The 54,144-nt window shown below is 36.2% G+C and carries 47 protein-coding genes, 1 tRNA gene and 1 riboswitch; of the genes, 26 read left to right on the top strand and 22 right to left on the bottom strand.

What is annotated here, in order from left to right; all coding sequences use genetic code 11:
* Positions 1–101 precede the first annotated feature (101 nt).
* Positions 102–764, bottom strand: coding sequence for a uracil-DNA glycosylase (gene ung / locus Q0L68_RS00005; RefSeq protein WP_296697582.1), 663 nt, complete (start codon positions 762–764; stop codon positions 102–104).
* 63 nt (positions 765–827) lie between these two features.
* Between ung and apaG the strand changes: the two genes are divergently transcribed.
* Positions 828–1,214 carry a Co2+/Mg2+ efflux protein ApaG gene (gene apaG / locus Q0L68_RS00010; protein ID WP_296697585.1) on the top strand — a complete coding sequence of 129 codons (387 nt, stop codon included), beginning with the start codon at positions 828–830 and terminating at the stop codon, positions 1,212–1,214.
* A 1-nt stretch (position 1,215) separates the two neighbouring features.
* Positions 1,216–1,995, top strand: a complete 780-nt coding sequence (locus Q0L68_RS00015; protein ID WP_296697587.1) for a class I SAM-dependent methyltransferase — start codon at positions 1,216–1,218, stop codon at positions 1,993–1,995.
* On the opposite strand, the gene Q0L68_RS00020 is transcribed toward Q0L68_RS00015, so the two are convergent.
* On the bottom strand, positions 1,984–2,574 hold the full coding sequence (locus tag Q0L68_RS00020; protein ID WP_296697589.1) for a methyltransferase domain-containing protein: 591 nt from the start codon (positions 2,572–2,574) through the stop codon (positions 1,984–1,986). The genes Q0L68_RS00015 and Q0L68_RS00020 overlap by 12 nt on opposite strands.
* 23 nt (positions 2,575–2,597) lie before the next feature.
* On the opposite strand from Q0L68_RS00020, the gene Q0L68_RS00025 reads away from it, so the two are divergent.
* From Q0L68_RS00025 to rplI, 4 genes are all read left to right on the top strand, one after another.
* Positions 2,598–3,527, top strand: coding sequence for a hypothetical protein (locus tag Q0L68_RS00025; protein ID WP_296697591.1), 930 nt, complete (start codon positions 2,598–2,600; stop codon positions 3,525–3,527).
* Between the two features lie 126 nt (positions 3,528–3,653).
* Positions 3,654–4,025: a 30S ribosomal protein S6 gene (gene rpsF, locus Q0L68_RS00030; RefSeq protein WP_296697594.1), complete on the top strand. Its 372-nt coding sequence runs from the start codon at positions 3,654–3,656 to the stop codon at positions 4,023–4,025.
* Positions 4,022–4,273, top strand: a complete 252-nt coding sequence (gene rpsR / locus Q0L68_RS00035) for a 30S ribosomal protein S18 (protein ID WP_296697597.1) — start codon at positions 4,022–4,024, stop codon at positions 4,271–4,273. The genes rpsF and rpsR overlap by 4 nt, the downstream gene beginning before the upstream one ends.
* Positions 4,274–4,312: 39 nt before the next feature.
* Positions 4,313–4,756 carry a 50S ribosomal protein L9 gene (rplI, locus tag Q0L68_RS00040; protein WP_296697601.1) on the top strand — a complete coding sequence of 148 codons (444 nt, stop codon included), beginning with the start codon at positions 4,313–4,315 and terminating at the stop codon, positions 4,754–4,756.
* Between the two features lie 56 nt (positions 4,757–4,812).
* On the opposite strand, the gene Q0L68_RS00045 is transcribed toward rplI, so the two are convergent.
* Positions 4,813–5,058, bottom strand: a complete 246-nt coding sequence (locus Q0L68_RS00045; RefSeq protein WP_296697603.1) for a hypothetical protein — start codon at positions 5,056–5,058, stop codon at positions 4,813–4,815.
* Positions 5,059–5,375: 317 nt separating this feature from the next.
* Here Q0L68_RS00045 and Q0L68_RS00050 point away from each other — a divergent pair.
* Positions 5,376–5,448: transfer RNA gene (locus Q0L68_RS00050), tRNA-Gln, on the top strand.
* A 29-nt stretch (positions 5,449–5,477) separates the two neighbouring features.
* Here Q0L68_RS00050 and Q0L68_RS00055 read toward each other — a convergent pair.
* The 3 genes from Q0L68_RS00055 to Q0L68_RS00065 all read right to left on the bottom strand — a co-directional run bounded on the left by Q0L68_RS00055 (position 5,478) and on the right by Q0L68_RS00065 (position 12,262).
* On the bottom strand, positions 5,478–6,194 hold the full coding sequence (locus Q0L68_RS00055) for an EcsC family protein (RefSeq protein WP_296697605.1): 717 nt from the start codon (positions 6,192–6,194) through the stop codon (positions 5,478–5,480).
* A gap of 145 nt (positions 6,195–6,339) precedes the next feature.
* A complete protein-coding gene (locus Q0L68_RS00060) occupies positions 6,340–9,060 on the bottom strand; it encodes a M14 metallopeptidase family protein (protein WP_296697608.1) in 2,721 nt (906 codons plus the stop codon).
* Between the two features lie 133 nt (positions 9,061–9,193).
* A complete protein-coding gene (locus Q0L68_RS00065) occupies positions 9,194–12,262 on the bottom strand; it encodes a hypothetical protein (protein ID WP_296697610.1) in 3,069 nt (1,022 codons plus the stop codon).
* 205 nt (positions 12,263–12,467) lie between these two features.
* Between Q0L68_RS00065 and Q0L68_RS00070 the strand changes: the two genes are divergently transcribed.
* The 4 genes from Q0L68_RS00070 to Q0L68_RS00085 all read left to right on the top strand — a co-directional run bounded on the left by Q0L68_RS00070 (position 12,468) and on the right by Q0L68_RS00085 (position 16,086).
* Positions 12,468–13,394 carry a ribose-phosphate pyrophosphokinase gene (locus Q0L68_RS00070; protein ID WP_296697612.1) on the top strand — a complete coding sequence of 309 codons (927 nt, stop codon included), beginning with the start codon at positions 12,468–12,470 and terminating at the stop codon, positions 13,392–13,394.
* 27 nt (positions 13,395–13,421) lie between these two features.
* Entirely contained in the window at positions 13,422–14,003 is a 582-nt protein-coding gene (locus Q0L68_RS00075) for a 50S ribosomal protein L25/general stress protein Ctc (RefSeq protein WP_296697615.1), read from the top strand.
* Positions 14,004–14,084: 81 nt separating this feature from the next.
* On the top strand, positions 14,085–14,645 hold the full coding sequence (pth, locus tag Q0L68_RS00080; RefSeq protein ID WP_296697618.1) for an aminoacyl-tRNA hydrolase: 561 nt from the start codon (positions 14,085–14,087) through the stop codon (positions 14,643–14,645).
* Between the two features lie 58 nt (positions 14,646–14,703).
* A riboswitch (SAM riboswitch) is annotated at positions 14,704–14,807 on the top strand.
* A gap of 106 nt (positions 14,808–14,913) precedes the next feature.
* On the top strand, positions 14,914–16,086 hold the full coding sequence (locus Q0L68_RS00085) for an aminotransferase class I/II-fold pyridoxal phosphate-dependent enzyme (protein WP_296697620.1): 1,173 nt from the start codon (positions 14,914–14,916) through the stop codon (positions 16,084–16,086).
* 27 nt (positions 16,087–16,113) lie between these two features.
* Here Q0L68_RS00085 and Q0L68_RS00090 read toward each other — a convergent pair whose 3' ends face one another.
* The 4 genes from Q0L68_RS00090 to Q0L68_RS00105 all read right to left on the bottom strand — a co-directional run bounded on the left by Q0L68_RS00090 (position 16,114) and on the right by Q0L68_RS00105 (position 19,969).
* Complete coding sequence (locus Q0L68_RS00090; RefSeq protein WP_296697623.1) at positions 16,114–16,575, bottom strand: CBS domain-containing protein; 462 nt, start codon at positions 16,573–16,575, stop codon at positions 16,114–16,116.
* Between the two features lie 202 nt (positions 16,576–16,777).
* Positions 16,778–18,247, bottom strand: coding sequence for a VCBS repeat-containing protein (locus Q0L68_RS00095; RefSeq protein ID WP_296697625.1), 1,470 nt, complete (start codon positions 18,245–18,247; stop codon positions 16,778–16,780).
* Positions 18,244–18,990, bottom strand: a complete 747-nt coding sequence (locus Q0L68_RS00100) for a copper homeostasis protein CutC (RefSeq protein WP_296697627.1) — start codon at positions 18,988–18,990, stop codon at positions 18,244–18,246. The genes Q0L68_RS00095 and Q0L68_RS00100 overlap by 4 nt, the downstream gene beginning before the upstream one ends.
* 1 nt (position 18,991) lies before the next feature.
* The gene (locus Q0L68_RS00105) at positions 18,992–19,969 is read right to left on the bottom strand and encodes an isoaspartyl peptidase/L-asparaginase family protein (RefSeq protein WP_296697630.1); all 978 of its coding nucleotides are present in this window, start codon (positions 19,967–19,969) and stop codon (positions 18,992–18,994) included.
* An 89-nt stretch (positions 19,970–20,058) separates the two neighbouring features.
* On the opposite strand from Q0L68_RS00105, the gene Q0L68_RS00110 reads away from it, so the two are divergent.
* Positions 20,059–20,820: a creatininase family protein gene (locus Q0L68_RS00110; RefSeq protein WP_296697632.1), complete on the top strand. Its 762-nt coding sequence runs from the start codon at positions 20,059–20,061 to the stop codon at positions 20,818–20,820.
* On the opposite strand, the gene Q0L68_RS00115 is transcribed toward Q0L68_RS00110, so the two are convergent.
* The 4 genes from Q0L68_RS00115 to Q0L68_RS00130 form a co-directional block, all read right to left on the bottom strand.
* Complete coding sequence (locus Q0L68_RS00115) at positions 20,821–24,342, bottom strand: VCBS repeat-containing protein (protein ID WP_296697636.1); 3,522 nt, start codon at positions 24,340–24,342, stop codon at positions 20,821–20,823.
* Between the two features lie 141 nt (positions 24,343–24,483).
* A complete protein-coding gene (locus Q0L68_RS00120) occupies positions 24,484–26,214 on the bottom strand; it encodes a RagB/SusD family nutrient uptake outer membrane protein (RefSeq protein WP_296697639.1) in 1,731 nt (576 codons plus the stop codon).
* 51 nt (positions 26,215–26,265) lie between these two features.
* On the bottom strand, positions 26,266–29,520 hold the full coding sequence (locus tag Q0L68_RS00125) for a TonB-dependent receptor (protein WP_296697642.1): 3,255 nt from the start codon (positions 29,518–29,520) through the stop codon (positions 26,266–26,268).
* Between the two features lie 463 nt (positions 29,521–29,983).
* Positions 29,984–31,774: a hypothetical protein gene (locus tag Q0L68_RS00130; RefSeq protein ID WP_296697647.1), complete on the bottom strand. Its 1,791-nt coding sequence runs from the start codon at positions 31,772–31,774 to the stop codon at positions 29,984–29,986.
* Positions 31,775–31,837: 63 nt separating this feature from the next.
* Between Q0L68_RS00130 and Q0L68_RS00135 the strand changes: the two genes are divergently transcribed.
* Complete coding sequence (locus Q0L68_RS00135; RefSeq protein WP_296697649.1) at positions 31,838–32,056, top strand: PspC family transcriptional regulator; 219 nt, start codon at positions 31,838–31,840, stop codon at positions 32,054–32,056.
* On the opposite strand, the gene Q0L68_RS00140 is transcribed toward Q0L68_RS00135, so the two are convergent.
* Together Q0L68_RS00140 and Q0L68_RS00145 are read right to left on the bottom strand one after the other, a co-directional pair.
* Positions 32,053–33,060, bottom strand: coding sequence for a glycosyltransferase family 2 protein (locus Q0L68_RS00140; protein ID WP_296697651.1), 1,008 nt, complete (start codon positions 33,058–33,060; stop codon positions 32,053–32,055). The genes Q0L68_RS00135 and Q0L68_RS00140 overlap by 4 nt on opposite strands.
* An 88-nt stretch (positions 33,061–33,148) precedes the next feature.
* Positions 33,149–33,484 (bottom strand): YbaB/EbfC family nucleoid-associated protein, encoded by a 336-nt coding sequence (locus tag Q0L68_RS00145; RefSeq protein WP_296697656.1) that lies wholly within the window; start codon positions 33,482–33,484, stop codon positions 33,149–33,151.
* Between the two features lie 191 nt (positions 33,485–33,675).
* Between Q0L68_RS00145 and Q0L68_RS00150 the strand changes: the two genes are divergently transcribed.
* The gene (locus tag Q0L68_RS00150) at positions 33,676–33,957 is read left to right on the top strand and encodes a hypothetical protein (RefSeq protein ID WP_296697659.1); all 282 of its coding nucleotides are present in this window, start codon (positions 33,676–33,678) and stop codon (positions 33,955–33,957) included.
* Here Q0L68_RS00150 and hisS read toward each other — a convergent pair.
* Positions 33,954–35,327: a histidine--tRNA ligase gene (gene hisS / locus Q0L68_RS00155; protein ID WP_296697701.1), complete on the bottom strand. Its 1,374-nt coding sequence runs from the start codon at positions 35,325–35,327 to the stop codon at positions 33,954–33,956. The genes Q0L68_RS00150 and hisS overlap by 4 nt on opposite strands.
* Before the next feature lie 344 nt (positions 35,328–35,671).
* Complete coding sequence (locus tag Q0L68_RS00160) at positions 35,672–36,175, bottom strand: metallophosphoesterase family protein (protein WP_296697661.1); 504 nt, start codon at positions 36,173–36,175, stop codon at positions 35,672–35,674.
* 67 nt (positions 36,176–36,242) lie between these two features.
* Between Q0L68_RS00160 and Q0L68_RS00165 the strand changes: the two genes are divergently transcribed.
* Together Q0L68_RS00165 and Q0L68_RS00170 are read left to right on the top strand one after the other, a co-directional pair.
* Positions 36,243–36,644: a rhodanese-like domain-containing protein gene (locus Q0L68_RS00165; protein ID WP_296697664.1), complete on the top strand. Its 402-nt coding sequence runs from the start codon at positions 36,243–36,245 to the stop codon at positions 36,642–36,644.
* Positions 36,645–36,828: 184 nt separating this feature from the next.
* Complete coding sequence (locus Q0L68_RS00170) at positions 36,829–37,809, top strand: pyruvate dehydrogenase complex E1 component subunit beta (protein WP_296697666.1); 981 nt, start codon at positions 36,829–36,831, stop codon at positions 37,807–37,809.
* 136 nt (positions 37,810–37,945) lie between these two features.
* Here the strand turns inward: Q0L68_RS00170 and Q0L68_RS00175 are convergent, their stop codons facing one another.
* A complete protein-coding gene (locus Q0L68_RS00175) occupies positions 37,946–40,480 on the bottom strand; it encodes a TonB-dependent receptor (protein WP_296697668.1) in 2,535 nt (844 codons plus the stop codon).
* A gap of 257 nt (positions 40,481–40,737) precedes the next feature.
* On the opposite strand from Q0L68_RS00175, the gene Q0L68_RS00180 reads away from it, so the two are divergent.
* Positions 40,738–41,820, top strand: a complete 1,083-nt coding sequence (locus Q0L68_RS00180; RefSeq protein ID WP_296697671.1) for a histidine kinase — start codon at positions 40,738–40,740, stop codon at positions 41,818–41,820.
* Complete coding sequence (locus Q0L68_RS00185; RefSeq protein ID WP_296697674.1) at positions 41,817–42,566, top strand: LytTR family DNA-binding domain-containing protein; 750 nt, start codon at positions 41,817–41,819, stop codon at positions 42,564–42,566. Before Q0L68_RS00180 ends, Q0L68_RS00185 begins: the two co-directional genes overlap by 4 nt.
* Before the next feature lie 33 nt (positions 42,567–42,599).
* Here the strand turns inward: Q0L68_RS00185 and ffh are convergent, their stop codons facing one another.
* Positions 42,600–43,934 (bottom strand): signal recognition particle protein, encoded by a 1,335-nt coding sequence (gene ffh / locus Q0L68_RS00190; protein ID WP_296697704.1) that lies wholly within the window; start codon positions 43,932–43,934, stop codon positions 42,600–42,602.
* A 161-nt stretch (positions 43,935–44,095) separates the two neighbouring features.
* Here ffh and Q0L68_RS00195 point away from each other — a divergent pair, with 161 nt between their 5' ends.
* The 4 genes from Q0L68_RS00195 (at position 44,096) to Q0L68_RS00210 (ending at position 48,232) form a co-directional block, all read left to right on the top strand.
* On the top strand, positions 44,096–46,507 hold the full coding sequence (locus Q0L68_RS00195; RefSeq protein WP_296697678.1) for a YfhO family protein: 2,412 nt from the start codon (positions 44,096–44,098) through the stop codon (positions 46,505–46,507).
* A complete protein-coding gene (locus Q0L68_RS00200) occupies positions 46,494–47,210 on the top strand; it encodes a class I SAM-dependent methyltransferase (protein WP_296697680.1) in 717 nt (238 codons plus the stop codon). Before Q0L68_RS00195 ends, Q0L68_RS00200 begins: the two co-directional genes overlap by 14 nt.
* Positions 47,211–47,216: 6 nt before the next feature.
* Positions 47,217–47,741, top strand: a complete 525-nt coding sequence (locus tag Q0L68_RS00205) for a peptidylprolyl isomerase (RefSeq protein WP_296697682.1) — start codon at positions 47,217–47,219, stop codon at positions 47,739–47,741.
* Between the two features lie 71 nt (positions 47,742–47,812).
* Positions 47,813–48,232, top strand: coding sequence for a c-type cytochrome (locus tag Q0L68_RS00210; RefSeq protein ID WP_296697684.1), 420 nt, complete (start codon positions 47,813–47,815; stop codon positions 48,230–48,232).
* A gap of 56 nt (positions 48,233–48,288) precedes the next feature.
* Here Q0L68_RS00210 and Q0L68_RS00215 read toward each other — a convergent pair whose 3' ends face one another.
* Together Q0L68_RS00215 and Q0L68_RS00220 are read right to left on the bottom strand one after the other, a co-directional pair.
* Positions 48,289–49,248, bottom strand: a complete 960-nt coding sequence (locus Q0L68_RS00215; protein ID WP_296697687.1) for an ABC transporter ATP-binding protein — start codon at positions 49,246–49,248, stop codon at positions 48,289–48,291.
* On the bottom strand, positions 49,245–49,595 hold the full coding sequence (locus Q0L68_RS00220; RefSeq protein ID WP_296697689.1) for an MmcQ/YjbR family DNA-binding protein: 351 nt from the start codon (positions 49,593–49,595) through the stop codon (positions 49,245–49,247). Before Q0L68_RS00220 ends, Q0L68_RS00215 begins: the two co-directional genes overlap by 4 nt.
* Positions 49,596–49,761: 166 nt before the next feature.
* Between Q0L68_RS00220 and Q0L68_RS00225 the strand changes: the two genes are divergently transcribed.
* The 4 genes from Q0L68_RS00225 to Q0L68_RS00240 form a co-directional block, all read left to right on the top strand.
* Positions 49,762–50,646, top strand: coding sequence for a sterol desaturase family protein (locus Q0L68_RS00225; RefSeq protein ID WP_296697692.1), 885 nt, complete (start codon positions 49,762–49,764; stop codon positions 50,644–50,646).
* 388 nt (positions 50,647–51,034) lie between these two features.
* Positions 51,035–51,865, top strand: a complete 831-nt coding sequence (locus tag Q0L68_RS00230) for a helix-turn-helix domain-containing protein (RefSeq protein WP_296697694.1) — start codon at positions 51,035–51,037, stop codon at positions 51,863–51,865.
* Between the two features lie 220 nt (positions 51,866–52,085).
* On the top strand, positions 52,086–53,447 hold the full coding sequence (locus tag Q0L68_RS00235; RefSeq protein ID WP_296697697.1) for a vanadium-dependent haloperoxidase: 1,362 nt from the start codon (positions 52,086–52,088) through the stop codon (positions 53,445–53,447).
* 263 nt (positions 53,448–53,710) lie between these two features.
* Positions 53,711–54,144: DUF5009 domain-containing protein (locus Q0L68_RS00240; protein WP_296697700.1), on the top strand; the 434-nt coding region annotated here is incomplete at its 3' end.

The raw sequence follows: 54,144 nt of genomic DNA on the forward strand, positions 1-54,144 counted from the left end.
TCCTTGGACAAATACGAATCCATGTTTAGCAAAATACGCTGGAACAGGTTCTTTAAAGGAATAGAATAAATTAAGGCCGGAAAAAATTCCGGCCTTAATTATTACCATTCTATTGGGCTTAAACCTTTTGAAATCAAGTATTCATTTGATTTGGAAAAATGACGACAACCTAAAAACCCCCTATGGGCCGAAAGTGGGCTTGGATGTGGTGCTTTTAAAACATGATGCTTGGAAGCATCGATCAATTCAGCCTTTTTTTGTGCAAATGCTCCCCATAGCATAAAAACCACATTGTTTCTCTCCTTACTTATAGTTTTAATAACCTCATCTGTAAATTCTTCCCAGCCCTTTTTTTGATGTGAACCAGCTTGATGTGCCCTAACAGTCAAAGTCGCATTAAGTAAAAAGACTCCCTGATCAGCCCACCTGGTTAAATCACCATTTGGGGGCAAGTCTTTCCCCAAATCAGATTTAATTTCTTTGAATATATTCAGTAAACTCGGAGGAAAAGGAATCCCGGGCTTTACCGAAAAAGAAAGGCCATGGGCTTGGCCAGGTCCATGATAAGGGTCTTGGCCTAAAATCACAATCTTGACTTTATCGAATGGGCAATGCTTAAATGCATTAAAAATATTTTTCCCTTCCGGGAAAATCTTTTCTTTAGAATATTCGTCTTTTACAAATGAAACTAATTTAGAGAAAGAATCCTGCTGAAATGCTTGGGTTAATACATTCTTCCAACTTGGTTCTATTTTTACATTCATAGTTAACTATATTGATTATCTAATTTTCAATTGTATATTTATATCCTTTTAACTGATGAAATTATGGTTACTGCTATTACAGAAGGAATTCAAGTAAGTGTTGAAGTTACCTATCAGGCTGAATTCTCCAGTCCTCAGCAACACCATTATGTATTCACTTACAAAGTAACAATTCATAACAAAAGCCCACATACTGTTCAGTTATTACGAAGAAGATGGGAAATTTTTGATGCTGCAGAATCAATAAAAATTGTTGAGGGTGATGGAGTGGTAGGCCAACAACCAATTTTAGAAAAAGGTGAATCCCATAGTTATGTTTCAGGATGTAATTTAAAATCAGGTCTTGGGAAAATGAAGGGCGCTTATTTCATGGAGAAATTAAACGACAGGAAACGCATAGAAGTTGAAGTTCCCGAATTTCAAATGATTGCAAATATTTTCCATAATTAATTTGCTTAAAAAACTTTTTCCTCTTTTTGCTTATTTAAAATATTGGGTAATAAAAGAAGATAGTTACTCTCTTCAGTCTCCATTAGTTTTCAAAATTTATCAAGATTTAATTGAATTCATTAAATCTCCAAATCTTTCTGTCGGCGAAATTGAAGATTACAGAAAAACTTTGGTGGATTCAACAAAGGAAATTGAAGTTTTGGATCTAGGTGCAGGGTCAAAAAAAGTAAATTCCCGAAAAAGAAAGATCGCTGATATTACTAAGTTCAGTACAAGTCCAAAAAAGTTTGCTCTATTATATCAGTATTTTTGTCAACTGACACCAGCCATAACTGTATTTGAACTTGGGACTTGTGTGGGGATTACAACACGCTATTTATCTCAAAAAACTAAGGGAACCTTATATACTTTTGAAGGATCACAGGAAATCCAAAATGTGGCAAAACCTAATTCAGGATATGAAAATATTCAATTTATTTTGGGTGATATATCCGAGACACTCCCTATAATCCTTTCTAAAGTTAAAGGAGTAGATTTTACTTTGATAGATGCAAATCACACCTATTTTGGAACACTAAAGTATTTTGAACTGATTTTAGAGAAAGTAAATAAAAACTCAATAATTGTAATTGGAGATATACACTGGTCTAAAGAAATGGAAAAAGCATGGGAAAAAATTAAGACCAACCCCAATGTAAAAATGAGTATGGATTTTTATGAATGTGGAGTATTATTTTTTGATTCATCATTCATAAAGTCTGAATATATCTTAGACTTTTGATTTTATCGCCTGAAAAAAAAATTCAGCCCCAGCTCTTTCAGGTATGGAGTTATAACAATTGGTAATTGATAATTCGTGAAACTTTTCTTCAAATAAAGACTGATACTCCTTCAGAGAACCTCCAAAGGGAGGCCCATCCTTATCAAACACCCTATTGAATAATAAACCGACTAATTTTCCTCCAGGCTTAAGTAATTCAATCATTTTACTAACATACTTAGGTCTTAGGGAAGGATCGAGCGCACAAAAAAAGGTTTGTTCCAGAATTAAGTCATAATTTTTGTTGTGGTAGAAAAAATCCTCATGATGGATATTCGAGTCCGGAAACTCTGGGGACTTCAATTTAAATCTTCTTAATGGCTCAGAAGAAAAGTCGAGAATATTAACATTTTTAAATCCACAATTAAAAGCATATAAGGCTTCATATCCATTACCAGCACCAGGTATCAGAATTTCAACTTCTTTTTTTTCAATTTGGTCTAAAAATTGCACAATAGGAGTAGAAGGATATCCAATATCCCAGCCAGTTTGACCAAACTTATATCGATTAGACCAGTAGTTTTCGTCAAAAACAGTCATTTAACAACAGCTATTTCAAAATTATGAGCACAAATTTCGAGTCAGGAGCAAACCCAAAGAAAGAGCAAGGTAAAAATATAATTATTATTGTTCTTGTACTTTTAGTGATAATCAGTGGAATAAAATTATATACTGATTATGTGGACCGAAGTAAAAAGACGAAAGAGATTCTACTTTTATCCACTGAAAACAATGAGTTAAATAAACGATTAGACTCTGTAACCTACCAACTCGATTTAAGGATTCAAGAAATTGAAAAATTAGGTGGAGACATTGAGGCACTCGAGGAAGTAAGAGACCAACTTATTGCCGAAAGAAATACTTCAAGACAAAGAAGTGCTAATGAAATAGCTGCGCTGAATGAAAAAATAAGAAGTTATAGCGGGTTGATCGAAGAAAAAGATCAGGAAATATTAGAACTGCGTGCTATGAACCAACAGCTGTTTGCTGAAAATCAAGATTTGAAAACTACTCAGGCAGAAATAGAAGAGGAAGTAGCACAATTGAATATTCAAAAAGAAGATTTACAAGCGAAAGTAAATATTGCAGCAATGCTCAAAGCCGACAATATTAATATTGCTGCTGTAAACTCCAGAGGAAAAGAGAGGATTGAAACCACGAAAGATTTTAGAAATCGACAAATTGAAAGAATTAAAGTAAGCTTTTCTTTTGCAGATAATAAAGTAGCTGAAAAAGGCCCAAGAAATGTATACGTACAGGTTTTAGCTCCTAATTCTCAACCAATTTTTGATGTGGCTAAAGGATCCGGTACATTTATGATGGACGGAGTTGAAGAATTTTACACTGTAAGGCAGGATATAATCTTTGATAACACGGAACAGGAATTGACCTTTTATTATGAAAAAGGTTCTGATTATAGTTCAGGCATTCATGAAGTCCGAATTTTTGTTGATAATTATCAAATTGGTTCAAAAACATTCTCAGTAAAATAAAAAAAGACCTCCACAAGGAGGTTTTTTTATGGATTTAACTTTTTCATTTAAACATACTCTAGGATTAAAGCATGATTTCCCCTACTTTTGCGGTCTGTTTATTAAATTCCTTAAACACATTTAAAAATGTTCCAAAGAAATTACGAGACGGTATTCATTTTAACTCCCGTTTTGTCTGATGTTCAGATGAAGGATACCGTAGACAAGTTTGTGAACTTGCTAAAAGAAGAGGGGGCAGATGTTATTAATGTGGAAAACTGGGGTCTAAAGAAGATGGCATACAACATCGAGAAGAAGACTACAGGTTTTTATGTTTTGGTTGAGTTCAAGGCCGATCCAACAATCATCCGCAAATTCGAATTAGAATTTAGAAGAGATGAAAAAGTGATGAGATTCTTGACTACTGTTTTGGAAAAGCATGGTATTGCTTATGCCGAAAGAAGAAGAAAAGGAGAGTTTAACAAAAAATCTGAAGCTAAGGAGGAAGCCACAAAATGACACTTATAAACGAGCCAATCAATAGAGGCGAAATCAGAAAAAAGTATTGCCGATTCAAGAAGCATGGTATTAAGTACATTGATTACAAGGACCCTAACTTCTTGTTAAAATTTGTAAATGAGCAAGGTAAAATTCTTCCTAGAAGACTTACTGGTAACTCTGCAAAGTACCAGAAGAAAGTTGCAAATGCCATCAAAAAAGCAAGACATTTGGCTTTGTTGCCATTCGTAACCGATGGTTTGAAATAATTCGGTCTTGTATCGTCCAATCAAAAAAGATCATTACAAATGGAAATCATTCTAAAAACAGACATCAAAGGTCTTGGCTATAAAAACGACTTGGTTGAAGTAAAGCCTGGTTATGGAAGAAACTACCTTATCCCTCAAGGATATGCAGTTTTAGCTACTGGCTCAAACAAGAAAATTCTTGCCGAGAATATCAAGCAAGCTGCTCACAAAGCAGAAAAAATTAAAACTGAAGCTGAAAATATTGCGGAGAAATTACAAGCCTTAACGCTTGAGATCAAAGCTAAAATCGGTGAATCAGGTAAAATCTTCGGAAAAGTTACTACACTTCAGATTGCAGATGCTCTTGCATCAAATGGAATCGACATAGACAGAAAGAAAATCTCTATCAATGTACCTGTTGATGGTGCTGGAGAATTCGCTGCTGAAGTTGATTTGCATAGAGAAGTTAAAACAGAAGTTAAATTTGTAGTTGTTGGCGAGTAAGCCTTAATACAAATTCAAAATAAAAAGCTCACCAAATGGTGAGCTTTTCTTTTTTCTTAATTTAGAGACTTTTCGAAATCTTCAATAAGTTTTTTGGAGACTGATCTGCTATTTTTTTCTCTTTCCTCTTTAAATAAGGCGATAGCCTCTTGAGACTTTTCGATTACTCCAACTGGGTTGTTATCGTTTTTAAAACTCACCCAGCACCAGGAAAGCTCGGCTGCTAAAGAGTCACCAAGTTTTAATTTCTCAAGCTTCTGAATTACATCAGGAATAGTTTTTTCTAGTTTTTCGACTTTCATTGTTGTAAAGTTAGTTCAATAGATTTTTGATTTGTCAGCAAAACTGAATATTTATTTTCTATTAAACAAAAAACATCTCTATTAATTATCATAATGGTAATTTCAATCGATTTCCAAAGGTTATATAAATGAAAAATTTTAGATCTAAATTGTAAACTTCCTCGTTTCCCAATGAGATCAATAAAAATATTATCTACTGAAAACAAGCCAATTAAGTCCAAATCTTAAAAATCTTTTTTGCACAACTTGCAAAAAAAGAAAGGAGAATCTACCTTTGTGACACTTTAAAGAAAACTAAATGGTTTTCGCTAGTTAACTGGTCCATGGTGTAACTGGCAACACGTCTGATTTTGGTTCAGAAGAGTCCAGGTTCGAGCCCTGGTGGACCAACAAAACCTCTTGAATATCAAGAGGTTTTTTTATTTAATAAACCGCAAGCGATAAGCATTCATAGCATTTTTTCCCAAAAGTTCAGTTAATTGATAATTGGCTATGGCCCCTACCCCAGCCCCGACTATTGGAATTAGTTGAGCAAGCTTGGCTAGATCTATGTAATCCCGATAATCCAATTGAAAAGTTTTCCAATCGAATTCGCTTAAATCATTTGGCAAGGTAGCTCTAAAGTTTTCCCAATCTTCAATAAGACCAATCAGATCATTCTTCCTTTGTTGGGAGGAAAAACTCAATTGAAAAACATAAAGTAAAAAAAGCCTTTCTTGAAAGTTTTTGGTGTCAAACCCATAAAGCGAAGCTATATCAAAAAGCATCTTCATTTTGATCGTTAGAAAAGCAGGAAAGTCAGCAAACCCTAATAATATTCCGCCAGCTCCTGTTATTGCTCCTTCTACTGATGCGGTATTTCGATACCACTTTATTCGACTTCTGATCTTAGCCTCCCGTTCCTTTAGACTTAATTCCCTTTTAGGTTTTGGGCGAATTAAAGTTGAGCCAGTTATCACCATCTTTACCATATTTTCTACAGCAAGAGTGATTGCACGATGGATTTTTTCTGGAATCCAGCTATTAATTTTTCCTTGTATTCCATGGGTTACCTTACCGAAAAACCCAGACTTCTTTTTCATTTGGATCAACCAGGTCCCAAGCTCGGCATGCACATAATTTAAATAGTTATCCATCTGTCTTCTAGCTCTAGATATGGTATACTGATTATACTATCGGAAGTTCCAAAACATTAAATCTATCAGGATTCAATTTGAATTACTCAAAAATAAAAAAAGCTGCCTCAATGATGGGGCAGCTTTTCAAATCCACTCATTAATCCTATTTATACAATCCGTTAAACAACATTTTAAATGTACCATGAGATTGTGCTCTGAAGGTAATTTCTGGACCAAAGGCATATAGTTTACCATCTCCAATTTGTGCTTCAAAAGCAGTCACTCCATTTTTCAGATAAGACTGACCCCAGGCCCAACCGCTCTTTAATGGCTCTTCATCTCCAAACCAAGCTATAGGTTTTACACCCATATTTCCTGCTGAAGGTGACAATTTGAACACTGGGCTTCTATTAAACATGATATATGCCTTTTCACCCATACCATAATTGATAGGTACAGAATTATCAACATGCATTTCAAGAACTGAACCTGGAACATAATATTTCTCACCGCTTAGGCCTCTAGGCTTGCCATCCGATCCCATTTCTACCAAAGCATCCTCAACTGGTAAATCTAAGTGGTAAGCTAGATCGGTCGCACTACCTACTGTGATAATATCACCTCCATTCTCCATAAATTCTCTCAATTCTGGAATTGATTTATCAACGGAAATTCCGCCTAGCATATGGCGATATTCCTCGGGAATCTCATCTTCATCGGGTTGTCTTCTATTATAACCTCCTGAATTCTCACTTGGAATTCCTGGACCGATAAATACCAAGACATCAAACTTATCATTAAGATTTCCATTGTCAATTTCCTGAGGAAATACTAATTCGAAAGGAAAATGAAATTGCTCCATCATCCATCTCACCCATCCTGAAGGCATTGATCCACCATAATAATCAAACAAACCTATTCTGGCTGGCTTAATTTCTGTAGCACCAGCAGGGACTCCTCTGGCTGCTACCGGATATACACCATATTCACTTGCTGCTTTCTCCAAAACTTTTTTACCAGCATTTCCTACGTAAAAAGAACCTGCTGGCAATCCTCCTGTTGAAGAGTTGGTTCGATAAACTTTCACTTTAGCTTGAAAGAGATCATTTACAGCCATAAAGCTATTATTAGATCTGGAATCAATCAAAAATCCTGAGCCACTTACTAACGGCTTTGGGTCAGGGGTAAGAATCTCTCCATACGGCATTCTTTCAAAAGGCCCATCAAAATCTTCCATTATCCTATCAATTTCAGAACCCATTTGGAAAGCCAACGTCCATCCTGCTGCATCATAAGGTCTAATCGGAGGGCCTCCTGGATACAAGAAATCATTAGGGTGATCTTGCGGCTCAAACATATCAATAACATGAGGTCTAAAAGCCTGATCAGTTTTCACAATATAAGATCCCGCAGGATACGACTTGCCATTGACCGTAAAGTCTGAAGTTGCCTTATGAACTAATATACCTGATTTGATCAATGCATTTAAAAATTTTATAGCTGTTGGAAAATCAGGCTGGTCTGCTGGTAAGATATATCCTCTTGGGTCACGATTTGAAGGATCTTTATATACCGAATCGTAAAATTGAGCTGGTATACCTGATCTAAAACCGGAATTAGAGGATCCATTGTTATCAGAATTCCTCTTCCTTGATGATTCAAATGCATCTTGAACAGCTTGTGCATATTTAGGGTACATCGTCCAATTGTCTTTACTTCCCTTTTCAATAGCACTTCTACCCATCAAATAGATATTATATAGTAATTCATCACCATGTCTTACAGCGTGATTTAAAACGCCATAATTCAAAGAAATAGAATAATCAATAGATCTTCTAAAGTGCCAATCTTGAGGTGTAATTGGATAAGGAGTACCATTATTTGGTATCAATCTATCTGGAACAAGTGGAACTGTTGATGGTGTAGGATTACCAATAATCTCGGTAAGAATACCAATGATATTATGATAATAAGGAGTAGTTCTTAGTCCTCCGTTCCACCAGGTAGAAAAAACAGATCCATCTAGTCTGGTGTATCCAGGTTTATCTTCTTGGTGAAGTTTATTTATCATAGAAGCTCCTACTGCATCCAAACTTGTGATGATCATTGGATCAAATACATGATTAAATGGATCTCGGTACGGAGGTCCTGCTACTACGGTTCCAGCAGGTCCAGACTGATGATGATTATAAATGATCTGTGGGATCCATTCAACATATTGCTGAAGAGACATATTTGCCGCTTCGCTCATGTTGTTCATGTAGAAATCCCGGTTATTGTCATGACCTACATATTTCTGATATAAAATAGGAATGTTTTGATCTCTTTCTTCTGGATTTTCTTTTCTCATATACCAATCAGACATAATTTCCATCCCATCAGGATTGGCATGAACAAGAAGGATAATGACATTATCCAGAATTTTCATCGTCTCTTCATCAGTCCTTGAAGCTAATTGATAAAGTGTTTCAATCAACTGATGTGGGCCAACAACTTCATTTGCATGCAAACCACCATCGATCCAAACAACAGGTTTACCTTCTACGACTAACTTTTCGGCTTCTTCCTTTGTGATTTCTGCCCTAGCCAGTGTTTGTGAGATTTCCTTATATCTATCAAGTTTATCGAAATTAGCTGGTGCAGTGACGATCATCATAGGATGAGATCTCCCGTATTCTGTCTTCCCAATTTCAACCAATTTCACTCGGTCACTGGCATCGGCCACTTTCTTAAAGTAAGCTTCAGATTGAGAAAATGTAGCTAGTTTATAATCATCCCCAATATCAAAACCAAAATGTGATTTGGGTGTGGGTACAGTTTGAGCAAAAAGTCCAAATGACCAGAGGCTCAACAATAAAATAAAGAGCGTAAAACGTTTTTTCATATGATGTTATTTGGTGGATGGTTATTTCATCTTTTCTAAAATACTATGAAAAAAGAGGTATACATTTTTGTAGTACCTCTTTCTACTTATTTTTTACAGGATCGGGTTATTACATCAATGAATATTAATCTTCCTAATTTATTTTAATGAATTCAGAATGTTTAGGATCACCCATATTCTGCTTTGTATAAAATCCGGAATTATTAAACAATCCTGGTTTTAATTCCCAATCATTTAAATCCATTTTCAAAACTCCAATTGGATAGGGGCTATTAATCATGATTGCAGATTTTCCTTGTTTACCTTCTAATACTAATGAATCAGAAACCCCAAACTTATCCTGAATAATCAGATTGAATCCAACTCCGGAATCTTTCCCATTATTTACAAAATTTCTTGTAGTCACATTATCTAAGATAAATTTGCCATTTCCCTCCAATGTTAAATCCGATGCCAAAACTGAATTAGACAGATCAACCGTAGTTCCATTAGAAACCATCACTCGATGGGTAATAAAAATTTCCTGCATTCCAGATTCTTTTCTTTGAAATCCAAAAACAGCTCCGTTTTTATCCGAAATCACAGGATTTAGTATTACTGGCACCACCGATTTTGGATTTATCAAATGAGGCTTTTCATTTAACTCAATCTCAGGTTCGAATCTATTATTTATGGTACTATACCAACTTATTCTTCCCCCAGAAATTTTAACTCGTTTACTGGAATCTTTAGTCAATAATTGCCTTATTCTTAATCCCTGAGGTCGATAATCTATCCTTTCCGAATAGCAAGGACTTAAATCCTCATTCACAAAAAACACATTTTCAAACCTGGCTTCTGAACACAGAGAAAAAAGCCCAACAACAATAGAGCCCACAGGGAGCTCATTTTCAATATGAATTGGCTTTATTCTAAGCGGTCCCGCCATTCCATTAAAATCCTCAATTAACTCGATATCTTGAACCGATCCTGTCTCTGGATGAAAAAGCTTCAATTTATTTGTTGATTTCCAGATTTGAGAACCTAAGTTACCAACAGCTATTTCTGAAACTTCACCCTTAAGGGTTTTAGTTGTTTCGGCAAATATGGGTTTAGAGGTACTTCTTATCATTCCATGGATATTAATATTCTCCATGATTAAGTTCACGTTAAAATCAGTGTATATAAGGTGACCGGGAGCATCATTTCCAAAATTCCAAACTGCAGAGCAATCTTCTCTAAATTTCCCATCTAGCAAAATTTCAAGAGAACTGGAATTAACACTAAAGACAATATTTTGTAAACTTTCTCCAATCCCTTTATCTAATTCAATCTCAGTGTAAGTTACATTTCTATCTGCCCTTTTCATTCTAAGTGGAGGCATAGGATATTGGTTAGAAAACGACTCCCACGATTTCCATTTTCTTGATGTTTTGATAACATTGAAAATCTCACCATTATAAGAAAGCTTATCTCCCTCTTGAAGAGACCATCCCCACACCTCAAAAATATGATCTGAAACTTTTCCGATTAACCCATTATCCTTAATACTTTCCAGGTTTTGGCGGATAACATCCCCTGTTCTCGGAATTCTATCAAAAATATTTACAGTCTTGCCTGAAAAATCCCTCCCTTTAAGGTCCTCATCACCATAAACCAACCAAAAATCTCCATTAGTATTTAATCCAATCCTCTTACCTCCTATTTCCAAATGTGACGCCTCATATCCTGTACTAGTTCCTCCAGTCCACTCTTGAGAAGCCAAATGATACCAGGTAAAATTTGGGTCATCAACTTCTATCTGATTAGAAGAATTGAACTTCATTTTCAGGTTATCAAACCGATATGCTTTTAAAGATTCAAGTTCTATAAAATTACCTCTTTGCTCTTTTGACTTTCCAATCCATTCTACCCTTAATCCTCCGCTTGTACGAGCTTTCATATTATTTGGATCTTTGGAATACCAATCACCCTCAAATCTATAGGTACAGAACTCAATAATATCGACCCCATCATGGATGCCTCCTCCATTACAATACCCTTGGTTTGGCATGGAAAAAGTAACTCCCTCTCGAATGAAACCAAGCTCAGTGGCCATCTGGTCTCGAATCATAAATTGATGATAATTTCTAACTCTTTTTAATCCATACTGGCTACTTAATGGCGATGGATCATAAAAGAACAATCCTGTAAAGGATCCATATTGAACTACTTTTTGGGAATAAGTCGGAGGAATAAATTGCCAATCAAAATCTATTTCGACTTTACCTTGATCAGGAAGTTTAAAAAAGCTTCCATTATCTCCAAAAGTCTCCTTAAAACTAGCTGACGAATCATCACCTTTACCATGTTTATCTCCCGTAAAAGCATCTGACATCATCAAATGAATCGCTGGAGGCAATCCTTGTCCCTCCATTACAAATTTTATTGAGGAATTACTTTCAACATTTATTAAAGGCATCCCCAAGGTGGCGTATATCTGACCAGATCTGGCTTTTAAAGAAACCCGTTTTTTAGATGATTTTGACCAAGATTCTATAGCAAACTTATTATCAAAAAAGAAAATCCCATCTTGATTTTTTATGGCTTTAGAAGAGATAACATCTCCGCCATTATAGGGAAAGTCAACAATCAAGTTCTTCCCGTCTACTACTTCCAATACTCTTGAATAGACAACAGCTAATGCTCCGGGAAAATAATTTCTTCCGGTTTCCGGATACTCAGAACTACATTTATGAATTCGAGACGGTTCTAACCATTTACCCACAAAAGTTGAATCAAACACCTCATTTTCTCCTTCGAAAGACACTTTAGCTTTTTCTTCATCAATCTTTTCATAGGTTAATGACCCCCAAAAGGTCTTATAAAAAGATTCGCCTCCAAATTCCTCCAATGATGCATATCCTTCCCCGATTTCCTCAGTCGGAATACTCAAAGACTGGACTTCTGGCGTTGAACTTTCTTGATCAATTGTATTTCCTATTAATAAACCTGAGCTAGACGCAACAAAGTCCTCTAAAACCTGTTTGCCAACTTCCTTATTCTCGACCTCTACTTTCCCACCAAGAATCTTGTCTTTAAATTCCTGATCATTTACCTGAATAGAATCAAATTCAATAGGGATCCCATCTTCTGATAAAGCTTGGATAGATTCAACAATTAAAGATGAGCCATCTTCGGTTCGAATCTTAATGACCAGTTTATTTTTCTTTTTTTGATTCATAAAAAATGTATTTAGGTTGAAAAGGAGAAGTACTTAAAGTTACAAAATAGAAAAATGTAAAAACTGATTTAACACTTAGTTTCCATAAGGAATTCATAATAAACTTATATTTTGAATGAATTCTAATTGTTTTAGCCTTCCCATCAAATTTTGCTATTTTTGTCTTTGAACTCTATTTCATTCTTCTCCGAATAAACCACCAAATATGTCCGAAGTCAAAATCTTCTCAGGCGGAAACAGTATTGTTTTAGCAGAAAAAATCTCAAAAAACTACGGTAAAAAACTTGGCGAGCTTACCATATCAAAATTTAGTGATGGTGAAATGTCTCCTAGTTTTGACGAGTCTATCCGTGGCTGCACCGTTTTTCTGATTCAAAGTACCAATCCACCTAGTGACAATATTTTGGAATTATGTCTGATGATTGATGCAGCAAAGCGAGCTAGTGCTTATAAAGTTTGTGCAGTCATTCCATATTTTGGATATGCAAGACAAGATAGGAAAGACAGACCTAGAGTATCTATTGCTGCAAAAGCAATTGCAAACATGATTACATCAGCTGGAGCAGATAGAATCATGACCTGCGACTTACATGCGGGACAAATTCAAGGTTTTTTTGATATACCTTTGGATCACTTAAATGGATCAGCTATCTTTGTGCCCTATTTGAGTATGCTCAATCTGGATAACATGATTTTCGCGTCACCAGACGTGGGGGGAGTTGCTAGAGCGAGGGCTTATGCCAAGCATTTTGAAGTAGAAATGGTAGTCTGTGATAAGCACAGAAAAAGAGCTAATGAGATTGCATCTATGCAGGTCATTGGTGATGTGGAAGGAAAAGATGTAATTCTGATTGATGATTTGGTGGATACAGCCGGAACTTTATGTAAGGCAGCTGAAATCATCATGGAAAAAGGAGCTACCTCAGTAAGAGCGATCGTAACACACGGTGTTCTTTCTGGAAATGCTTATGAAAATATTGAAAATTCAGTTTTAAAGGAATTAGTAATCACCGACACAATTCCTTTGAAACAAAAATCTTCAAAAATTAAAGTATTGACAGTAGCAGATCTTTTTGCCAAAGCAATTCATGCGGTAACAGGTCACACTTCTATCAGTTCTTTATTTATTTAAGAACCAATTTTATTAAATATATATCTTATGAAAACACTTGAGATTATAGGGTTTAAAAGAGCAAATCTCGACAGTGCCTCTCTAAATGAAATCAGAGAATCAGGCAATGTACCCTGTGTGGTTTATGGACCAGGTATTCCTGAGCAAATCCACTTCTATTCTCCGATCATTTTGTTCAGAGAATTAATTTACACTCCAGAAGTACATTTGGTTGAATTGAACATTGAAGGAACAATCGTGAAGGCTGTTTTAAAAGAAGCTCAATTCCACCCAGTAAGTGAAATGCTACTTCACGCTGATTTCATGGCTTACACTGAAGATAAGCCAATCAAATTTGAAATCCCTGTAAAAGTTTCCGGAAGCTCTCCAGGTATTGCCAAAGGTGGTAAACTTGAATTCAAAACTAGAAAACTGAAAGTGAAAGGATTAGCTTCTCAGCTTCCAGATTTCATTGAAGCCAATATTTCTACCCTTGATTTAGGTAAATCTTTCAAGGTTTCGGAATTAAAAGCCGAAGGATTTGAGATCTTAACAAGTCCAAACGTTTCTTTGGTAACTATCGGTATCCCAAGAGCGCTTAGAGGAAAAAAGACTGATGATGAAGTTTAAGCTCCAATAAATCAAAATGAAAATCCTGTTCTTTAAACTGAGCAGGATTTTTTTATTTTTACCCATTAGAAAAAACCCTATATGAAATATCTCATCGTTGGCTTGGGAAATATCGGGCCTGAATACGAACTGACAAGGCACAATATTGGCTTTTTGACAATTGATAGATTAGCTGAAAAAGAATCACTTTCTTGGAGAAGTGATCGTTTGGCATTTAAAACAGAGTTTAAATTTAAAAGTCGAGCTATTCATTTAATAAAACCTACTACTTACATGAATTTAAGTGGGAAGGCAATGAATTTCTGGATGAAAGAGCTAGACATCCCAAAAGAAAACATATTGGTTTTAGTAGACGATGTGGCTATTCCATTTGGGAGCTTGAGAATGAAATCTAAAGGAAGTGCCGCTGGACATAATGGACTCAAAAATATAGAAGCTCTTACCGGTGGCCAAAATTATCCGAGATTACGTATAGGTATTGGAGATGATTTTCCGAAAGGGAGACAAGTAGACTTTGTATTGGGACGATTCACTCAAGATGAATTTGCAGAGTTACCACTGATTATGGACAAAGCAATTGAAATGATTTTAGCTTTTTGTACCATTGGTATTGAACGAACAATGAATCAATTTAATAATTGAAGGGATTGATTTGGAAATCCACTTGACAGAGGTTTACTTTGCAGCACTTCAGGCAACTGATTTATAAAGAAGAGGCGAGAGAATAGGCTCATTGACCCTCTGGCAACCATCCCGAATCTCGGGAAAGGTGCCAAGTCCTACCCTTAGCGGGAACTATAAATTGGCTTTATTCCTTAAAAACCCCATTTTAGTTCGATTTGACCGCTTTTGGTTTGATTTTCTCAAACTCAAGAGCCTTTTATATTATTATTAATTCAGGCAATACGCTATGAGCAAGCACTTCGAAACTAATTCTATTCGGATCAATTCTTCAAAATCCAATCAAAAAGAGCATTCCTCTCCAATTTATCTTACTTCTAGTTTCACTTTTGATTCGGCAGAAGAAGCAAGAGCAATGTTTGCCGATGAAATCCAAGGGAATATTTATTCAAGATATGCAAATCCAAACTCAAGTGAATTAATCGAAAAAATCTGTGCTGCAGAAGGTACCGAAACCGGAATAGCTACAGCTTCTGGAATGGCAGCAATGTTTGGAAGTATAGCTTCTCTATTACAGCAAGGTGATCATGTTCTGGCATCAAGATCCCTGTTCGGGTCTACTCATCAACTTTTAACCCGAGTATTTCCCAAATGGGGAATTACATCAACGTACGGAGATATTTCAGACATAGCTAATTGGGAAAAACTTTTGCAGCCAAATACTAAAATGTTGTTTATTGAAACTCCCTCCAACCCAGGACTGGAAATCATAGATCTGGAATGGGCTGGAAATTTCGCTAAAGCTAATAATCTGATTCTTGTAGTAGATAACTGTTTTGCTACACCTTATTTACAACAACCTGCAAAATGGGGAGCCCATATCGTTACGCATAGTGCGACAAAGTATATAGATGGGCAAGGAAGGGTACTTGGAGGATTAATCTTAGGTACAGAAGAATTAATGAAAGAAGTCCAGTTTTTTACAAGACACACTGGCCCTGCTATTTCTCCTTTTAATGCATGGATACTATCAAAAAGTATGGAAACCTTAGGAGTAAGAATGGATAGGCATTGCGATAATGCTTTGAAAGTAGCTACTTATTTTGAGGAAAGCCCTGAGATAGTAAATGTTAAATACCCATTCTTAAATTCTCATCCGCAATTTCATCTTGCCAAAAAGCAAATGAAACATGGAGGAGGAATAATTACTTTAACTTTAAAAGGAGGCGTACAGAGAGCGAAAAAATTCATTGATCATTTACAAATGATTTCTGTGACAGCTAACCTTGGAGATAGTAGAAGCATTATCACTCACCCTGCTTCCACGACACATAGCAAATTATCTGGTGAAGAACGTTTAAGAGTTGGAATAAGCGACGGATTAGTTCGTCTCTCTGTTGGACTAGAACATGTCGATGACATCATCGAAGATGTAGAGAGAGCACTTCAATTATCAAAGTAAAAAAGGTCCCTTAGGGGACCTATATTTTTACCAAGTGGTCTGTTGAAGTTTTGGAAATGCTCTGATAATATCACTCAAACTAATTTGCCCAATCAATCTACCATCCTTTAATACTGGAAATCTTCTGATTTTCAGTTCTAAAAATTTCTGAGCCGCATCAAATAAGGATAGTTCCTGCCCCAAAGTGATTACCTCTGTACTCATATGCTCTTTGACTTTACCAGGAAATTTTGGTGTATTCGTATATTTTCCTTTAATGATTTCTTTTAAACAATCAACTTCAGAAATGATTCCCACCAATGTACCTGACTCATCCAACACAGGAGCACCGGATATTTTCCTTTTTGTTAAAACCTCCAAAACCATATCAATTGTATCTTCTGGATTAAATGTAACCAGATTCGTACTCATATGATCTTTAACTAAAATTTGGGATGCAGGAGATTTTTTGGGCTCCACCATTCTAACTCCTTGGAAACTCTTAACCATAGATAAAATAATTTAAAGGTGAAAGAATAATTTACCGAAAAAATACCATCTATAAAAACAGAAGTCGATAAATTAAAATAATTCAGAAGTAAATACCGCTAAACTTATATTAAGTAAAATATTATTTCTTTTCATTTTTAAAGATTAAGATTGGAGACCATGGTTTCGTTGGTTTTGAGTATAAATCATCAAATTCAAATGATCATATTACCACATCCATATCCCCATCGAGATCTAAATCACCTTTTGTCATGATTAACCAATGAGACTCAGTGTTAGTGTTAAAAGGTGAATAAGGATCAAACTCTAGAATATTTGTTTGCTCAAAATAGAGTAAACTTTGTGTAGGTTTTTGTTCTACATCTGGGAAGAATGATAAAACGAATAAATCCTTATCACCATCTTGATCAAAATCTTCAATTTCCAATCCACTTGAACCATACATTGGATAAAACCAAAATTGCTCAAATTCTAAATCTCCCTGATTTCTAAAAATTCTGACTCCATGAAAATCCTTAAGGATCTGGGATAAATCAGCATTATCTCCATTCACTAGTACCAAATCTTTTAAACCATCTCCATCCATATCCTCAAAAGAGAAATCACTAGAACCAAAAGCTGGCTGAAATCTTAATACCGTCTTTTCTTCGAAAACTCCATCCCCTTGATTCAAGAAAGCAAAAAAACCTTCATTCGCTTGAGTCATCAAAGCCAGTATATCCAAATCACCATCTGAGTCTAAATCCTCAATTACTACCTTTCTTGCTCCAGGAGCATTTTTTAAAATGATTTTATTCCAATTTTGGTTTGCTGAGAGGTAAAGACTTAAGTCCCCAATATGGTTACCGAATTCACTGATAACTTTATCTAAAACACCATCATTATTGAAATCTGCGTATTCAATGTCCACAGGTCTTTTCAAAACCCCAATATTAGATGTGGAATTCCACTTATTTTCTGATTCTTTAAATTGATGAACAGAGCCTAACGAATCATTTGAAGGATCCATAAGCCCCATGGTCAATAGTTCAAAGTCATTGGTCGTATTTCCCCACCTTATGTCAATAGGGGCTGTTTCAGTTCCTATTGAGTCTTTTATTTGAAAACCTGCTTTAGAGTTTAATATAAACAATGATTTGTATCTATGACCAAGCCATAAATCACCAGTATTTGGATGAATGCGAAGCATTGTTACTAAATCCGGATACATTTCGGAAAAGGTTGGTTTTATTAACTCAAATCCTGGAATTCCCAACTTAATTGCTTTTTTCTCTTTTTGTGGATTTGGCAATAAAGGAGAGTTTTCTAAATAATATTCCACTATTTTATCCCAATCTTTTTTCTTAATTAATGGAAAATCGGAATAAATCCCTTTTGGGATATCCATATCCACCGGCATAGTAGTTCCAAAATCTTCATCCAAGAAAAGTCCTAACCTTTTTCGCATATCGGGAAGAACTTTTTCTCCCCAGGTTTTTTGATCCAAAATATCAGGATCTGGTTTTAAATGACAAGTCGCACAATAAGCATTCGCCAACTGTTCACCATTAAGTTTCAGATCAGTTGAAGCCAACTGATTTAAAGAGGGAGGAGGTTGCTTCCTCTCAGAAATTGGGCCGCAAGAAACAAAGCCAAAAAATAAAATGAGTATTAAAAACCGAAATAAAATCATAGAGATTCAATAGCTTCAAGAAACTGAGATACCATATCTTGATCTACGCGAAGATGCTTTTTAAAAGATTCTGGGTCATCTGAAAATGAAACATCTGGATTTACAAAGTTGTTTTTATTTGATTTCCACCTTTTACATGAAGCGTGAACATCTTTTAAAAATCCTTCATTTGCCAAAATCGAAACATGCTCAGGCTGAGTTCCACCTCCAGGCATAATTGAAATTCTATCTTTTGAAATCTGAATCAAATTCTTCAATAATTCCATACCTTCTGTTACGGTATTCTTTCCTCCTGAAGTGAGAATTCTCTCAAAGCCTAGAGCAATTATTTTTTCAAGTGCATCAAAATGGTTTGAAGCAGCATCAAAGGCCCGATGAAAAGTACAAGGTTTTCCAGAGGCAGTCCGCATTAGGGTTTCACAGGCCGAAATATTGACATTTCCATCATAGTCTAATATTCCGAAAACAAAACCATCAGCTCCCAATTCGCCTAGCAATTCAATATCCCTTTTCATCACCATCAGTTCTTTTTGAGAATAGGCAAAATCCCCTCCTCTAGGCCGAATCATTGTGAAAATCGGGATATCTACCTCAGATTTAAGAAACTTCAACATGCCTGCACTTGGTGTTTCTCCTCCTTCAGGGAAATTTGAACATAACTCTAATCTATTCACACCATATTCCGCTGCTTCTAATGCAGCCTCGACACTGAAAACAGGAGATTCCAGAACAATCTTATTCATTTTAAAAATGGCTTTTAGAATCTATCATGATATTAGAGGACAATGTGCCTTTAGCAAAGTTAAAACCTGGGTGCACTGCGTATGCGCCGAATTCCCCATCTTTGTTGATCGCCAAGAAACCTGCTTGAAGATCATTAATGTTATCATTTTTGGAAATTAATCTTTTTACAGCTTCTTCGCATGCCTCTTGTGGTGTTCTTCCCTGCCTCATCAATTCTACAATTAGAAAACTTCCACAAATTTTTATGATAGACTCTCCCAAACCAGTAGCGGTAGCAGCCCCAACTTCATTGTCAACATAGAGCCCAGCTCCAATTATTGGACTATCTCCTACCCTTCCATGCATTTTATAAGCTAAACCACTAGTGGTACAACTTCCAGCTAAATTACCATTAGAATCAATTCCAATCATACCAATCGTATCATGATTCTCTATGTTGATAATAGGTTTATATTTACTGTTGATTTTCCATTTCTCGTAAGCCGCCTTGGCGTTTGGGCTTAATTCCTCCTTTTCTATTGGGAACCCTTCTGCAATAGCAAGCTGCCTCGCTCCTTCTCCCACTATCATCACATGAGGGGTCTTTTCCATTACAACTCTTGCTAATGAAATAGGATGTTTAACTTGCCTGACAAATGCTACTGACCCACAAGAGCCATCCCCGGTCATAATTGATGCATCCAAAGTAGTTATACCTTCTCTATCAGGTAATCCTTGCAATCCTACTGAAAGGTTACTCAAATCTAATTCAGTATCCATTACACCAGTTTCCATGGCATCTAGGATACTTCCAGTTTCTTTATATTTGGAAATTGCAGCGGCATTTGCCGGCAATCCATGATTCCAAGTGGATAAAATCAAAGGTTTTTCGCCAATCAGTATTTCTTTCGGCGAATTTTTAAATGCATTAGCAACACTTGGTAAAAATATGGCAGAACCCAAAATGGACTTCTTTATAAACTTTCTTCTTTCAGACATAAAACTTAATTTGGGACAAGGCATGAAATTATTAAAAATGCCTTTAAAAAAGCGAATCTTCCTACAATTCATTCACAAAAACTATCATGATGAGACCATATATTTTAAAAGAGGCTAGCTGGAAAAACCTAAAAACAGATCGCTTTGAATTAGCAATTCTACCTTGGGGAGCAACTGAAGCTCATAACTATCACATGCCTTACGGAACTGACGTTTATGAAGCGGATGCAGTGGCTGAAGAAAGTGGTAGAAAAGCCTGGGCAAAAGGCGCAAATATAATTGTATTACCTACCATTCCATTTGGAGTAAATACAGGCCAATCAGATATTTATTTGGATATGAATTTAAACCCAAGTACCCAATTAGCTATACTTAGAGATTTAATTGAAGTATTAAATCGACAAGGTTTGAAAAAACTCTTGATCGTAAATAGCCATGGAGGAAATGACTTTAAAACTATGCTTCGTGAATTAGGTCTTTCATTTCCTGAAATGTTGCTTTTCACATGTAATTGGTTCCAGGCTTTGGATAAGGATAAATATTTTGAAGAAAAAGGAGACCATGCTGATGAAATGGAAACTTCCTTAATCATGCATCTACAACCACATTTAATTTCCCCATTGGAAGAGGCTGGAAATGGCGAAGAAAAGAAATCTGTTATTACAGGCCTCCGTGAAAAATGGGCTTGGGCTGAAAGAAAATGGTCTGAAGTAACCGAGGATACTGGAATAGGAAATCCAAAAAAAGCCTCCCCTGAAAAAGGAAGGCTTTATTTTGAAGATGTAACTGATAAAGTAGCAGAATTGATGGTTGAAATTTGCCAAGCTGAACCAGGAAAACTCTATAAATAATTAGTTGAGGGAATTCAGTTCAATTTCTTTTACTTGACCTTTATAATCAATGGTTTTAATTCCTTTAATTCCAGCAGGAATAATTATTTCCCGACTGGGTTGAGAAAGAAAACCTTCTCCTAGGCTGGTATCGAATCTTTGAGTTTTACCATTACCTAAATCAAAAATAACAGCCATAACATCCAAATTTGGTCTTATGGTTTTATTTGCAAATTCTACCTGTTGAAATGCCTTTAATTTACCTCTATTTTGAGATGCAATTAAAAGATGATCTCCTTCAGCAGATCCAAGACTTACTAATGCTTTTCCATCCCCTGGCACAAGAAAACCGCTTTCTTTTGCACTGACTGGTGTAAAACCTCCTGTGCCGTCTCCTTCTAAAATCAATCCGATGTGCGCATCCAATTTCCCAACAAAAATCTCATTGCCATAGTCGTTTCCAATAAGTGCTAAATCTAAAAATCCATCCTTATTAAAATCTTCTGAAACCAGTCCATTTATTGGGCCAACTTGAGCTAGGCGCGGCAAAGGTTTCAACCGGAATTTTCCGTTTCCTAAATTCTCTACGTAAGCTGAATTATCGTAATTACCTGTCAAAATTAAAGCGCCTTCCTTTTCTTGCGGAGTTAACAAGTCTTGTTCAGTACTTAATGCATATGTTTTATAGCGCTCATATTTTCTCCTAAACAAAGTACTTTGACCATATAAATCCCCCCAAAAATGGCTCGGATATGATTTATAATTACCTTCTCGATCCTTATAAAATGCAAAAGTGACAGGGTCTACACTTCCATTATTGTCGAAATCTTTGGCATATACTTTAACAGGCATTTCAGGGCTAGGATTTTGAGGGTTATTTGCTCCGAGGTTTCCGATAACAAAATCCGAATCTCCATCTTGATCAAAATCTCCGGAAATTATTGAATTCCACCATCCGAGATAGTTCTCCAAACCTGTATTTTCTAATTTGGTAAATTCTCCTCCATTATTCTTGAAAACTGTGATAGCCATCAATTCACCAACTACCACTAAATCAACTTGTCCGTCAGAATCAATATCTGACCAGATAGCATCGGTAACCATCCCTATATTCCTTAAATCTGGAGCCAAATCATCAGTCAAATCTTCAAGTATTCCATTATTATTTTTAAGAAGAAAACTTTTCTCTGGCAAAGGATAATTACCCATTGGAGTTCTTCCTCCAACAAAAAGATCCATAAACCCATCCCCATCAAAATCAGCTCCTCTTACGGCAGAGCCACTTGCCTTAATACCTGAAAAATCCTTATCTAATGTGAAATTTCCTTTTCCATCATTCAAATAAATCCTATCAGTATATTCAGCAGATTCTGGAAGAAATTCATTGCTTCCACTTACTAAGTATAAATCCAGATCTTTATCATTATCCAGATCAAACAAGAGCATTCCCATTTCTTCAAAAACAGGATTTTCTCCACTTAGAATATCAACTTCTGAAAATCCTCCATCTTGATTTTGAAAAAATGCTTTTGGAAAATACCCGCTTGAGGACCCTACAATCAAATCTTCCAACTCATCTCCATTAATATCTCCTACTGCTAAACTCGGCCCATATTGAGAAAGCTTATGTGGAATTGTACGTTGTGTGTAAAAATCTATTTTATCGTCCTCTTGATGCAAATAATTTAGTCCACTGATTTCGGTAATATCTCTAAATATTTTAGCCTTTTCATTAAAATCTATGATAGCCTTTTGATGCAACCCTGAAATTGACTCACCATAATTTAATAACAACACCTGATTAACAGGTACATTTGTCAGTTTTTGTTCTTTTCCATCAGGCCAAATAATAGAAACTTCTGAAGCTTCATCTTCAGACCCTAAACCAAAATGCATAATTGGGTCAATGGAAGACATATATCCCCTTACAATTTGTTGCTCTTGGTAGAGTCTATTCCCATTTCCTAGTTTGATAGATATTTTAGAACCCAACCCATTAGGATTTTCTTTGGTACCTTTTAGGCTGATTCTGATATAATTACCTTTTTCTTTTGATTCTGATAATTTGTTTTCAAAAACGAATGCCGGATCATTGATATTATTGACTAAATAGTCTAGATCACCATCCAAATCCAAATCTACCAATGCTGCTCCATTGGAAAATGAAGGTTTATTTAATCCCCATTCAGCGCTTTTATCTTCGAAAGCTAATTCACCAGAGTTCCGGAATGCATAATTAGGAATCTTCACAATAGGAATTGAATCCAACAATTGTCGAACAGTGGCTATACTCCCTACATCCGCACGGTAGTTTGCAAAATCCTTGTCTGTAATATCTCTAGGGAAGCCATTAGTTACCAAAAGATCTCTCATTCCATCATTATCAACATCTCCAAACAAAGGTGCCCAACTCCAATCCGTCTGATAAACACCTGCCATCATCCCAACTTCACTAAATGGAACCCCAGGCCCATTATTCATATGAAGCATATTCCTTACATATTGGTACTCATAGCCCCATTGCTCATTATTAATATAAGTCTGATAAGCATTATTTCCGATGGTAGTTTTCTTTCTATAATTACCTTCTCCCAGCATATCCAAAGTGAAAATATCGGGAAGCCCATCATTGTTAAAATCCGAAATATCTGAGCCCATGGAGAATTGACTTTGGTGTCTTAGATTCTCACTTATTTTATTACTAAAAGTACCATCTTGGTTATTAATGTATAATAGATCATTCGTTACATAATCATTGCTAACATGAATATCCGGCCAACCGTCATTGTTCAAATCAGCAATCAACAATCCAAGTCCGAATCCTTCAATGGTTATCCCAGCCTCAATTGTGATATTGGTGAATGTTCCATCACCATTATTTCTATAGAATGCATCATTGTTAATAGCAGTACCATCAACGATTTTCTCCCGGTAATTACTAGGAGTAACTTTACTTTGCTCATTATTCAGCACATAAAGATCCAAGTCTCCATCCAAATCATAATCAATAAATGCTGCTCCCATTCCGTTTCCAGCATCAGCAATACCATATTGACTAGCCATTTCTTCAAAAGAAACATTTCCATCTTTATCGACTCCTTTGTTTACAAAAAGAAGATTATTTCGTTGACCAGGGCCTTTCATCATAGCAGCTGCTACATAAATATCCATGAGCCCATCACCATTAATATCTATAGCAGTAGTTCCTGTACACCATCTATCACTTGCCTCAATCCCGGCAATGCTCGATATATCCCTGAATTTAAAGTTCCCCTGATTCAAGAAAAGTTTATTAGCCACCTGATTCCCTGTAAAAAAAACATCCGGGAAACCATTATTGTCAAAATCAGCAATGGCCATTCCACCTCCATTGAAAATATATTCATCCGTCAGAATATTGAAAGAATCAGTTTCAACTATAGTGTTTGAGAATGTAATCCCTGTAGATTCTGGAGATTTTAATTCGAATAAGGTAGACTCTTTTTTACAGGAGGAAAATGCAAAAAGCATAACTCCCAAAAAGAGAAGGCACTGGGATTTCATAATGTTTTTTGATTGGGTTATGGATCGGTCAAATTAGCATTTTTGAAATATATGAGAAAAGAATTTTACAATTTAAATCCTCATTAAAACAAAAAGAGAAGGTCAATGACCTTCTCTTTTTTATTAAAATTCCAAAGAAAATTAGAACCCAGGATTCTGAATAAGAATATCAGAACCTACTAAGTCAATTTGATCTTGAGGAATCGGTACATATTTAAATTTATCAGAATAAGATGCTCCACCAAGAGCAGCTGCTAAGAGCTGGCCATCCAAGGCAAAATAGAAATCAAGTTCTTCCTTAGCGGTATTCCATCTAACTAAATCATAGAATCTATGTCCTTCCATACCAAGCTCAAGCAATCTTTCCATTCTCACAGCTCTTCTTGCTAGATCAGCATCAGACCAAGGAGAATCATAAGTTGAAATAACATAATTAGCAGCCATATCACCACTTTCTCTTTCAAGTTTAGAGTTAATAGCTCTTGTTCTAACTAAGTTCACATACTCTCTAGCTTTCTCAAGTCCACCTGTCTCTATTTCAGCTTCTGCAGCCATCAAAAGAACATCAGCAAATCTGATAATCATAAAGTTGATTCCAGTATAACCTGGAGTCCATGAACTGTTATCTTGGAAAGATCCCTCTTCAGATTTAGCATATACATACTTTCTTGGAGAGTATGGTCCACCATTTGGCTGATTTCTAATCCAAGCAGCGCCTGGATGATCTTGCCAATCAAGATATGGAATACCTCTTCTACCTACAGTATGATCAAGTCTAGGATCAAGCGGGCCAGCGTCTGGAGTAAATGGATCCCCTGAAACAAGTCCCATGTCATTTTTCACACGATTTGCAGGGTCATTGTAAGACTTATCCAGCAATGGAAGTCCATTAGCCGTTCTAAATGCATTTACAAATGTAAAACTAGGCTGGAAGAATCCACAACAGTTACCTGGACCAGAAGGGCCTGTATTGTAAGGGAAGTTCAAGTCAAACTCAGGGTTAGCATTATTCACCGAACCTGTACCTGCTGCAGACTGATAAGCCCAAACAGACTCTTGATGATTATCATTCACGCCTCGGAACATATCATCATAATAATCTACTAGACCATACTTCAATCCATTACTAGTAACACCGTTTGCTATTACATCATCAAACATAGCCTTAGCAGCTCCGAATTTACCTTGGTAAAGTAAAATTTTACCCATGTAAGCTTTCGCAGCCCATGAATTAACCCGACCTACCTGAGCTTGAGTTGGAGCAAGATTATTGATAGCATATTGCATATCAGCTTCAATAAAAGGCCATAAGTCCTGATTGTTACTGATCTCTTCAAGACCGTTGCCATAATCTACTGTTTCGTCTACATAAGGAGTATTGTTATAATCCCTTTTCAATTCAAAATAGAAATGTCCTCTTAAGAAACGTGCTTGTGCTGATATTCTAGTTTTATCAGCCTCTGTAACATCCTCCTGAGCACTTTCAAGAAGTCTCAATACATTATTTGCACGAGCAATCCCCTCATAAGCTACGTTCCACTTTGAACCCATGTCACCACCAGCTGCATTGTTTTCAAAACGCTGAATAGGGTTGATTGTGGTAAAATCACCAGGGTCAGTACCCTTATTTGCTTCACCACCACGAATACTTCCCCAAACCCAGTTGGATGGTGATCCTAATCTGTTACCTCTACCGTTAACTTGCGAATACGCCGCAATCAGTGAAGCTTCGATACCTGCAAGTGAAGTAAGCTGTGCTTCCGCAAGTAAACCTGTGGGTGGCACATCTAGAAAATCATCACTACAGCTTACAGCCACCATCATAATTGCTGATGACAATAACGCTCCGATTTTTAATTTATAATTCTTCATTTTTTTTAATCAATTATAGTTTCTATAACTCGATTTTCTCTTTTGTGTTTCTTAGAAACTAAGATTTACACCAAAAGTATAACCTCTAGTAACTGGATAGTTACCTACGTCGATACCAAAGCTTAAATCTGCGTCTCCACCAACAGCTGGGTCAAGTCCAGAATAACCAGAAATTGTGAACAAGTTATTTGCTGAAGCAAAAACTCTAACTCTTTCCATTCTCCATCTTTCCAACAAAGAAGCTGGAAGGGTATATCCTAAACTAACGTTTTGTAACCTTAAGTAAGATCCATCTTCAACGTAGAATGAATTCGCTACGTTAGATGTTGAGAAGTTTGAAGTCTTTTCAACAACTGGAATTTCTGCATCTAAATTTTCAGGAGTCCAAGCTTGCTTTAAACGCTCAGAAATCGCAGCTCCTTCAAATGTCTGGAAGAAGTCTGTAAACCACTTAGACTGATTCCAGATTTCGTTTCCGATAGATGTATAGAAATAAGCAGATAAATCTAATCCTTTATATCCTACAGTAAAGTTCAATCCACCAGTGAAATCTGGAACTGGATTACCAAGAACAACACGATCATCAGGAGTAATTACACCATCATTGTTAGCATCTCTAAACTTGAAACGTCCAGGAGCAGCTCCATCTTGAGTTGCGTGGCTAGAAACATCTTCAGCATTTCTAAATAACCCTTCTACGTCATATCCAAAGAAAGTAGAAAGTGGCTCTCCCACTTGATTTCTAATTGGAGTAATACCACGATAAGCAGGGTTAACGGAAGTGATGATATCCAAACCTGGTGCTAGAGAAACAATCTCATTTTTCAAAGTGGATGCCGTCACTGTCAATTCGTAAGTGAATTCACTAGAAAGATTTCCTCTTGTAGAAACAAATAAGTCCAATCCTCTGTTCAACATCTCTCCAATGTTAACTGCCGGAGGAGCTGCATTAGATCCTGCTGTTTGTGGAATTGGAACTGTAAAGAGCAAGTCTTTAGTATCCTTTTTCCACCAATCAAAAATCACATCCAAACGTCCATTGAAGAATGTACCGTCAAATCCAATATTTTGAGTTACAGCTGTTTCCCACTGTGCATTAGGGTTACCAATTCTAGTTCTTCTAAATCCGATTAATGCAGAAGAGTTAGATCCACTGATGTCATAAGAAGATGCTCCAACATTACCACCAAATAGTGAGTATTGGTTGTTAGGATCTACGTTATTGGAGTTACCCATTTGACCCCAACCACCTCTAATCTTCAAATCATCAATCCAGGTATTACCTGATAAGAAACCTTCAGATGAAAGTCTCCAAGCGGCAGAAAATGCAGGGAACACACCATATCTGGCATTAGCTCCAAATCTTGAAGAACCATCTCTTCTAACCACAGCACTAAGTAAATACTTATCGTTGTAGGTATAGTTAAGCCTTCCGAAATAAGAATTAAAATTAACTCCTTTGTACAAATCTGAATTAACTTGTCTTGAGGAAACTGGTAGGTTTGAAATATTGATGAAGTCAGGATCTCTTGAAAATGGATTCTGTCCTGAGGCACTCATATTTCTACCCGCTCCTGTATTTAAGGCCTCTTGACCTAAAATCACATCAAACGAATGCTTGTCAAATACTTTTTTGTAAGACACTGTATTGGTGAATGTCCAACCAAATACAAATCCTGCTCCTTCATTGTAACCAAACGCTGAGTTATTTTCAGAGTTTTCATACTGAAGTCTAGAATAGCCCCAGAAGTAGTAGTTGTTATACTGACCTCCGATGGAAGTTCTGAAAGTCAAATCATCAATGATATCATACTCAGCATAAATGTTTCCAAATACATTGGCGTTGAAGTTTCTGTTGTCGATTTGACCGTCTCTGTTAGCCACTGGGTTTCTTGGGTTGTTAAAACCTCTTGCCGCAGTACCACCATATCCACCAAACTCATCATACACTGGAATGATAGAAGGCATCCTAAATGCCTGAAGAATATCGTTTTCATCATCTGATACACCTCTACCACCTGTACCACCTTGCTGGCCAAGTACTTGGCGATAGGTAGCCTGGAAGTTTTCACCTATTCTTAATTTATTGGTCACATCAAATTCAGAATTTGCTCTTAAAGAGTATCTCTTAAATTCGTTTCCGATCATAATACCTGCTTGCTCTTGGAAACCAAGACCAATAAAGAATCTGCTTGTTTCAGAACCACCATTCAAACCTATAGAATGTCTGTTAAGAGGAGCATTTCTTGTCAAGGCATCATACCAATCAGTACCCTCGCCAGTTGCAGCTCTAACCACTTGGTATATTGCGCCTTTTGAAGGATCAATGTTATATTTTGCTCTTTCTTCTTCTAACTGAGCAGCGGAAAATGGTCCAGGTACACCAGAAGCTCCGCCTACGTTAATATAATAAGGCAATACAGGAGATGATCCAGATCCAAATTGTGGGTGACCATAAGCTGGAGCACGACCATCAATAATTGCTTGATTTGTCTCTGCAAGCCATGTATACTGAGCGAAGTCCTGTGGATTCATCATATCCAAGCCCTTGCCTGGTGTGGTTACACCATACATACCATTATAATCAACACGGATTTTCTGATTTCCTCTTCGACCTCTTTTAGTAGTGTAAATGATTACACCGTTAGCAGCTCGAGCTCCATATATTGAGGCAGCAGCAGCATCTTTCAAAACTGTTGTTGAAGCAATATCATCAGGATTTAGAAAGTCAGTTGAACCTACAGGAACACCATCAACTACATAAAGTGGCTCATTACCACCGAATGCACCAAAACCCCTTACACGAATAATAGAAGAAGTACCTGGCTGACCGTTAGTAATTACCGTCACACCTGATACCCGTCCTTGAAGGGTTTGTTCTACGTTACCAGTAGGAATAATAGTCAAATCTTTAGGGTCTACGGTTGCAATGGCACCAGTAGTCTCCCTTCTACTGTCAATTGTATAACCCGTTACAACTAGCTCTGTCAGTGTAGTTTCATCCGGAGTCATTTTGACATCAATAATACTTCTGTTTCCGACAGACTGCTCTATAGCAGTATAGCCGATAAATGAGAAGACCAAAACAGCTTGGTCATTTGGGACATTGAGGGAAAATTTTCCATCAATATCAGTGGCGGTACCTGTAGTTGTCCCTTTCACAAGAACAGAAACTCCTGGAAGTCCTACATCATACTCGTCCAAAACAGTTCCAGTTACGGTTTTTTGTGCAAAAGCTGCCGCACTGGAAAGAACTAAGAGCATTATTAGGGCACTTAGACTTTTGTAAACATTTTTCATAAACATAGATAGATTGGGTAACAAGATTAATTGTAAATACTTGTTTTTCAATTGTAAATGCAATCGATTGCGATGATTCGCAAAATAACACGCTTGTAGCGTCTTAATGTGGAACTCTAAATTTGTGTTATACCGTGGTAATATACCTGCAATAGGGTTTAAGCCCTTAGGTTTGAGTGCATCGAACGATGCATTAGTGAAAACTAATTGTAGAAAAGATGATGCATAGGCAATCGTTTTGGGTTTTATTGTTACTCTTGACCTTCAATGTTAAATATTCTAAAACAAAATTCAAATTCAAAACCCAAAAATTAAATTTGGTTTGTAAAAAGAATTACAAACCAAAATTATAATGAATTATACATTCACTTATTAATTGGTTGATTAATTACATTTACCAGAATATTCCGACTTATTAAATGCCTTTTTTACAAAAATTAATATGATTTATTAGAAAAATAAAATTCTGTTAATTTTCTAAGTCTGGCCTAAAAATCTCAAAGAATTCTTGAGTTTCTCGAATTTCTTCGAATTCCGGATCAATCAAGGCTCTTTGATATAGAACCTCGCTAGCATCAATTGCGGCCTTTAAATGTATTAATACAACTTCTTTTTGACCACTCGCGGCCGCAATCAATGCTAGTCCATAATAACCATATCCGTATGACCGTCCTGCTGTAACCGACTCTTCAAAAGAAAGACTTGCATTTGCATAGTCTCCACTCATAAAATAAGCCAATCCCTTATTGAAAAAATCCTTGGGATCTGAATACTGATATTGAAAGCGTAAAGTCGCTAATTTATAATCTCCCCTTATTATATCAAGAGCTCCTCTCAGACTTTCATTTGATTTTATAAAATCCTCATTTTTAGTTAAAACGGAGGCATCTGATAATTTTTTGTATGCTTCCCAAGCATACCCTTGCAAAACGAGAATCTGACCTTGATTGTGAAGAACATAGGGATTATTGTCAATTCTTGCGGCTTGCTCTAATAACCTATTAGCTTCTTCCCATAATAAAGCCTTCCTCTCGGGATCCAATGTTCTTTGGGCTTGCCTCATTTTGACCACAGCCAAATTATTATAAGGTATGACTGATCTATATAATTCAGTCATCTTACTATAAATCTCTTCTTTATCTTCAAGCCTTGGTGAAGATTCACCAGCGATTGCCCATTCTATTTGACTCAAGCCAGAATTTACCCCCGTTCCTACTAAAGCTTCTTTGAGTTTAGAAGCCTGTTCCTGATTTAAGCCAGGTAAAGGCTTTGCGAAAATTTCTATTTTAGCTGATCTTAACTTAGGGAATAAATCTTTGGAAACTTGACCAAATCCATTGATACTCCTTAATTCTGAAGATTGAGATTGGTAATCTTTACCATTTAATAAAATAGAATATAATTGATCCTTTTTTTGGGTGGATAATTTATCATAGTCCCTTAATAATAATCTAAAGTCAAACCAATCATTCCATCGGGAAGAAATTTCCACTAAACTATCTTCAAAAAGAAAATTAGAATTATTTAAATAATCTAAAGCTGCCTTCGCTCTATCCATCCCCAGTTTACTACTCCTACCTTCAGCAGATTCAGGTGATTGAGTCCCTGTGATTTTAACAGACGAAATGGATGGAAATAGTAAAATAAAATTTTTAAGGCTATCGAGAACCTTATCATTTTGATTGCCTCCTTCAACTTTGAAAGAGCCTTCTCTAAATAAAATTGAAAACTCACCGTATCTGGAGAGATCTTTATCCAAACTTCCTGTTGGTATAAAAAGCCCCACCTGAGGGATCGGTTCATCGGGACTTACTTTTCCTACTTTTGCTAATAAAGGAGTAGTGATTATACCCTTGGCTAGAATCTTTTTTTCGGCAGGCTTATCAATATTTTTCCCTTGGAAAAATAAAGCTTCTAAAACAGAGCTTTCCATCCAAGATTCATATTTGAATTTAAAATCCTTTTTATAACTATACTTTCCTACCAGCTTCTGTAAAACCACTTCTCCCAGATCCAAACTTCTTTCTGAACCTCTGAGGCTAATTTCTATCCTTGGGTTTTTCGGACTTAAAGCTGAAACAATTGGAATCTCACCTGAAACCTGAAAAGAAACAGAATCTCTTTGAAAAACTATTTTAGAAGGAACTACTTTAGAATTTTCAAGAAAATTACTTTCAGGCACTATTCTTGACCCACAAGAAATGAGCATAAAGGCAGTGAGAAAAAATAAAATTGTTTTTAAAAACAATCGATTAAACATTGGGCTTTATAGTTTGGATCAACATTTTTTTTAAATTTAAGCTACTAAACCACTAATTAGACCATGGAAAAGATAAAATTATTCTTTGAGGAAAGGGCTTTTGGAGTTTGTTCTAGATTAGGAGAGAAATTAAACTTCCCTATTGACAGCATTCGATTATTTTTTATTTATACCTCATTTATCACAATGGGTTCTCCAGTGATAATTTATGTAAGCATGGCAATGATGATGAAGATTAGAAAATACTTTAGAAAAAGTAACAATCCAGTATTATTTGATTAAAGGGAATTAAATGTCTTTCTTCTAAGCAAACCAGTTTTCAATATAAGAAAACGAACGGGACCTCGAGATGAAATTGCCAATTCTTGATTGGATATTATTTTTTGTCTCTTGGAAAGATTTCGGTTGGAAATAAACTCACGGTACCCCCTAGCAATCGATTTAGCATTTTCTTTTTCTCCTTTTACTAAAAATAAGATTGCAGCTATCATCTCGAAGAATAGTTTTGCAAGGAAAATCATCCAAAAAACTACCCCTCTTTCATTTTTATAAATCATCATTAAATTATTCCGAATGTTTAAAAATAGCTTTTTTGGACTATTTCTATTCAATGTGGCCCCTCCAATATGATACACTTTTACACCTCCGAAATACCCTACTTTCCAACCAAGATTTCGCATTCTCCAGCATAAATCAATTTCCTCCATATGAGCGAAAAAGTGTGCGTCAAAACCGGATAAACTGTGGAATACTTCTGCTTTTACCAACATACAAGCCCCAGAAGCCCAATCTACATCTATAGAATCATCATACTGACCGTTATCATTTTCTATATGTTCCCAAATTCTACCCCTACAATATGGATATCCAAGTGCATCTATAAATCCTCCCCCCGCTCCTGCATAATCAAATTTTTGAGGATCTTGATAAGAAAGGATTTTCGGTTGAAAAGCTGCGTATTCCGGAAGTGAGCTCGCATAAGAAACAAGATTAAGATCCCAATTGGGAGTTACTTCCACATCTGAATTTAAAAGAATATAATAGTGATATTTACCTTCTAATTCTGAAAGTCCCCAATTATATCCACCTGCAAAACCAAAATTTTCTTTTAGCAGGATTAAGTTTATGGTGGGGAATTCATTTTTTAAAATTGAAATAGACTGATCGCTACTTGCATTATCAATAACCCAAATATCCAATTGGCTATGAGCCAAAACTGAAGGAAGAAATTTTTTTAGCATTTCTTCCCCATTGTAATTGAGTATGACTATCGCACAGGATTTCATGTGATAAAAATAGGATTATATATGGTCACATGGAATCTATAAAATTTGAAAATCAAACGATGGTGCGACATTCCTGCATGGCTCGATCTCATCCAAACATTCCGCCTAAATCCATTCCTGGGATATTTGGAATAACCCCATCTGTTGCAGATTTCATGGCTGCTTTTATTTTTATTTCTATTGCTTCCATCGCAATATTCGTGGCAGCAACCACAAGATCACTTAACATTTCTTTATCAGCTGGTGTCAATAATGACTCATCTAATTCAATTTTTAGTACTTTCCGATCGCCATTCACAATTACTTTTACCAGTCCTGCACCTGACTCACCCTCTGCGGTAAGATGAACTAATTTTGACTGAGCTTCTTTTATTTTAGCTTGGGCATCTTTTATTTTACCCATCATTCCCATGATATCAAACATATTTTTCTCTTTAACTTAATTCTAACTAATTTATTTTCAATATTATACAGTCTTCAAATAAAAGCTGATTCATTTATTTTGTCTCTTATAAGAGGAAAAGATTTAATAGACTGGAAAATTTTATCAAATTCAAATTTCTTGTAACTTTTTAAAAGACTTTTAAGTATAAAAACTATCCAAACCATACTTTTATGAAACCAATCGAACCCATTGAAAAAGAGCACCTTGCAAACCTTTATTTTAGTAAAATTGAGGTAATCCCAGATCCAGAATTACGAAAAGCCCGTATGGCAAAGTTATACCGGTCTCAAACTCTAGGTAATCTTCTTCAAACTAAGGTACTTTTGACTTTTAAAGCAGCTGATGAACAAATATATCAGGTATATACAACTGTATGGGCAGTTGGTGGAGATTATATATCCTTGAAAGGCGGAATGACAATTCCTATTACCTCGATTTTAGAAATAGATTAATCCCCTAATAAAACTGAAATCACTTCATTCAACTTCAAATTTTCTTGATTCCCTGAGTCTAGATTCTTAAGGGCCAAACTCTCAGTTTCAATTTCATTATCTCCACAGATACCAACGAAAGGAATTCCCTTTTTAGTGGCAAAATCTAATTGCTTTTTCACTTTCGTCAAATCAGGGAAAATTTCCGCTTTTACACCGGCTCTTCTAAGATGTGATAAGATTCTTAATGCATAACGAAAGCCATTCTCATCAAAATGAGCAAGTAAAATTTGCGTGCTTTTCAAACTTTCCTCAGGAAATATATTCAGCTCCTCCATCACATCATATAAGCGATCCACACCAAAAGAAAAACCAACTCCAGAAACTCCAGGCAAACCAAAAACGCCTGTCAAGTTATCATATCTCCCTCCTCCACTCACTGAGCCGATTGATACTCCATTCACTTTCACTTCAAATATCGCCCCTGTATAGTAAGATAAACCTCTGGCAAGCATAATATCAAAATCCAAATGATCCAGATCCTCTCCCATTTGATTGAGAATCTCAAGCAATTCTTCAAATTCTGAAACTCCAATCAAGCCAATCTCACTACCTGCCAAGAACTCCTTTAAAAACTCAATTTTACCTTTTAGGTTTGATTCTAGTTTAACCAAAGGTTCTAATTTTGATAAGGATTGTTCACTAAACTCCCTTTGAGCTAGTTCCTCCTTTACTTTAATCCAACCAATTTTGTCCAATTTATCAATTGCAATGCAAAGTGGACCTTCTTTTCCCGATTCACCAATTGCCTCAGAAATCCCTGTGAGAATCTTTCTATTATTGACTTTTATATCGTAATCTGTTAAGCCTAGCTTAGCAAAAACATCTCGAATCATTAAAATAATTTCCGCTTCGCAAACCAAACTATCTGTTCCCACCACATCGGCATCGCACTGATAGAACTCTCTATATCTTCCTTTTTGAGGCCTATCAGCACGCCAAACAGGTTGAATTTGAAATCTTTTAAAAGGGAAACTAAGCTCATTCCTGTTCATCACAACAAATCTGGCAAAAGGCACTGTCAAGTCATATCGCAAACCTTTCTCAGCTACTTTAGGCAAAGTGGCTTTAGCTCCTAATGAAAAATCTTCTTGGGTTACATTTTTGAGAAAGTCACCGCTGTTTATGATTTTAAAAAGTAACTGATCCCCTTCATCTCCATATTTTCCAGTCAACGTAGAAAGATTCTCCATTGCAGGTGTTTCGATCTGTTGGTAGCCAAATAACTGGAAGGTTTCTTTAATAGAATTCAGAATAAAGTTCCTACGAGCCATTTGAATTGTTCCAAAATCTCTTGTTCCTTTGGGAAGGCTAGGTTTTTGCATGCTTATTCAGGTGATTTAGATTTCAAATTTATTCAAAAAATGGAAAACAGCCCCCTTTATAGGAATCTATTAGAATTAATTTCATGATAGTTCTAGGCTAAAAAGATTTGTTTTCTTAATTTTGCGCTTCGTTTCGAAACAATAACATTAAAAATATACGACCATGGCAGTTACAACTTTAAAAAGAAAGCTGAAAAGAAAAAGATTATCTCAGAATACTCGAGTGATCAAAATTAAGCAACTGAGCGCTAAGCCAGTAATCAAAAACGTGGACGTTGAAGAATTGAAAAAATCTTTCGATAAATAATGTCCTGATTATCGGGTAAAAAGCGGTCAACTGGCCGCTTTTTTTATTTCCCCCTTTTTCCTAATTCGACAACTTTTAAATTTTTAATATTCCCTGCTTCTAAATCAAATAAAAGCAAGGTTCTCATTTGATGAAATCCTTGTTGGCCTATAGCCCCAGGGTTCATATATAGGCAATTTAAAGCTTTATCATATTCAACCTTACAAATATGGGAATGCCCACAAATGAAAAGATCTGGATTTGATTCTTTAATTTTTGATTTCACTCCTTTGGCATACCTTGGAGGCTTACCGCCTATATGCGTCATTAAAATTTTTACACCTTCTGTTTCCCAAAAAGCCCACTCAGGATAAATACTTTGGGATTCCAGATCATCAATATTTCCAAATACAGCCCTTATCTTTTTTCCTTTCGGTAAGGATTCCATTACATCTCTGTTTCCGATATCACCCGCATGCCATATTTCATCCACATCTTGAAGAAAAGAAAGGGTTTTTTCATCAATATGGCTGTGAGAATCAGAAATCAGGGCGACCTTAGTGGGCATTTGAAAATAATAGGGTTAAATTTCTTATAATTTTAAACCCAAATTAATCACAACAACCCGATCCATTATGAAATCTTTAAGAAATTCCATCTTTTACAGCATTGCAGTACTCGTAATTTTCTCCTGTTCTAAAAACGAATCTTACGACTCTATTGATTCTCTGACGGCTCAGAAATTCGAAGAGATCGTCAATACTAACAAAGAAGCAATTATCCTGGATGTTAGAACACCTGATGAATATTCAGAAGGACATATTTCAGGAGCACTTAATATAGACTATATGGACGACGCCTTCGAACAAGAAATTGCAAATCTAAATAAAAGCAAAACTTACCTTGTTTATTGCAAAGCCGGTGTAAGGCAGGATAAGGCTAGCATCAGGATGAAAGAACTTGGTTTTGAGCACATCATTTTATTAGAAGGCGGAATCACAAGTTGGCAGCAAAATGGAATGCCCCTTGAAAATTGAGGCTTTGCTTTTGATCTTTTAAAAAATTGAAGGATTGCCAAAAAAACAGACAGATAGTGCATTTTAGAATTTGAAAGTGCGAAAACTGTGAGTTTGGGATAAATAAGGAGATTAATCCATCGGGGTATTTTTGCAATTGCCCAATTCCTTTCTATTTTTACGAACCAAATTTTGTCTTAAACTAATGAGAGAATTACAGTTTCGTGAAGCCCTGAGAGAGGCCTTGTCTGAAGAAATGAGACGTGATAAAAGCGTTTTCTTGATGGGAGAAGAAGTTGCTGAATATAATGGAGCTTACAAAGTGTCTCAAGGGATGCTAGATGAGTTCGGACCAGAAAGAGTCTACGATACGCCTATCGCTGAACTTGGTTTCGCCGGTTTGGGGGTTGGAGCAGCGATGAATGGTTTAAAACCCGTCATTGAATTCATGACTTTTAACTTTTCATTGGTAGCTATCGATCAGATTATCAATTCCGCCGCCAAAATGCTTGCCATGACTGGGGGAGCTTATAGTGTGCCAATTGTATTTCGTGGCCCAACAGGAAACGCAGGTCAATTGGGAGCTACTCACTCTTCAAATTTTGAAAATTGGTTTGCCAATACCCCTGGACTAAAAGTAATTGTTCCTTCAAACCCTTATGATGCAAAAGGTCTTTTAAAGGCCGCTATCCGAGATCCAGATCCTGTAATCTTCATGGAATCTGAGGTGATGTATAGTGATAAGGGTGAAGTTCCAGACGGAGAATATTTACTTCCAATCGGAGTGGCTGATATCAAAAGAAAAGGAAAAGATGTAACCTTGATTTCTTTTGGGAAAATGATGAAAGTTGCACTCCAAGCTGCTGAAGAAATGGCAAAAGAAGGAATTGATTGCGAAGTAATTGATCTAAGAACTGTTAGACCAATCGATTATGCCACTTGTATTGAATCAGTTAAGAAAACAAACAGAGTAGTGATTGTTGAAGAAGCTAATCCGCTTGCTGCGATTTCTTCCGAATTAACTTATCACTTCCAGAGATATGCATTCGATTATTTAGATGCACCTGTGATACGGGTAAATTCAATGGATATACCATTAAGTTATTCACCAACATACATCGATGTGACGATTCCTAATGTAAAAAGAACCGTAGATGCTATTAAGAAAGTATCCTACAAGAATTGATTTTCTCTGACACACAAAAAAAAACCGGCCTCAAAAAGGCCGGTTTTTTTCATTATTACCCAATCTATCTATTAATTATTTTTAAACTCTATAAAGTTGAAACCTTGGGAATCCCAAGGTTTCAACAAGAGATATTTTATTTATTATTATTGGTCATTCCTCCGGTTGCCCCACCTTGATTCATGTCGCCACCGTCGCCACCACTTTTTAAATCATCGTTATTCACAGACTTCTTTCTTCTTTGTCTCTGATCCATGCTAAGCTTACCGATTCTATAGCTGAAGTTAATTTTGAAGTTCATATTTCTCATCACGTTTGTACTGTTTTGAACAATAGTTGGTGTGATGATTTCATTTCTAACTTTGAACTCTTTTGCTAAGAAGTTATCTGCTCCGAATCCGATACTACCTCTTTTCTCATTGAATTGTTTATTCAATCCAAGACCGTAAGCAGCAAATCCACCTTGAGATCCTTGTAATTGAACTCTGTTACCTCTTGCAAAAGTGAAAAGTTGTACTTGCCAATCTTTAGGTAAAGTATAGTTACCAAACATCCTTCCACTAACTACAAAACCTGAGTTTGAAGCAGCAAAAGCAGGATCTGTTAATCCATTGTCCAACATCGCATAATAGGTATCGATACTTCCGTTCAATGAAAACTTACTACTGATATTGATGTTTGTAAAAATACTTCCACCAATTGCCTTTTCTTGTCCAATATTTTCATAGTTAGTCGAAATGACTCCGTCATCAAGAACATTTCTTACTGCTTGAATAGATCCAGTTGTGTTTCTATAGAATGCTGTGAAATTCAACATAGTCTCCTTGAAGTAAGTACTATAACCTAATTCATAATTATCTGTGAATTCAGGGTCCAAAGTTGGATTACCTTGTGATATTTGAGTTGGGTTAGAGACATCAATGTTTGGATTCAAATATCTTAAAGATGGACGTGAAATACGTCTATTATAAGCAGCCTTGATCAAATTACCATTGCTCATCTTTCTACTTAAATTCACACTTGGAACTAATGTTCCGTAGGATGGAATACTAACAGCGTTCTCTGTTTTAAAATCAGCATTGATTGTAGTATACTCATATCTCAATCCTGGCTTCAAAGTGTAATTCTTCAAGAATGTAGTCGTGTAAGACACGTATCCAGCTGTTACATTTTGATCGTAATTAAAGGCATTGGTCAAAGAAGGATTTTCACTTTCTATATACTCTCCATCTGCACCATCCGCCTGGAAATAAGCGAAATCTGAAATTGCTTTTCTAAGGATGTTTTTTGCCCCATATTCTAAGATTGATTTTCCATCTTTTCCTAGTGGCTCAACAAAGTCCAATTGAACAGTAAATTCTTCATTCTTGCTTGGATTATCATTCTTCAACCTTGAATCGATTGTAGCTAAATCTTCCTCAAACAAAATATTTACAAAAGAATTTTCACGATTATCTCTACTATACAAAGTCAAAAAGCTAATTTCTTTTCCTTTCTTCTCGAAGGTTTTGGTATAATTCAAACTTATATCAACAGAATTTGAATTGTCTTTTGTATCTGTTTCTCTTAAGGCGTTCCTTACTAAGTTCCCATCAAGAAAATTCTGGGTTAGGAAATTATTCTGCTGATTATTAGAATTTCTAATACCAAAATTCACAGCACCAGTAAGAAAATTATACTTATCAATTTCATAATCAACTCCAAAATTATATCTCCCAAAAAGATAAGTTCTGTCAGTATCAGCAGATTGTAAAATTGTTGAGGCTGAGTTATCTGGATTAGTTACGACTTGTTTGTTTTCAAATCCACCAATAGTATTGTAACCTGCTCTACCGAAGCCTCCCAAAGTAAATCCAAACTTTCCTTTTCTGGCACTTGCATTAAGACCAAAGTCAGAACCTCTTAAACCTGTACCAGTTCGAATGTTCATAGACATTCCTTGGAGATTGTTCTTCTTTGTTACAATATTAATTACACCTGAAGTTCCTTCAGCATCAAATCTTGCAGATGGAGAAGTGATTACTTCTACCGCCTTGATTTCATCAGCTGGGATTTGCTTCAATGCATCAGTTATACTACTGGCAGCAATTGCAGAAGGTCTGTTATCGATTAAGACAGTAATATTGCTACTCCCTCTCATTGATACGTTTCCATCTAAATCAACAGAAAGCATTGGAACTCTTCTCAAAACATCTGTTCCATCTCCACCAGCAGTGGTTTTATCATTCTCTGCTTTATAAATAGTTCTATCTACTCGCTCCTCAATTAATTCACGTTGACCTTGAACAGTTACCTCTTCTAGAGCAACCCCTTCGTCAGTCATAAGGATATCTCCTAAAACTACATCACCATTGGGAGATTCAACTTTAATATTTTGAACAGACTTGGTTTCAAAACCTAGAAAACTAATCTTAAGAGTATATTCTCCTGGAGTCATTCCGGTAATAAAAAATTTACCTTCATCATCTGCTACACCGCCGGCAATGTTTTCTTCAGTACCTGCAACATATAATGCAGCAGTTGCATAGGCTACTGGCTCTCCAGTATTCTGATCCTTTGCAACTCCGATGATTCTTGCCGGAGTTTTCTTTGTTGTTTCATTAGTTTGAGCCAAAATACTTGATGAGGCTACAGTGCTAAAAAACAGAATTAAATAAAATAATTTTTTCATGGTAGTTATTGCTGAGTTGCTTTACACAGATATGTACAGCAAAACAACAGTGTTTGTTCAAGACTATAATGGAGTAATAGACCATTAGCTTAGTTTTGTCGACAAAACCACAGATTCATCCGACAAAACCTCAAATCCACTCGATAAACCGATTTATCGACTCTATGAAGTCCTATAAAGGTGTAATCCATGAGTTGGTAGATTTTATTTGATCAATTGAGCTTCTTTTCTTTAGTTTAAACCTGAAATTCAAAGAAATGCCTCCATATAGCTCAAAAAAGAATCTTTCATTTATAGTACATCTTTTGGGATGGGTGATGTTATGCATTGTCCTTATTCTATTATCACCTCTTTCCTGGAGAATGGGAGAAAACGATCTGCCAGATGCCTTTTGGTATAAACAGGCGTTTTTAATACTATTCCTAATAGCTGTCTTTTATTCCAATGTTTCAGTATTTATTCCAAAAGTATTACTCAAGGGAAAAAACTCTAAATATCTCCTGTTAGTAATAGGAGGAGCTATTCTTTTTTACTTTTCAATAATCTATTTCGAACAATTCATCAAGTATCCAGAAAAGATGCATGAATTTTTCAACCCAAACAGACCTTTTATTCCAAATAGAAGATGGTTGCCGGGAGATGTGATACAAATCATGCTTTATGTGGTATCAATCGGATTAAGTACGTCTTTGGCACTAGTCCAGAAATGGCAAAGGGATGAAGTGAACAGACAAGATCTTGAAAAGCAAAGAATCAATACGGAGCTATCTTACCTGAAAGCTCAGATAAACCCACACTTTTTCTTTAATACCTTAAACAACATCTATTCTTTGACAAATCTGGACATTAAGAAAGCACAAGAAGCACTTTTAAAGCTTTCTAGAATGATGCGTTATGTACTTTATGAAAATCAAAAAGACGAAACATTATTAAAGAAGGAGGTTAATTTTATACAGGATTACATTGAACTCATGAAGATGAGGTTGTCAAGTAATGTAAAACTCGTTCTTAAAATCGAGGAGCCTAAAGATGATCATATCATTGCCCCAATGCTTTTATTACCATTTTTAGAGAACTCCTTTAAACATGGGATAAGCAGCCAAAAAGAATGTGAAATAAATATCAGGTTGGAGGTTATGGGTGAAACTTTATTTTTTGAGACCAAAAACCAAATTTTCCCGGTACACTCCGATAGCCCTGAAGCAAAAGAAAATGGTATTGGACTTGTTAATACTCAGCGTAGACTTTCCTTACTTTATCCAGAAAAACATAGACTAAAATTTGGTAAAGACGAAGCCAATAATGAGTATTGGGTAAATCTTACCATTAATCTTGCATGAAACTAAATTGCGTAGCCATTGATGATGAACCATTAGCATTAGATTTGATTTGCAAGTTTATAGAGCAAACTTCTTTTTTAAAGCTAGTAGGTAAATTTTCAAATGGTGTAGAAGCCTTAGGTTTCATTAATCAAAATGAGGTTCAACTTATTTTTATGGACATTCAAATGCCTGACCTTTCAGGTATGGAGCTTGCAAGAGTTCTGGATGGAAAGAAGAATTCAGATAAAACCAGAATAATTTTCGCTACAGCGTATCATCAGTTTGCGATTGAAGGATACAAAGTAGAGGCTTTGGATTATTTATTAAAACCATATAGCTACGAGGAATTTTTAAACGCCTCCACAAAAGCCTATACTTATTTTGAGAGGCTAAATTCGAAATCTGAAAATCTTGTCACTCAGATTCAGGAAACAAATACACCTGAATTTATTTTCCTTAAAGTAGAATATCAGTTGGTAAAAGTTATGCTAAAGGATATTGCCTACGTGGAAGCTTATAAAGATTATGTGAAAGTGCATCTAATCTCTAAACCAAATCCACTGCTCTCATTAACTAGCCTAAAAAGTATGGAAGAACTTCTTCCCTCTAAGAGTTTCATGAGAGTTCACCGATCCTATATTGTTTCTCTTGAGCATATTGATTCTGTCTCTAAAAATGTAATCCAGATAGGAAAGCAACACATTACTGTGGGAGATAATTATAAAGAGCCTTTTCTGGAGTTTCTCAGTAAGTGGATGAACTAAACCAAAAAAGGAGCTTTGAAGCTCCTTTTTTGATTATCTTTTGCCTCCCGGCATCAATTTGCTCATGGCTGCTTTCGCGCCACCCATTTTGTTCATCTGCTTCATCATTTTTCGCATATCACTGAATTGCTTCATCAGATTATTCACTTCCGTGATTGTTCTACCAGAACCATTTGCAATTCTCTTTCTTCGGCTTCCATCAATCAAATCTGGCTGCTGGCGCTCTTGAGGAGTCATACTTTTTATAATTGCTTCGATCGGTTTGAATGAATCATCATCAATATCCAAGCCTTTCATAGCTTTCCCCATGCCTGGGATCATACCCATCAAGTCTTTGATATTACCCATTTTTTTCACTTGCTCCAGCTGGGAAAGGAAATCATCAAAGTTGAAATTATTGGTTCTGATCTTAGAATTGATTCTTTTGGCTTCATCCTCATCAAAAGACTGCTGCGCACGCTCCACCAAGGAAATCACATCTCCCATTCCCAAAATCCGCTGGGCCATTCGATCTGGATGGAAAACGTCAATATTTTCCATTTTCTCCCCGGTGGAAATGAATTTGATTGGCTTATTGACTACATGGCGAATAGATATTGCAGCACCGCCACGAGTATCACCATCTAATTTGGTCAGGACAACTCCATTGAAATCCAATCTTTCATCAAAAGTTTTAGCAGTATTCACTGCATCTTGACCAGTCATGGAATCCACTACAAACAAGGTTTCGGAAGGCTTCAAAGCTCTTTTCAGCTCTTCAATCTCCTGCATCATTTGATCGTCAACTGCCAAACGACCCGCAGTATCGACGATAACTGTTTTCTTTCCGGTTTTCTTTGCGTAGGCAATTGCATTGTTTGCAATCTCCAGCGCATTCTTATTTTCAGGTTCTGCATAAACCTCCACGCCGACTTGCTCTCCAAGTACTTTCAATTGGTCTATAGCTGCAGGTCTATAAATATCACAGGCAACTAACAGGACCTGACGACCTTGCTTTTTTAACAGACTCGCTAGCTTTCCCGAAAAAGTTGTTTTACCAGAACCCTGAAGACCAGATATTAAAACTACAGAGGGATCCCCGCTTAGATTAATCTCAACCTTGGACCCTCCCATTAATTTGGTCAGCTCTTCTTGCGTAATTTTAACCAGCAATTGACCTGGGGAAACAGAGATTAACACATCTCTACCTAAGGCTTCTTGCTTGATGGTATCGGTTACTTCTTTCGCTACCTTATAGTTAACATCAGCATCAATTAAGGCCCTTCTGATCTCCTTAACGGTTGTTGCTACATTTATTTCTGTGATGGTACCGGTACCTTTCAGGGTCTTGAAAGCCCGGTCTAATTTTAAACTTAAATTATCAAACATTCCTTTTGCGGCTATTTGCAGCAAAAGTAATCATTTTCATTAGGGATAGAAAGTATCAATTCATCTATTCCTCTTCAAGGCTATATTCTGGGATTAGGTCTGTTTGGGTTTAAATTCCTAATTTGCGGCATCAATTAAAATATCTTAGAAATTCCTTTTTCATGACGATAGATTTCAAAAAAGATTTACTCCCACACGCAGTGGGAATCGCCATATTTTATGCGATTGTAGCATTTTATTTCTCTCCACTCGTATTTGAAAACAAAGTGATTTTTCAGGGTGATATTCTGAAATGGGAAGGCTCTGCGAAGGAGGTAATGGACTTCAGAGAAGAAACCGGGGAAGAAGCACTTTGGACCAACAGCATGTTTGGTGGTATGCCCGCCTATTTTATCAGCATGGATTTCCCGGGTGACATCACAAATGCAATTGTTTCAATATTAACCTTGGGACTTCCTCACCCTATTAATGGACTTTTTCTGGGAATGGTAGCAATGTACATTCTCTTATTGAGTTTCAGAGTCAGGCCTGTTTTTGCAATATTAGGGAGTGTTGCTTTTGCTTTTAATACCTATAATTTACTCAGTCTCGCAGCAGGACATAATGCCAAAATTTGGGCTGAATGCCTGATTCCTTTGATTTTTCTTGGAATTCATCTGGCTTTCGAAAAGAAACGGATTCTTGGAGCCGCTATTCTGGCTTTGGGCCTATTGCTGCAATTTAAATTCAATCATGTTCAAATAACATATTACACAATTCTCATAGCCGGTATCTATGTAATAGTTAGAGTGATTTTTGAGTGGAAAAAAGAAGGAATTGCAGCAATTGGGAAAACAATTGGAATCCTGATAATTGGTGCGACTCTGGCCTTTGGAGGAAATATAGGAAGACTAGCAACAGCACTGGAGTACTCCACTTATTCGACCAGAGGCGAAGTCACAATCGAATCTAAATCTGCCGGTCTCGATAAAGATTATGCTTTCGGATGGTCTAATGGAATCATGGAGACATTCACTTTATTAATCCCGAATTTTTATGGAGGTGGCTCAAATACCCCTCTCCCGAAAAACTCTGCGTCTGAAAAAGCACTCCGCCAACAAGGATTAGATCCTGCTCAAATAAACGGGTTTGTACAAGGGGCGCCTACCTATTGGGGAGACCAACCTTTTACAGGTGGACCTATTTACGGAGGCATCATTTTAGCATTCTTAGCAATTCTCGGCATCTGGGCTGCTCCAAAACAATCGCTTATCACGTTTGGAGTAATTATTGTTTTTTCTTTAATGCTTTCTTGGGGTAAAAATCTCTCCTGGTTCAATTACTTCCTTTTTGATGTATTACCTGGCTATAATAAATTCCGAGCCGTATCCATGTCATTGGGGGTTACTCTTTTTGCGATACCTGTTTTAGGAATGATTTCCTTGGAAAAACTTGTCAAGGAAAATAAAATAAAGCCGTTATTAATATCTGGAGCAATTACAGGCGGAATAATTTTGCTATTCGCCATTGGTGCCGGAATGTTTCGCTTTGAAGGAGCTGCAGATCAAGGCTTACCAGAATGGTTAATTGGCGCACTTAGGGAAGACAGAAAAAGCATGCTTCAATCAAGTGCATTTAAAAGCTTGAGTTTTCTAGCTGTTGCTTTTGCACTTATTTATTTTACCCTAAAAGGAAAAATATCTGATTTAATTTTAGGGGGAGGACTATTTCTATTGGTCCTATTTGATTTATGGACAATCAACAGACCTTATTTAAATTCAGATTCTTTTGATGTCAGTCCCTCAAAAACCTACTTTGCTGAAACTCCCGCAGAAGCAGAAATCCAGAAAGATGAATCCTATTACAGAGTGTTGGATTTAACTGAGGGAATTACTTCTGCTGGAAAAGCCAGCTATAGATTTCATGCAATAGGAGGTTACCATGGAGCTAAACTTCGAAGGTTTCAGGATTTAATTGATTTTAGATTATCCAAAGAGCTTAACGACTTTGTTTCTAAAGCGCAGGAAGGTGATTTTGATTTTGAAGGAATCCAATCTTTTAATATGCTCAATACTAAATATATCATTGCAGGTAATGCAGCAAATGCTGTTTTTGAAAATCCAGAAGCAAATGGTGCTGTTTGGATTCCTTCAAAGATTATTAACGTAAGTTCTAATCAGGAGGAGATTGATGTTTTAGCGGAAATTAATACCAAAACAGACGCAACGGTAAACACAGATGAATTTGGTCAGGTTTCTACAGGTTCTGGAACGGTAACGCTCACTTCCTATGCTCCGAATCATTTGAAGTATTCAGCAAACATGGATCAGGCTGGATTAGCTGTATTTTCTGAGATTTTCTACCCAGTAGGTTGGACGGCAACAATTGATGGTCAGGAATCAGAAATCTTAAGAGTAGATTACCTTTTACGTGGTTTAAATCTTCCCGTAGGCCCGCATGAAATTGAATTTCATTTTGCTCCCTCGAGTTATACTAAAACAAAAACTCCTATGATCATTTTCCAATATTTAATAATTCTTGGATTGATTGGTGGAGTTTATTTTACAGTAAAAGAAAGTAATGCAAGAACCTAAAGATAAAATTGTCAGCTATTACGATCAGTTTGCCGAGAAGCAAGAAAAGACCGGGATCAACTCAAGACACCTTAGCATCCTCGACAAGGTAATGGCTGCAGGACTAAAATCCCACCATAAAGTTCTAGAAGTGGGTTGTGGAATCGGCACTGTTAGTAGTTTATTAGCAGGACAAGTGAAAAATGGGGAAGTACTTGCTGTTGATATAAGTCCTGAAAGTATTGAAAAAGCCAAGCTGATTTGGAAATCACATTCAAATTTGAAATTTGAAATTTCGGATATGTCTGATTTCCACAAGGTGAATCAAACTTTCGATTTCTTCATTTTTCCGGATGTGTTGGAACATATTCCAGTAGATCAGCACCAAAGATTATTTCAAAATATTCAGGAGCACTCACATCAAGACTCTGTCATATTTATTCATATTCCTGCTCCAAGATATTTGCAGTGGATGATAGAAAATGAACCTGAAAAACTTCAAGTTATTGACCAACCTCTTGATTCAGGAGATTTGATAAAAAGTATTACATCAAGTGGCTTTTATCTCGAAAAAATGGAAACCTACCCCGTATTCTTTGAGGAGAAGGACTATCAATATTTTGTCTTCCGATCTCAAAAATCTCTGAGCAAATCTACCCCAAGAAGCAAGTGGCAGATCCTTAAAGAAAGACTAAGTATTCGACTTAGACATGGAATTAAATAAAGTAAAATGAAAATTCAGAAAAATACAGTAGTAGGACTCACATATGAGTTGAAAGTAAGTAAGCTTGAGGATGAAATAGAATCTTCCCCATTTAGTGTGGAAGTGAGAGATAAGGAAGATCCATTTTACTTTTTATTTGGTCAAAGCGGATTACCTGAAAAGTTTGAAGAATTATTGGTAGGTCAATCTGAAGGAGAGCCATTTTCTTTCTCACTCTCAGTTGAAGAAGCGTATGGAGCACCGGATGAAGAGCTGATTATTAATCTTCCAAAATCTCAATTTTCCGGAGAGCAAGGTTTCAAAAAGGAAATGCTTGAAGAAGGAAATTTTCTACCATTGATGGATGAAAATGGTTACCCAATGCAAGCAAAAATCCTTAAAGTAATTGGTGATGAATTGTTACTTGATTTCAATCATCCATTAGTTGGGTTTGATCTTCATTTTGATGGAAATATTATTGAAGTTCGCAAGGCAACTAAAGAAGAGGTTGATCATGGTCATGTGCATGGAGAGCATGGAACTCACCACTAAAACTTAGAAATGTATTGAGGGGAATGAAATTAAATCATTCCCTTTCTTTTTTCAATAAGCACCCTTAATCAATGACGAGGTTTTTTTTTCTTCTTTTTTTGACTTCTACGGCTTGTGCTCCTTTAGATAAAAAAGAGAGCAAGGAGAATGAGTTGAGCAGCTCAAAAACAGATGATTACTTTAGGGTTGTAGAGGGGCATGATGAGGAAATAGATCAAGACTTGATCAAAAAAGGAGAAGTTTTAATTGCATATTCGGATTGTTTAGATTGCCACAAAATTGAAAATAGGGCAAAAGGCCCGGCGTTTTTGGACATTGCCAAGAGATACCCTTACCAAGAAGTCTATATAAATCTATTATCCCGCAAGATAATCAACGGAGGGAATGGTTCATGGGGAAATCCAATTATGTCAGCCCATCCAAATCTCAGCTTTGAAGATTCAAAAGCAATGGCTGCCTATGTGCTGTCTTTAGATAAATTAGAAGATTAAGCTCTTCCTTTAAATAAACTATTCGGGACTTTTTGGATTCTATATTACTTATGGTGTTACTTTTTTAAAACCATCACTTTATCCTCATCAAATTGAAGATAAACTCTATCTCCAATCTTAAATTTTCGAAGAGGATCATCCACTTCCCATAGATCTCCACCATTTTTTAATCTGACTTGAAGACTATTGAAATGAACTAAAAATCTTGAATCCTCTACATGTCCAAGAATAGATCCTTTACTCCTTAATTTCACATTTGAAGGCCGGATATAAGAGTTAAACCTATCTGGAATTAAATTAATCGGACTAAATAGTTGAGCTACATATTTGGATTTTGGATTTTCGCAAAGCTCTTGGGAGGTCCCCATTTGAATAGTTTTACCATTTTGCAAAATCAGCAAATTATCGGTTAATCTTAAGGCATCATCCAAATCATGAGTTACAAAAATTACGGTGGTGCCTAATTCCAAAAATAATTCTTTAAGTTCTGAAATCAGTTGGTGGGTTTGAATTGTATCCAGTGAACTGAAAGGTTCATCGAGAAGCAAGAGATCCGGTTCAACGCTTAAGGCTTTTGCTATTGCTACTTTCTGTTGTTGCCCTCCAGACAGTTGTCTTGGATAACGATCTTTAAAATCTCTTAAGCCAAGAAGTTTTAAAAGCGTTTCAACTCTTACTTTTCCATAATCTTTTTCAAAATGTAAAAGGGGCCTTGCTATATTTTCTTCAACAGTAGAATTGGGAAACAAATGATAATCTTGGTGAATAAGTTTTATCTCATCATATCCAGAAACAAGCTTATGTTTAGGGTTCAAGATTAACTCACCATCTAAATGTACCTCCCCTGCATCCTGTACCAATAGCCCGGCCATGATCTTTAACAAAGTACTTTTCCCTGAACCACTCGCTCCTACTATGGATAGGAAATCCCCTTTCTCAAGTTCCAATGAAAAATTTGTAACTGCTGCGGTATGGCCATAAGTTTTTGAAACCTGGCGCAATGAAAAGTAACTCATAGACGTATTTCTGCCTGAATTTTTTTAGGCAGGCGGTCAAATATAAGTTCGTATGAGTGATCTGCCAATTCTAAAATCAAAGAATCAGGAACATTCCCAGTGGTACTAACTGAATTCCATTGCTTTTTATTCATATGATACCCCGGTGTAATGCCATCATACTTTTCTCTCAATTCAACCGCTCTTTCAGGATCACATTTAAGATTTATGTATTCAAATAAATTAATAGAAGTAATAGAGAAGATTTTTCCCCCTACCCTAAAGCACAAAGTATCCTCATCAAACGGAGTATCTTCTGTTACTCCAGGTTTAGCTAAACAATAATCTCGAAAGTATACTAAATCCATAAGCTTACTTTTTTTACGATCATTTTTGAAAAATAACTAATTGAATTCAAATTGCATCCCAGACTTAGAATTATACAAGTTTTGAAGAACCTTTTTATTATTAAAAGGTTTACCTTTTGTGAGTAAGGTCACTCAAGTGAAAAGATAAAAAAGTCACCTTTGTTTCATGGAAAAATACATCAAAGCAATTTCAGACGGATATTACGGTTATTGGAATTATTTGGTAAATGAAATCCTCAACCCATCTTGGCATAATTACTTCTATTGGCTCATTGGTGCCTCTTTGGTTATTTGGCTTTTAGAGATTGCTTTTCCTTGGAGAAAAAATCAACCTATCATCAGAGAACACTTCTGGCTTGATATCTTCTATATCTTTTGGAACTACTTTTTGTTCGCTCTCATCGCCTACAATGCCCTTTCCATGGTGGCAGTAGAAGCCTTCAATGATTTCCTAGGTCTTTTTGGGATTACAAATGTGGTGGCGATTAAGGTAGATCAACTTCCAAGATGGGTCCAATTGCTGTTGATTTTTCTGATTCGAGATTTTATGCAATGGGCAATACATATGATGTATCATCATGTAGGCTGGATGTGGGAATTCCACAAAGTTCACCATAGTACAAGAGAAATGAGCTTTTCTGCCCTCTTAAGATATCATTGGATGGAGAATATTTTATATAGAACCTTGGAATATATTCCATTAGCTATGATTGGATTTGGAATAACTGACTTTTTTATTGTTCATATTTTCACACTTGTGATTGGACAATTAGGACATGCAAATCTTTATATTCCATTAGGTCCATTTCGTTACATAATCAATGGTCCACAAATGCATCTTTGGCATCATGCTAAAAACCTTCCAGAATCGCATCCAAATGGATTTAACTTTGGGATTTCTCTAAGTCTATGGGATTTTATTTTCAAAACAAATTATTGGCCATCAGATGATGAAAACCTTCCGGTGGGACTCCCAGATGATGAAAATTATCCTGAAGATTTTTGGGGTCAAAACCTAGCTCCATTCAAACGGATCTTTCAAAAAAAATAAATCAGTCGAAGATTAGTCTTTTTATTTTTTCCATCGTTTAAGAATTTGTGATTCCTAATAACATCACATCTCAAGCATGGCTAAACAACCTGAAGGGAAACCGAAAAATGATAAAACGGCCCCCACAAAAACCCTGAAAGAAAAAAGAGCTGCGAAAGCAGCGAAGAAAGAAAGTAAAAAGAGGGATTAAAATATTCTCAAACCTAGGTGCAGAAATTCTGCACCTTTTTTTTGTTTAAAATGAATCAACAAATTAGATGAGTGATAATTAAAAAAAGTCATAAAATACAATGGTAAATTAGATTTGTCTAATTAGTATAATATTACTAAATTCATTTAGCTTTTCTTTTAGCTATTGATTTATAAGTTGAATTTTTTAAACAAATTGATGATGTTATTTAAAAGTTTTCTACCATCACTTCCACTACAGCCTTTTATAAAAACTTACCAGATAAGACATTTTACATTTGAACCTGGAGCGAAAATTCCAATTAAAGCCTTTCCACCCCGACCCGAACAATATTTACTTTTCTTTCCTAGAGGTTTTGAAACACAATTCAACTCAGAGGGAGGCAATAGCAAGAAATTATCAAAGCCAACTATCACTGGTCAATACACCCAAAGGATAAATAGGCTGGTCAGTCATGATTATCTTTTAATTCAGGTTGTTTGTAAACCCGGAGCTTTATTTAGGCTTACAGGAATTCCCTACTACGAAATGCGAGACCAAAGCATTGAATTGGATTCCGTTTTTCCGAATGAATTCAATACAATAAATCAACAGCTGCAGGACTCGAAATCCTATTTAGAAATGATATCCTATATGGATATTTTTCTTTTGGACCTTTTTAACAAAAAATCGAAGGAGGTCAATCTTCCATTTGATAAAGTAATCCCTTTCTTAACTAATTGGAATGGATCTATGAATATAGATTGGCTAGCAGATCAGGCATGTTTATCTGTTAGGCAATTTGAAAGACTTTCTAAGTCCTATTTTGGGATTTCTCCTAAAACCATGACTCGTATAGCTAGGTTTACTGCAGCATTTATCATGAGATCAAGACATCCGGAATACTCTTGGATTCAAATTGCATGGGAATGTGGGTATGAAGATTACCAACATTTAGTTAGAGATTATAAAGATTTTTCTGAAGTAACTCCCAACCAACTTTTAATAGCTGACCAAAATGCACCAGATCGTGTGCTTGGTTTAAGGTGATTCCTTTTTTGCCGGAATTTATTCGATTACTTAGTCAATAATCAAAATTTCAAGATTTTAATACTCGCTGAAAAGTGGAAAGACTGACGTTTCATTTATGGTTCAGAACGAAAGATGTCGATTTTTTACCACCTAAAAGCGGTTTTTAGTTGCAACCTTTAACTAGCAATTAAAGGAAATTTTATTGCCAAACATTCTTTAACCTTAATCCAAAATTGAAATGAAAAATCTCAAAAAAAAGTTTTCCATCGATTTTCAAAATTTGAGAATCAAGATTGTAGCACTGGTAATTATGCCATTTTTAATTGGTGTTATTATCCAAAGTTGTAACCCCAGAGAACAGGGGCTCCCGGTAAAACCACATAAAAGTCCAGAAATGGTTTTAAAATGGAATACCCAAATCCAAAAGGCTTATACGTTTCAGGGTGCTGGAAGTGGGTTTTCTCCTCCCCTCATTGCAAGATTATTCGCAATGTATCATGCGGGAATGCATGACGTGTTAAATGCTATTGATCCAAGATTTGAAACTTATGCCTATTTTGAAAAAGACCCTGAAGCAAATCCAGAAGCAGCGGTTGCACAAGTTGTGTATGACCTTTTTCAAGAAATAGGAGGCACATTAAAACCTATTTATTCTAATTCTTTTGACAGCTTATTACAAGCTAGCTTAGCTAGTGTACCAGATGGCCAAGCAAAGGAAAAAGGGATTGAGCTTGGTAAAAAAGTTGCTCAGGCAATACTTACCAAGAGAGCTCCAGATGGTCCTTATTTGCAACTAGCAGGATACCCCACTACGCCTGCTTCTGGAACTGAGTCTGGCCAATACCAGTATATTCCACCATTGAATTATGCTTTAGCAGGATTTCATTTACAAAATACGTGGGTCATCAACAGTTCGGATCAATTCCGAGAGGAACCTCCCTACCCAACTAATAGCCCAGAATACCTTGCCGATTTTAATGAAGTAAGAGATTATGGAGAAAAAAACAGTGTACTTAGAAGCGCTGACCAGAAAGCCTATGGAGTTTTTTGGGCAGAAAACACTTCCCGTGGTTGGAATGGTGTGGCAAGAGACATTATGTCAAAAGTCCCAGAAAAAATAATTGATGAGTGGCAAGCAGCAAGACTCTTAGCATTGGTTCATTTTGCAATTGCTGATGCATATATCGCAGTTTTTGACTCCAAAGTTCACTTTAATTATTGGAGACCTATTAGCGCAATTCGACAAGGAGACTTTGATGATAACCCAAACACTATAGGCAATCCTATTTGGGAATCAACCCTCACTACACCACCTGTAGGAGAATACCCATCTGCACATGCTTTAACAGGTGCCGCAGCGGGACAAATCCTAATCAGGTATTTCAAAAATAAAAATATTCCTATTACGATCGATAGCGGTTATTGGCCTGGAACTAGGTCTTTTCCTGATATCAAATCTGCCATCAGAGAAAATTCTTTATCAAGAATTTATATAGGCTATCATTTTAGAAAAGCAGTGGAGGTTGGCGAAAAATCTGGTTTTGAAGTTGGAGACTTTGTATATGATCATGCTTTACAGCCAAAATTTAAAAACAAATAGTCTTTGCTGATTAAGTAGATGATGTAACCTAAATGGCCGATTTCTTTAGAAAAGAATAAAGATAATTTTAATATGAATCTCCAACTTGGCATTAATAAGCATTTTCTTCGCAGGTTGTTTGAAAAGAAAAACCATTCTCAGCATCTTTTTCAGAAATTAAATCGATTGAGTTTGTAAATGAAGGTGCAGAAATTCTGCACCTTTTTTTATGCCTAATAATTCCTATTGATTAGATTAGATGAAACCCAAACAACCACCAACAAATGGACAATCTTTCCTCTCCTTCAAAAAGGCTAGTCTCATTGGACACCTTTCGGGGAATAACCATGTTTTTGCTGATTGCAGAAGCAGCTTTAGTTTACGACTCATTGCTGGAAGCATTCCCCGAACCAGGATTTTTTAATTCCTTTTTTACACAATTTACCCATCATCCTTGGAATGGGCTACGATTTTGGGATTTGATTCAACCATTCTTCATGTTTATAGTGGGTGTAGCAATGCCTTTCTCTTTGAACAAACGCTTGGCAAATCATGCGGACAGATCTCAAGTCACCAAACATATGCTGAAGAGATGTTTGTTACTTTTTCTTTTTGGAACAGGGCTTCATTGTATTTACAGCGGGAAATTGGTTTTTGAACTTTGGAATGTCTTGACCCAACTTTCATTTACAATTTTGGTCACCTATTTTCTAATCAG

It is taken from the genome of Algoriphagus sp., assembly GCF_024642405.1.
GTDB lineage: Bacteria > Bacteroidota > Bacteroidia > Cytophagales > Cyclobacteriaceae > Algoriphagus.

Coding starts and splice junctions, on each gene's coding strand:
- Q0L68_RS00120 (WP_296697639.1), bottom strand. CDS start 26,214: ATGAAGAATTATAAATTAAAAATCGGAGCGTTATTGTCATCAGCAATT.
- apaG (WP_296697585.1), top strand. CDS start 828: ATGGTTACTGCTATTACAGAAGGAATTCAAGTAAGTGTTGAAGTTACC.
- Q0L68_RS00165 (WP_296697664.1), top strand. CDS start 36,243: ATGAAATCTTTAAGAAATTCCATCTTTTACAGCATTGCAGTACTCGTA.
- Q0L68_RS00225 (WP_296697692.1), top strand. CDS start 49,762: ATGGAAAAATACATCAAAGCAATTTCAGACGGATATTACGGTTATTGG.
- Q0L68_RS00125 (WP_296697642.1), bottom strand. CDS start 29,520: ATGTTTATGAAAAATGTTTACAAAAGTCTAAGTGCCCTAATAATGCTC.
- Q0L68_RS00195 (WP_296697678.1), top strand. CDS start 44,096: ATGACGATAGATTTCAAAAAAGATTTACTCCCACACGCAGTGGGAATC.
- rplI (WP_296697601.1), top strand. CDS start 4,313: ATGGAAATCATTCTAAAAACAGACATCAAAGGTCTTGGCTATAAAAAC.
- Q0L68_RS00150 (WP_296697659.1), top strand. CDS start 33,676: ATGAAACCAATCGAACCCATTGAAAAAGAGCACCTTGCAAACCTTTAT.
- rpsF (WP_296697594.1), top strand. CDS start 3,654: ATGTTCCAAAGAAATTACGAGACGGTATTCATTTTAACTCCCGTTTTG.
- pth (WP_296697618.1), top strand. CDS start 14,085: ATGAAATATCTCATCGTTGGCTTGGGAAATATCGGGCCTGAATACGAA.
- Q0L68_RS00100 (WP_296697627.1), bottom strand. CDS start 18,990: ATGAATAAGATTGTTCTGGAATCTCCTGTTTTCAGTGTCGAGGCTGCA.
- Q0L68_RS00090 (WP_296697623.1), bottom strand. CDS start 16,575: ATGGTTAAGAGTTTCCAAGGAGTTAGAATGGTGGAGCCCAAAAAATCT.
- Q0L68_RS00215 (WP_296697687.1), bottom strand. CDS start 49,248: ATGAGTTACTTTTCATTGCGCCAGGTTTCAAAAACTTATGGCCATACC.
- Q0L68_RS00160 (WP_296697661.1), bottom strand. CDS start 36,175: ATGCCCACTAAGGTCGCCCTGATTTCTGATTCTCACAGCCATATTGAT.
- Q0L68_RS00205 (WP_296697682.1), top strand. CDS start 47,217: ATGAAAATTCAGAAAAATACAGTAGTAGGACTCACATATGAGTTGAAA.
- Q0L68_RS00095 (WP_296697625.1), bottom strand. CDS start 18,247: ATGATTTTATTTCGGTTTTTAATACTCATTTTATTTTTTGGCTTTGTT.
- ffh (WP_296697704.1), bottom strand. CDS start 43,934: ATGTTTGATAATTTAAGTTTAAAATTAGACCGGGCTTTCAAGACCCTG.
- ung (WP_296697582.1), bottom strand. CDS start 764: ATGAATGTAAAAATAGAACCAAGTTGGAAGAATGTATTAACCCAAGCA.
- Q0L68_RS00170 (WP_296697666.1), top strand. CDS start 36,829: ATGAGAGAATTACAGTTTCGTGAAGCCCTGAGAGAGGCCTTGTCTGAA.
- Q0L68_RS00070 (WP_296697612.1), top strand. CDS start 12,468: ATGTCCGAAGTCAAAATCTTCTCAGGCGGAAACAGTATTGTTTTAGCA.
- Q0L68_RS00105 (WP_296697630.1), bottom strand. CDS start 19,969: ATGTCTGAAAGAAGAAAGTTTATAAAGAAGTCCATTTTGGGTTCTGCC.
- Q0L68_RS00230 (WP_296697694.1), top strand. CDS start 51,035: ATGATGTTATTTAAAAGTTTTCTACCATCACTTCCACTACAGCCTTTT.
- Q0L68_RS00180 (WP_296697671.1), top strand. CDS start 40,738: ATGCCTCCATATAGCTCAAAAAAGAATCTTTCATTTATAGTACATCTT.
- Q0L68_RS00145 (WP_296697656.1), bottom strand. CDS start 33,484: ATGTTTGATATCATGGGAATGATGGGTAAAATAAAAGATGCCCAAGCT.
- Q0L68_RS00200 (WP_296697680.1), top strand. CDS start 46,494: ATGCAAGAACCTAAAGATAAAATTGTCAGCTATTACGATCAGTTTGCC.
- Q0L68_RS00020 (WP_296697589.1), bottom strand. CDS start 2,574: ATGACTGTTTTTGACGAAAACTACTGGTCTAATCGATATAAGTTTGGT.
- Q0L68_RS00130 (WP_296697647.1), bottom strand. CDS start 31,774: ATGTTTAATCGATTGTTTTTAAAAACAATTTTATTTTTTCTCACTGCC.
- Q0L68_RS00220 (WP_296697689.1), bottom strand. CDS start 49,595: ATGGATTTAGTATACTTTCGAGATTATTGTTTAGCTAAACCTGGAGTA.
- Q0L68_RS00115 (WP_296697636.1), bottom strand. CDS start 24,342: ATGAAATCCCAGTGCCTTCTCTTTTTGGGAGTTATGCTTTTTGCATTT.
- Q0L68_RS00135 (WP_296697649.1), top strand. CDS start 31,838: ATGGAAAAGATAAAATTATTCTTTGAGGAAAGGGCTTTTGGAGTTTGT.
- Q0L68_RS00235 (WP_296697697.1), top strand. CDS start 52,086: ATGAAAAATCTCAAAAAAAAGTTTTCCATCGATTTTCAAAATTTGAGA.
- Q0L68_RS00140 (WP_296697651.1), bottom strand. CDS start 33,060: ATGAAATCCTGTGCGATAGTCATACTCAATTACAATGGGGAAGAAATG.
- Q0L68_RS00075 (WP_296697615.1), top strand. CDS start 13,422: ATGAAAACACTTGAGATTATAGGGTTTAAAAGAGCAAATCTCGACAGT.
- Q0L68_RS00185 (WP_296697674.1), top strand. CDS start 41,817: ATGAAACTAAATTGCGTAGCCATTGATGATGAACCATTAGCATTAGAT.
- Q0L68_RS00025 (WP_296697591.1), top strand. CDS start 2,598: ATGAGCACAAATTTCGAGTCAGGAGCAAACCCAAAGAAAGAGCAAGGT.
- Q0L68_RS00055 (WP_296697605.1), bottom strand. CDS start 6,194: ATGGATAACTATTTAAATTATGTGCATGCCGAGCTTGGGACCTGGTTG.
- Q0L68_RS00175 (WP_296697668.1), bottom strand. CDS start 40,480: ATGAAAAAATTATTTTATTTAATTCTGTTTTTTAGCACTGTAGCCTCA.
- Q0L68_RS00110 (WP_296697632.1), top strand. CDS start 20,059: ATGAGACCATATATTTTAAAAGAGGCTAGCTGGAAAAACCTAAAAACA.
- rpsR (WP_296697597.1), top strand. CDS start 4,022: ATGACACTTATAAACGAGCCAATCAATAGAGGCGAAATCAGAAAAAAG.
- Q0L68_RS00085 (WP_296697620.1), top strand. CDS start 14,914: ATGAGCAAGCACTTCGAAACTAATTCTATTCGGATCAATTCTTCAAAA.
- Q0L68_RS00045 (WP_296697603.1), bottom strand. CDS start 5,058: ATGAAAGTCGAAAAACTAGAAAAAACTATTCCTGATGTAATTCAGAAG.
- Q0L68_RS00065 (WP_296697610.1), bottom strand. CDS start 12,262: ATGAATCAAAAAAAGAAAAATAAACTGGTCATTAAGATTCGAACCGAA.
- Q0L68_RS00210 (WP_296697684.1), top strand. CDS start 47,813: ATGACGAGGTTTTTTTTTCTTCTTTTTTTGACTTCTACGGCTTGTGCT.
- Q0L68_RS00060 (WP_296697608.1), bottom strand. CDS start 9,060: ATGAAAAAACGTTTTACGCTCTTTATTTTATTGTTGAGCCTCTGGTCA.